The organism is Variovorax sp. P4_B10 (assembly GCF_056402375.1).
This window is the reverse complement of record NZ_JBFUHN010000031.1, coordinates 1-57671: the sequence shown is the minus strand read 5'-3', so window position 1 is coordinate 57671 and position 57671 is coordinate 1. Positions and strand designations below refer to the sequence as shown.

Genomic DNA, 57671 nt, shown 5'->3' with positions numbered 1-57671 from the left:
CGCTTGCTCTTGAGAACGCTACGCAGCAGGGCCTGGTCGCCGCTGCCCTGCACAGTGCGGAACGCGTCGATATCGAGCATGCAGACGTGAAGATCCTGGGACATGAAAAACTCCGTTTCGCGCCTCAAAGGGTCCATCGTCCCCGGTTGGGCTTGTCATAGTTTCCACACTTCGTCACACCGTCGTCGGGATGGTAGACCTCCTTCTGAACCTCCCCGGTGCCGGCCATGTTTCGAATGTCGGTCGCGTGGGTCTCACCGGGCATGAACGCGCCGTCGAGCCGTTTGGTGCCGGATTGGCCCGGCGGACTATTGATCCATTTGTCGCTCAGCTGCTGAATGTTTTCGTTCTTGCCCGACCATCCCAGCACCGCGCTTCCCGATTTGCACTCCGCAATGATGTATTTGGGCGTGCCGTTTGGGTCCTTGTTCATGTAGACCCCGTCGATGCCGTTGGCATGCACGCTCTTGTCGTCTCGGCTGATGAGTTTGAAGCCGCGCTTGTCGTAGTCCTTGGTCATCTTCTCTTCGGCCTTGCACGCATCGGTGCCGCATTTCAGGCCGAAAGGATCGTCCCAGTCGACCGGACTGCGTGGGTAGGCATAGAAGTTCGCCCCGCCGTCGAGCCCGATCGGATCGGGTGACAGGTAATTCCCCAGACCGGGGTCGTAGGTGCGGTAGAAGTTGTAGTGAAAACCCGTTTCGCTGTCGAAATACTGGCCGCGAAATCGGAACGGGCACGGGGTGCTTCCGCTTTGCTGCAGCAGGTTTCCGTAGGCGTCGAAGTGCGCGGCCCACAATCGCCGGCCATCTTCGCTGAAGACGTCGGGCACCGTTCCGACGACGCCTGTGACGGGCGCCAGCCGCTCGGTGCCCCGCCACCACAGCAACGGTGCCAACGTGTGAAAGAAATAGGTGTCGGTCAGTTCACCGTCACGCCCTTCGCCAGCGAGCACGCATCCATCCCAGAGAAAACCGGTGTGCTGGTCGCCAACCTTCTTGCCGATGCGCCGCCCCAAGGCGTCGTGGATGTAGGAGATGGGTTCCCGCGCAGCGCTCACCACCTCGGTGAGCTGGCCGTTGAAGTCGTAGTGCAGTCGGATCTCGTCGGCACCCGACCGAACGCCGGCGATGCATCCGGCCTGGTCGTAGTCGTACTCACGGTCGCCGTCGGACAGCGTGCGTCCGCCTGCGGCCGTGTGCCGGTCGCCGCGATGTGTGGCCAGCACCGTTCCGTTGGCGTCGTAGAGATAGTGCTCGGTCGGCTGACCTTGTTCCATCACCCGGCTCAGGCGCCCGACGGCATCGTGCGCATAGCCCGACACGCCCCTGCGGTTGTCCTCCAGCGCCACCAGACAGTCCATCCAGTCGTAGTGGTAACGCCGGTCCACGAGCATGTTGCCGTCCGGCGACACAACACATTGCTCGGCCAGCAAGCCCTGCTGGTTGTAGGCCAGATTCTCTTGAATCCCTTGCGGAAAGCGGCGTTCGGTCAGGCGGTTCGCCGCATCCCATGCCAAGGCCTGGCACACACCCGCCCCGTCGTGGACGCGCAAGAGACGGCCGCGCAGATCGCGGTCGAAGCGCAGCGTGCCGCCTTGCACACCGACGATGCGCCGCGCGATGCGATGCTGGTCCTTGTCGTACACGTGCTCGAGCCGACGCCCGTTCTGCACTTCCGCGGTCACGCAGCCGCTCGCGTCTCGTTCGAGTTGCACCACGGAATGCTCGTTCGACGCCGCGATCAGTTCGCCATTTCTGTCGAATTCGTAGCTATCTCGAACGACGCCGTCGGAGCTCTCGCGCCTCACCAATGCGCCACACGCGTCGTACGACAGCGCGAGGCTCCTGCCATCGGCCTTCGTGATGCGCACCGGATCGGCTTCGAGGTTGTACTCGCGGGTCTCGACCCGTCCGTCGAAGCTCTTCTCGGCGACCATCCGCCCATCGGGGTCATAGCGTCGCTGCAGGCGTTCGCCGGCGCGATTCGTGACAACGATCACCTTGCCTTCCGTGTCGTACTCCAGCGTCATGGTTCCGAGCGCGTTGCGATGCGCAATCACGCGGCCGAAAACGTCATAGTCGCGTTGTTCCCAGCCAATGTCCGGCCCGGTTCGTGCCACCGGCAGGTCCAATGCGTTCCACTCGATCGTTCGCTGCCTGCCGAGCGCATCGACGGCGGCCACCGGCCGGTTCTTCGCATCGAAGCGGATCGACTGCGAGAGCCCCTGCGCGTCGTACTGCGCCACCTGATTGCCGAATGCGTCGAACTCCGTGCGGTCGAGCAGCGAGTAGGCATCCCGTGCCTCGATCCATCGCATGCGGGGGCCATAGCGTCGCTCGATCTCCAGGCCACCCGGCGTGCGCGTCTTCGTGATCAGTCCGAGCGCGTTGCGCTCCCACTCCATCCGGTTGCCGAGCGGGTTGGTGAAGCTCGATGCGCGCCCTGCAGCGTCGTACTCGTAGTGCCACACGCCGCCCATCGGATCGATGTAGTCGACCATCAGGTGCAGGTCGTTGTGCGTAAAGGTGCCGGCCGAGCCATCGGGATGGACGATACGGGCGCGGTTGCCTTGCGCGTCATACATGAAGCGAGTCACGCCACCCAGGGCACCAGTGCGCGCCACCAGCCGACCATGCTCGTCGTAGGCGCTGGTGGTGACGGCGCCAAGCGGCGATATCTCCTGAATCACCTGCCCAGCCGCGTTGAGGATGTAGTCGGTCGCGTGGCCGAGGCTGTCGAACACCCGGCGCATCGGCGGTGCCGAGAAGTACTGCACCCGCCGCTCCATGTAACCCCCGGTGCCGCTGCTGTAGACACAGCGGCCGCTGGGGTCGTATTGGAAGACGAAGACGGCACCCAGCGGTCCGGTTTCACGCACCATCCGGCCGAGCGCATCGTAGTCGTAGCGGGTCTGGGCGCCGGCACTGTCGGTCGACACGCACAGTCGGCGCGCCTCGTCGTACTCATACGAGACCTGGCGCATCTGCGTGCCGTCTTCCATGACGAAGCCGATGCTGCGAATCAGGTCGTTCGCGTCATAGTGCAACTCGACCGTGCGAGCTTCGAGCTCCTGCGTCACACGCCAGGGCCGGCACCGATCGTCGTATTGCAGGCTGACGCGGTGACCGTGCAGGTTTTCTATCCACAGCAAAGGCATCCATTGCTCGTCGCCTGCATCGAAGCAGAAGCGTTCCACATCGTCAGTGCCATGGTGCCAGTGCAGGATGGTGAAGTACCGCGAGTCGCGCGTCAGCTCCATGTTCGCCCCGATGCTGTGCACCGACTGCCCCTGCACGAGGCCGCTTTCGTCCGACTCGAAGGTCAGGAAGCCTCCGTTCTCGTCGAGCAGACGATAGCCTTCCGCCACGCGTTCGAGCTTCATGAAATAGGGCACTGTCCAGCCTTGACCGTGCCACGCATCCACGGGCGAATCGGTCGAGTAGCGACGCCGCCAGGTCAACCCCAGCGTGCCGGGCAGCTCGAAGTCTTCCTGCACCGTGAACACGGCGCCCGATGCGATGTCGATCGGGTGTCCTACAGCGACCTTGCCATCTGCCATGCGGTGTGCCTCTTCGTGCGGCCTCAGTGGCTTTTTCCGGCCTTCGCCCGATCGACGGCCTTGCCGACGCCCGCGCTCACCGCCCCCTGCGCCGCATTCACAGCCAGCGCCCGCGCCATGTCCGCAATGCTCACCCCCACCATCACATTGCTGAACCCCACGGTCGCCGCATTCGGCACGATGATCAGATCGCTGCAAGAGGTCGCCATCAACGGCGCCACGAAGGCCAACGGCCCGCCGTTGACGGTCACGTTGGGGCTACCGATCGCAGCCGACCCCTGCCCGCCCGGGTACGGAATCGGCGGCATCAACAACTTCACCCACGTCGACCATTTCGTATACGCCGCGAAGCTGCCCTTGATCGAACCCCACACGCCGCCCCAACTGGACGTGTCGACGCCGGTCACGTCCTTGACGAAGCGCCCCGTCGCGGAATTCGGCTGGACAAAGAGCGATGAGATACCAGCGATGGCAAGGTTCGCCATCAGCGTCAATGCCACCAGCATCAACGCCTTCGGGATATTGATCAGGTAACGCCGCCAGTACGCCAGGTTCAACATCGACGGTGGCGCCGGCAGCCCCATTGGTATGTGCACCGAGTACCCCATCGCGCCTGCGGTCACGGCCGGCAGCCCGTTGATGAGCACATTGACTTTCGGAAAGGTCGGCGTCATCCACAGGTAGATCAAACCGAAGTAGGGGTGCGGCACCATCGGAATCGGTGCCGGCGCAGGCGGAATGATCACGGCGTGGAAATCGAGGCCGATCACCATGTCGGTCATCTTGGAAGCAGGCCAGAGCATCGCGTGTTCCTCCTTCTTTTCTTTCAGCGCAGCACGTCCACGACTTCAAGCCGTCGCGTCAGCCGGGTGCGGTGCATCCGCACGCGAACGCTGTCGCCGGGTCGCAGTGCGTCATACGCTTCCCGACTCACGATGGCCGCGGTGGGATCCTGTCCGATCTTCAGTTCGAGCACATAGGCATCGGAGGTGGCGTCCGCCTGCGTCCATGCCCGTCCCGCCGCGATGTTGGTGCGGTAGGTCGTGCCCGGCGGGTAGTAGCGCTTGCTGGTCACGACGGCACCGGCCTCTTCCTCGGCYAACCCGGTCCGGTCGAGTGCGCCCCAGCCGAAATAGACGAGCGCCGCCAACAGGACCAGCGCGCTGAAGATGAAAACGAACGGGTTCGCCGCAAAGGGCGTCGACGGCTTGTTGCTCATGGCGGTGCCTCCTCCACCACGACCTGCATCCTCTGCATCCGCGGCAGCCAGTCGCGCCCCGGATAGGGAACGGCGGCGCGCCACACCAGGTCGACCTGCCGCTCTTCCATGCGGATCTGCACCGTCTGCAAGACCACATCGGGCGCCTCGATGCCCGAGCCGATGTCCAGCCCGATGCGCGGCACGTCCCCCGGCAGCCTGAAGTCGAGCCGCCCCTCGGGCGACAGGTTCAAGGTCCGCACCACCTCGTCGCTGTTCAGGAACGGCAGGCACAGGCCAGTCGATGCACCGTTGAAGAATCGGAAGTCCATGTCCCGCAATCCGTTCTGGACATAGGCCTCGCGCTGGTCGGCTGGCACCAGCTGCGCATAGGCCGCGCGCAATTCCTGCTCGGTGACGCGGTCCGCCGGCAGGATGCCGACCAGCAGGCAGCGCGGCTGCCAGGTCTTGGGAACCCAGCCAAGGCCCACGGGGTGCGGCTGGTCGCCCCATCTGGTGAACTCGCCGATGCACAGCCGCTGCGGCGTCAACGGATCGTTCGGGTCTTCGAGGTTCGGCAGCAGCAGGTTGTCGACGGCCTCCGCCACGTTCAGCACCGCGAAGCCGCTGCCCAGCGGATTGCGCGGATACGGATAGACCGTGGACTTGTCGCTGAACACATCGATGCCGCCGTAGGCGCGCTCGTAACGCAGGCCCATGTCGGTGAACGGCTCCGGATCGGTGAACACGGGATCGTGGTCCTTGTCGGTGAACTGCGCCCAACGGTCTCCGGTCACCTGGATCTGCTTGAAGCCTTCGCCGATCTGCACGCCCACGCTGCAGCGCTGCGTCGGCTGTCCTTCCGGCGCATGGGCGCGCGCGATGAGCACCACGTCGGTCTGCAGCTTCCAGGGCACGAAATCGCTCTCCAGCAGCACCGACGAATTCATCGGCGTGTCCCAGAAGACATCCCCGGGCGTCAACGGCTGGTCTTCATCGGCCCGCATGCACACGCGCCCGGCCTCGATGCCATAGCTGCGCTTGAGCAGGACGCTCAGGACATGGCCGCCCTGCGGGGTCTGCCCCGGCAGCACGATGCTGCTGCCGTGCAGTGCCGTCACTGGAGCCCAGGCCGGTGACGCGGCGGCGGTGGCGGCGAAGGCGGAGGCGTTCATTGCACATGGGCCTGCAAGCGCCGCAGCGTCGCAAGCTTTGCATAGGGGCCGAAGGTCAGCGCGCCGCCCCAGACGATGTCGAGTTCCAGGTCGTCGGGCCGGATGCTCACCGTGTGCATCCAGGGTTCGAGCGGCTGCTCGCCGTTGCCGGTGTCGAGCGCGATGCGGGGCGGTTCGCCGGGTAACTGGAAATCCAGCTTGCCGTCGTGCGTGAGGCCGCGCAAGCGAATGAGTTCGTCGTGCTTCAGTTCGGGCAACAGCAACCCGAGCGACGCTCCGTTGTGAAACTGCGCCTCGAACGGCGGCAGCCGCATCTGCCGCGCCAGCGCGACATGGTTGCGCGGCAGCAGCCTCATGCCCTCCTCGGTCGTCACGGTGCCGGGCTGCAGGAAAGCCGGCAGCGATCCGATCAACGCACTGCGCGGATACCAGGTGCGCTGCCGCCAGCCAAAACCCTGCGGTATCGGTTGGTCCGGCCAGCGGTACGGGTCGTCGATGATCACGCGCTCGGGTGTCAGCAGGTCGTCCAACGCCTCGATGTTGGGCAGCGCGAGTCCGTCGACCACCTCGCGCACGTTGCGCAGCACCACGCCGCGGCCCATGTCGTTGCGCGGATAGAAGAACGGCAGGTCGGGGTCGCTTTTCTCGTCGCGACCACCGTAGGCCCGGTCGTAGCGGATCTCCATTTCCAGGAACGGCTCGGGATCGGAGAAATCCGGCGCCCCTTCGGCGCGCCAATGGCATCGCCGGTCGCCTGTCACGCGCAACACCTTCTGCTGCGTGCCGACGCGCACGCCCACCGTCATCGATTCGACAGGCTCGCCGTGCGGCGCGTGCGCCTTGCCGACGATCACCACGTCGGTCGCCGTCTTCAGCGGCGCCATCTCGTTCTCGTGCTCGACCACCGACCATTCCGGGTCGCCGTTGTCGTAGTAGTGATCGATCAGGCGCAGCGGGGCATCGTGATCCTTGCGCTGCGCGGCGTGGCCGTGCGCGATACGGTAGCTGCGCTTCACCAGCACGCTGAACAGGCACTCCCCTGCCCGGGTGCGGCCAGGAACGATCTTGACCTCGCCGGGCGATGGGTTGAGCGGGGTTGCGACCATGTCTGCGCTCGCATCAGGGGTTGAGCATGACCATGCCACCCTTGACGGTGTTGGTAGCCGCACCTTCCGAAAGCACGATAGCGCCTTTGGTCTGGTGCTCGGAAACCGCTTCCGAATGAACGATGCCGCCCTTGATCGTGACGGAGGCCGAGCCCTCGATCGCCACGTTCACGCCCTGGATCTTTATCTGGCCGCCGCTGTCCATCCAGATCATGCTTGCACCGACATGCAGCTGGATGCTGGTGGCCGCGTTGATGTAGATGTGTTGCGAATCGGACGAGATGCTGATGGGTCCGCCCGTGGACGAGATTGCGATTGCGCTCTTGACCGTCGTGGTCTGCGTCGCATCGTACTTTTCGGTCAGCGCACCCATGACGTGGTAGGTGGCCGTGTTGGCGACCACGTCATGGTTGTACTTTCCTTCGGTCACCTGGATGGTGGCGTCGCTCTTGATCGTTTCGGTGAAGGTGTTGTTGACGGTGTTGGTCTGGTCATGCTCCACCGTCGTGTTCATGTCGTACTGGCCGTGGATGGTGATCTTCTCCTTCCCCGCCGTGTCGTCCATGGACATCTCGTTGTAGCCCTTGCCCTTGTGCGTGTTGGTCTTGAGCCCGCTCACTACGGCGCCGCCGGGCAGCGCGAAGGGCGCCATGTTGTCGCTGTTGTAGACCCGGCCGACGATGATCGGCTGGTCCGGATCCCCCTCGAGAAAATCGACGATCACTTCCTGCCCGATGCGCGGGATGCTGATCGAACCCCAGTTCTTGCCGGCCCACGGATGCGACACGCGCACCCAGCAGGAGCTGTTCTCGTCACGAGTGCCATACCGGTCCCAGTGGAACTGGACCTTCACGCGGCCATGCTCCTCGGTCCAGATCTCCTCGCCCTGCTTGCCGACCACGATGGCGGTCTGCGGTCCGCGCATGACCACGCGCGGCGTCAGGCGCGGCGGTCGCCAGGGCATGTCCACCGGCAKCACGGTCATCAGGAAGGCACAGGCTCCGCGTTGCACGGCATTCATGGCCGGGATGTCGGTCAGCAGCTCTTCGAGCACGGCATGCGCATCGGCATTGACCGGATCGTCGGCCAGCGCTTCCCGCAGCAGGCCGGCGACCGGCCGCTTCGCCTCGGCGATGTCCAGGCTCTCGTAGCCTGAATGACTCGCCACGAAGGTGCAGCCGGCAATGATGTAGTCGCCGTTGCGCGTCCTATCGGGGTCGCCCTGGAACTCGAAGCTGCGGCCCACCGCGACATCGGGCCAGCCGGTCAGGGCCCAATGGCGCTGGCGGCGCCCGATGAGTTCGTCCAGCCGCACCCGGGCAAGGTTCTCGGTGTCGTCCCCGTCCTTGTAGCCGCCCGGAAACTCGAAGGCTTCCAGGTCGGAGAGTTCGTGCGTGTCTGGCTCCCCCTTGTCGGCATGAAGCTCCTTGCTGATGACGGTGAAGTCGCTGTCGCGCGAGGCGAAATTTCCGGACTCGAACTGCCGCATGCTGACCCAGCGCGTGATCGTGTTGAAGCGCGCTTCGCTCGCGCTGTCGGGTGCGTAGTGCAGGGTTCGCGCTGCCGGCAACGGTTCGTGCGCCATGTCGCTGGCGTCCGAAAGATGCATGGTGCCAGGCGCGCCGTGCGCATCGAACCAATAGTAGACGCCCTCTTCCTCCATCAGTCGCGAGAGGAAGCGATAGTCGCTCTCCTGGTACTGGACGCAATACAGGTGCGGCGGATGCTTGCCGACCACGCTGCCTGTCTTGATCTTCTTCAGGCGCTTGATCGCGCTGTCCTCGAACACCGTATCGAGCACGTCGACCACAGCCTTGTCCTGCAGGATGCGTGAGTTGATGCGCTTGGTGAGCAGCCAGAACCACGAACGCAGCGTGATGCGGTATTCGAAGTAACGCCCGACCCCGGCAGCACGGGTGAAACGCATCGCATACCCTTGGCAATGCCTCTCGTGCTTTCCGTCTTCGGCGTCGGTAAACGCGATCACCACATCGAAGGAACGTCCGAGGATGTCCCGGGCGTCGATCTTTTCGTTCATCGATAGCACCGTGAGTTCGTAGGTCGACGGCCGCCCCAAGACCTCATGTCCGACGATGCGCCAGAACATCAGATCCCCGTTGGCGGGAGAGTCCCCCCGAATTAGAAATTGCGCGTCGGCCATGGCTTAAAACTCGAGCAAGTATTCGTGCCATGAGACGCCTTAGCAATCTCACCTTAAGGGGTACGCGATTCGTGCGAACCCATAGCCCGGACGGCTGATCACGAAAGTACACGCGCCATGGTCCACGAGACCGCTGGCCGATTCCGTCAGGGCGCCAGCAGCAGGATCTTGGGTTGGCTCGGCACCAGCCTGCAACCGGGCGCGTTGGTGCTGTTCTGCAGCGACACGCTGGTCATGCGCGAAGCCGGCATGCCCTTGAGCAGCACCGTGAAGGCGCCCGTCAGGTGCCGGCTCGGCCCCATCACCATGCCAGACGCCACGCCGGTGGCCAGCCCGGCGTTGTCGCCGTTGGTCTGGGGAATGGTGGTGCCCAGGTTGTGCGCCGGCGCGCCCACGAAAAGAATGGTCGGGCAGTTGGGCACGGCCATCGGTCCCATCGCGATGTTGGGATAGGGAATAGGCACCGGTCCGGCCGGGCTGGGTGTCAGGCAGACATCGGGGAACGCGGTGTCGGTCCCCATCAGTTGGCAATTGGCGAACATGGCGTGCTCCGTGTCGGCTATTGTGTTCAGCCCATGTGGATCTGCTCGCCGTCGAGCTTGACCAGGTTCGCCGCATTGGCCACCAGGTTGTCGGCGTGCAACTGCATCATCTGTTCGGCCCGGTAGTCGACCTGCGTAGCGCGCACCTGGTCCATGCCCGCCACCGTGCGCTGGCTCCATCGCGAGAACTGGCTGACGCGGTCGGCAAACGACTCCAGCAGGTCGGCGATGAGCTTGACGCGGCCGAACGACCATGTCACTTCGCGCCCGATGCCGGTGACCTTGTCGATGGCGATGGCCGCAGTCCGGCCCTGCACCGCCAGTTGCTCGCCGGCGAGCGTGAGGTGGTCGGCCTTCAGGGTCATCGTGCCGTCGGCGCTTTCCAATACCGCGCCGGCCGGCAGCACGACCCGGCCAGTCGGGCCGGCGCTGCCGCGCTCGAGCACCGCAGTGACGTACATGCCCTGCGCGAAGTCGCCGCACAGCCAGACGACGTCGCCGGCCTCGGGCGCCAGCAGGCAGCTTGCCGCCGGCGACGCGCTCAGTTCGCCCTGCGCGGTGACCACGCGGCAACGGCGCTCGGCATCCACGGCAAGCACCGTTCCCACACCGTGCATCGGCGCGGCGCATAACTGCATCAGTTTCTTTTCAGGGCTGCCCATGTCGGCTCCTAGTCGTTCGTTGTGTCAATTCAGTCAGGAAGAAGAAGCAGCGACCGGCTGCGCCCGCCAACCCTCGGCGGCCACGAGTTCCGGCTCGCTTTCGAGCGCGCGCGCACGGTCGGAAAACTGCGCATCCGCATCGGTGACCGCATGCAGGTTGGCGCGGAACATCGTGGCGCCCCGCAGGTCGGCCCCGCTCAGGTCGGCGTGCGAGAAGTCGGCATAGGTCAGTTCGCAGTCGGTCAGCCGCGCCCCGGCCAGCAGCGCGCCGGCCCAGTTGGTCTGGTACAGGTCGGCCGCGACGAACTGCGCGCCCTGCGCCTTCGCCCCGACGAAGAGGGCCTGCGTCAGCACGGCCTGGTGGAACCGCGCGGCCGAGATGTCGGCCTCCATGAAGATGGCGTTCGGCGCCTGCGCCCCGTCGAAGTTGGCGCCGGCCAGTTGCGCGCCCTGGAAGTTCGCCTGCGCGATGCGGGCCTGCGAAAAATCGCAGCCCGTCAGGTCGGCGTTCATGAACTGCACATTCACCAGGCGTTGCCCGGCGAAGGACTTTCCCGCCAGGTTCGCCTTGATGAATACCACGGTGTCGAACGCGGCACCGCCGAAGCGGGCCTTGCGCAGGTCGCATTCGAGCAGCACCGTGCGTTCAAGCTGCGCGCCCGAGAAATCGACGTCGCCCATCTGGCAGTCGGTGAAGATCACCTTGACCAGCAGTGCGTCCTTCATGAGCAGCCGGTTCAACGCACAGCCGGTGAACACCGTGAAATCCATTTGGGCTGCACCCAGGGCCAGGCCGTCGATCTTGCATTGCGCGAAGGTCACATTCCGCGCGGCAGCCCCCGTCATCACCACGTGCTCGAAGCCCGACTCGACGAAGGCGGTTTCGGCAAGGATGCAGTCTTGCGCTCGCACCTTCGAAAAGCTGCATTGCCGGAACTGGCTCTGCGTGAGGTCGGCGCGGTGCATCGTCGTCCCGTCGAAGCGGCAGCCGTCGAACAGCGTGCCCGACAGGTCGGCATCGTCCAGGTCCAGGCCCGAAAGGTCCTGCCCGATCACGGGCTCGGCCCGTTGGGCGCAACGCAGGAGTTCGGTCTTGTCCATGGCCGGTCGCTCGTTCTCTTCAGGTCGCGGCCGCCACCGGGCGATGGCGCGGGTAGGTGCGCATGCGCGTGGTCAGCGCCTCGTCGAAGCGGACATTGAAGCCGACCTTCACGCGAGCCAGGTCGGCACGAAACAGGTTGGCGCGGCGAAAATCGGTTTCTTCCAGCGTCGCGTGCTGCAGCACGGCACCCCACAGGTTGGCCGATCCCAGGTTGGCGTGCCGCATGTCGGCTCGCACGAAACGCGCCTCGCGCAGCTGTGCGCCGCGAAAGTCGGTGCGTTGCAGCGTGCACTCGCTGAAGTCGCTGCCGGTCAGCAGCGCGTTGCCGAAGTGCGCGCCGGAGAGTTCGGCCCCGCGGAAGTTCATGTTGGGCAGATGGGCCGCGCCAAAGTCCGCGCCCGTCAGCACGCAGCCCTGCGCGAAGCAGCCCGAGGCGATCTGCAGTCCCCTGAAGCTGGCGCCGGGCGCCACGATGCCGACGAAGCCGCACTTCTCGAACACCGCCTCGCTGAAATCGACACCCGAAAGATCGCATTCGACAAAGGCGCATTGCCGGAAGCGCGCGCCCGTGAACCTGCAGCCGCGCAGGTCGCGCTTGACGAACACCAGCAGCGCATCACACATCGCGCCCGAGCAGTCGACGCTGCCCAGCTGCGCCTGGCCGAGCCGGATGCCGTCGAGCCGTGCGCCGCGCATGTCGACGTCGCTCAGGCGCGCGTCGTCGAAGGTGGCGCCCGTGAGGTCGGCGCCCGCGAAGTTCACCTTCGAGAGGCGCGCACCGCCCAGGTTGGCGCGCTGCAGGTTGGCCCCGTCCAGTTGCGTCGATTGCAGCGTGGCATGCGCCAGCACGGCGTCGTGCAGGTCGGCGCCGCCAAGCTCGGTGCCGGTGAGGTTGACGTTCTCCAGCAGCGCCTCGCCCAGTTGCGCGCCTTTAAGGTCGAGCCCGGCCAGGTTGGCACCGCTCAGGTCCCAGCCCGCGAACGACAGGCCCTTGGCGTGGTGGGCCCGCACGCGCACCCGCAAAGCCTCGGCGGCGTCGTTCGGCAACGGGTCGACCGCCGGCTGCAGATGCGCTGCCATGCGATAGCCCGCCAGTTGTTGCGCGTCGCCGTCGGCCCATTGCGCCATGCGCTTGCTGTCGCCGAGCATGTCCTCGAACTCCGAGACATCGCAGCCATGGGCCTTGCCATGCGCGATCTGCCGGGTGAACTCGCGTTTGAGGTCCTGGGCGAAAGGCTTGGGCGGGCCGCGCGTTTCGAGGCCGGCCATCTCGCGTTCGATCGGCGCGAAATCGATCTTCTCGCGCGCGAAGATGCCTCGCACGTCCTCGACCGTGGCGGCCTTCTCCGCCGCCATACGGGCGGGCGCCTTCTCGCCTTCGGCCGCCATCTCGGCCTGCAGACGGATCAGGTCGTCGATGGTGCGCACCTCCGGCGCGGGCGGTCCCTTGACCGGCGGTCCGTGTTCGTCGGCATCGAGTCCGAGCGCGACCACGTCGGCGCGGGCCTGCGCGCGATCGGCCTCGGCGCGCTGCATCGACCGGTCCAGCGCACGGTTGGAAAAGGCCGTCGGATCGAAAAGCGGCACCACCAGGTCCGCCGGCATCAGGTCTTCCTCGCGCAGCGATTCCAGCGTGCCGTTCTTGCGGTCCAGGCGCTTGTCGCGCACGGCCAGGTAGTGAAGCGCCGGGCGCGGCTGGTCCAGGCGTTCCACCGCCGCCATCAGATGGACAATGTCGGCACCGTCGTCCTCGACCACCTCGTGCATGCCTTGCGAGATCAGGATGGCGCGCTCGGCGTCCGGAAAAAACCAGGCGGTCCGCAACTGCAGCCGCAACTCCTTGAACTTGTCCTCGCCGTCGACCCGGTGCGTGACGAAGGCGCGGGCCTTCAGCGCCGGCAGGCGGCCTTCGAGCCTGGCCGTGGCTGGATGCATGTTGCGAAACAGGTAGGGCTCGTCGCCGACGAAGGGCGCCACCTGCTGCTGGTCGGCCGACGCGATGTTGAAGAAGCCCCAGTCGGTGTCGCTGGCAATGCCCGGAAAGTCCTGCTTGAGCCAGGCGTCGTCGTAGGTGCCGCGCTGCGCCGCGCGTTGCGGCCAGGTCTGGTCAATCGGCCCGAAGCCCACGGGCTTTGCGCGGTCGGTGGGTGCCGCCAGCGGCGCCCGCGGGTCTTCGATGTTCGGCAGCCGGTGCACGCGCCCGGCCGGCGTGTCGACGGGCGAGGCGCCCAGGCCCAGGGGGTTCTCGGCAAACTCCGCGCCGCCGTATGCGTGGGCCCAGTCCAGCGGCATGGCGGCGAAGGCCTGCGGCGGCGAGGCGTGCGGCCCCTCCCAGTAGCGGTGCCCCCGCACCAGCAGCGCCTTGCGCAAGCCGCCCACCTGGGCCTCGACCGCGCAACCGGTGTCGTCCCTGGCATCGAGCGGGTAGGCCGACCCCGACACCAGGTACTCCGAGCGTCCGCGCACGCAGCCCTCTTCCAGGATGCCCTTGGCTTCCGGGCGCGTGGCCCAGAACTTCCACAGGTCCATCTCCTGGCGCAGCGGCCGCTCGCCGCCAAGCTCGATGAACATCAACACCGACACGCCAAACCACTTCTTCCCGCGGAACTCGAAGTTGCGCGCGATCAGCGAGGCGGTGGTGGGCTTGAAGACCTTCATGGCAGGCAATGCGCGGCGGCTACAGAATGAGCTTGAGCGTGTCCATCTCGATGTTGGTCGCGCACGAAAGCGCGGCCAGTGCGTCCATTTGCGCAACGCTCATTCCCTTGGAAAGAACGTCGGCCCCCACGCGCTCGAACTTGAAACCGATCAACGCATTCGACGAGCCCGTGGCTTCGATCTTCGCGGCGTTGGCTTCCATGGCGAGCACGTTGAAATCGAGCTTGCTGGCATAGCCCTCCTTGATCGTTCCGCCCACCTGGCACAGCTGGAAGTCGACGATGTTGGTTCCGCCCGGCGCCACCAGCGTGAAGCCCGCCGGCGCGGTGATGGTGACGGGGCCGCCGGCATTGAGGGACCATGCCGCGCCGATGTTCTGCGTGAGCCCGGCGCCAATGCTCTGCGTCACCGCGGCACCCACGTTCTGCGTCACGCCGCCGCCCACGGTGTCGCTCCGGTTGCCGCCGATGGTGGTGGTTTCGTTGCCACCGACGGTCAGCTCGCGGTTGGCGCCTATGGTCACGCTCTCGTTGGCGCCCACGGTCTCGGTGCGGTTCACGCCGATGGTGATCTGCTCGTTGGAGCCGACATCCTCCGTCCGGTTGCTGCCGATGGTGATCTTCTCGTCGACATCGACCTTCTCCGTCCGGTTGTTCTTGATGTGGCTGTTCTCGTCGTGATCGATCGTCTTCTTGCGGTCATGACCGACCCAATGCGTTTCGTCGCTCTCGACCTCGATGTCCTGGTTTTTTTCCGCATGCAGGTAGACCTGCTCGGAGCCCTTCTTGTCGTCAAAACGGAACTCATTGAAATTGGCCACCCCGCCTTTGGGCGTGGAGCGGGTGCGAAAGCCGCTCTGCGTGTGCGAGTCGAAGGGAATGGGCTGATCGTCGTTGTAGACGCGGCCCACGATCAGCGGACGGTCGGGGTCGCCGTTGAGAAAGTCGACGATCACTTCCTGGCCGATGCGCGGAATGAAATAACCACCCCACCCCTTGCCGGCCCAGGGCTGCGAAACGCGCACCCAACAGGTCGAGTTCTCGTCTCCTTCGTTGTAACGGTCCCATTGAAAATGCACCTTCACACGCCCGAACTTGTCGGCGTGGATCTCCTCGCCCTCGGGGCCCACCACGATCGCAATTTGCGGGCCGGGCATGGTCACGCGCGGCGTGAGGCGCGGCGCGCGGTAAGGGCGGTCCAAGGGAATCGCCGTGAGCAAGAAGGCGCTGGTGCCCGGCTGTGCACTGTGCAGCGTGGGCGTGCCGGCGATCAGTTCTTCGAGCACTTGCAGCGTGTCGGCATTCACCGCATCGTCGCGCAACACCTCGGACAGCACGTTGTATATCGGCTGTTCGGCGGCGCCGGCCGCCACGCTCTCATAGCCGGGATGGCTGGCCATGAAGGTACAGGCGGCGATGATGTATTCGCCATCGCGCACGCCATCCGGGTCGCCCTCGAACTTGAAGCTGCGGCCCGCCGTCACATCGGGCCAACTGGTCAGGGCCCAGTGGCGGTCACGGCGCGCGTTGAGCTCGTCGCCGCGCAGCTTGGCACGGTTCTCGGCCTCGTCTCCGGTGAAGTAGCCACCGGGAAACTCGAACACCTCCAGGCCGGCCAGCTCGTGGCCCCCGGGAACGTCGATCACCGCGCCCAGCTTCTTCTTGATGGCCTTGAAATCGCTGTCGCGGGAGTCGTGCTTGCCGGTGTCGAATCGGCGCGAACTCACCCAGCGCGAGATCTCGTTGTAGCGCGCTTCGCTCGCATCGCTGCCTGCATAGCGCAGCGTGTCGACCACCGGCAGCTTGTCGTGGGCGATGTCGCTGGCGTCCGACAGGTGCATGGTGCCGGGCGCATCGTGCGCGTCGAACCAGTAGTAAATGCCCTCGTCCTCGAGCAAGCGCGAGAGAAATTGGTAGTCGCTTTCCTGGTGCTGCACGCAGTAGCGCCGCGGCGTGTGGGTGCCGATCACGTTGCTGGTCTTGGTTTTCTTGAAACGCTTGATCGGGCTGTCCTCGAAGACCGCATCGAGCACCTCCAGGATCTTCTTGTCCTGCAGGATGCGCGAGTTGGTGCGCTTGGTGAGCAGCCAGAACCACGAGCGCAGCGTGATGCGGTATTCGAAGTGCCGGCCCACATGCCCCGCGCGCACGAAGCGCACCGCATGACCCTGGCAGTGCCGCTCGTGCTTGCCGCCGTCCTTGTCCTGGAACTCGATGACCACGTCGAACGCGCGGCCCAGGATGTCCTTGGCGTCGAGCGCCTTGTTCTTCGAAAGCACCGTGAGCTCGTAGGCCGACGGCCGCGCCAGCGCCTCGTGACCCACGATGCGCCAGAACATCAAATCGTCCTTGGCGGGTGAATCGGTCTTTATGCGGAATTCGTGGTCGGCCATTTTTTTCTCTTGAAGGATGAAGGCGGCTCAGTCGAACGCGTAGGTGAAGTCGGCGTCCTTGACGTCCAGCGCGACACGGCGGATTTCTCCACCCGACGCCAGCCGCTGCAAGTACTCGACCGAAATGGTCGGCAACACGGTATTGGTCAGGATCGCGTCGATCACGCGCCCGCCCGACTCCGGGTCCTGGCAACGCGCGACCACCTGCTCGACCACCGCCTCGCTGTACTCGAAGGGCACGCCGTGGTTGGTCTCGACGCGCTTCTTGATGCGGCCCAGCTGCAGCCGCACGATCTTCTTCATCATCTCGGGCGACAGCGGGTAATAGGGAATGGTGACGATCCGGCCCAGCAGCGCGGGCGGGAACACCTTCATCAACGGCGCCTTCAGCGCATCGGCCAGCGCGTTGGAGTCGGGCAGCAGCTCGGAGTCGCGGCACATGCTCATCACGAGCTCGCTGCCGGCGTTGGTGGTGAGCAGGATGATCGTGTTCTTGAAATCGATCATGCGGCCCTCGCCGTCTTCCATCCAGCCCTTGTCGAAGACCTGGAAGAAGATCTCGTGCACGTCGGGGTGGGCCTTCTCCACTTCGTCGAGCAGCACCACGCTGTAGGGCCGGCGGCGCACCGCCTCGGTCAGGATGCCGCCCTCGCCGTAGCCCACGTAGCCGGGCGGCGCGCCCTTGAGCGTGGAGACGGTGTGCGCCTCCTGGAACTCGCTCATGTTGATGGTGATGATGTTCTGCTCGCCGCCGTAGAGCGCCTCGGCCAGCGCGAGCGCGGTCTCCGTCTTGCCGACGCCCGAGGTGCCGCAGAGCATGAACACGCCGATGGGCTTCTGCGGGTTGTCGAGCCGCGCACGCGAGGTCTGGATGCGGCGCGCGATCATCTCGAGGCCGTGCTTCTGGCCGATGACGCGCTGGTTCAGCGTGTCGGCAAGCTTGAGCACCGCCTCGACTTCGTTCTTGACCATGCGGCCGACAGGAATGCCGGTCCAGTCCGCGACCACCGAGGCCACGGCCTGTTCGTCGACCGAAGGCAGGATGAGCGGCGACTCGCCCTGCACCGTGTGGATCCTGGCCTGCAGCTCGTGCAGCTCCGCGAGCAGCGCGACGCGATCGTGTGCGGGCGCAGCAGCGGCATCGCCATCGGCCGGCGCATCCACCGGCTTGTTGCCCGCGCGCAGCTTGCTGCGCAGTTCGAGCAACCGGTCGACCAGCCCTTTCTCCTCCTGCCAGCGGGCATTCAGCGCATCGAGCTGTACTTTCGATTCGGCCAGCAGCGTGGCGACCTGCGCGGCGCGCTTGGTCACGTCGATGCCGATGGCTTCCTCGCGGCCGATGATTTCCTGCTCGACCGTGAGCCCTTCGATGCGGCGCATGCAGTCCTCCACCTCGGGCGGCGTCGCATGCTGCGACACGGCCACGCGCGCGCAGGCCGTGTCGAGCAGGCTCACCGCCTTGTCGGGCAGCTGGCGCGCGGGAATGTAGCGGTGCGAGAGCTTCACGGCCGCCTCGATGGCCTCGTCGAGCAGTTGCACGCGGTGGTGCTTCTCGAGCACGCTGGCCACGCCGCGCAGCATCAGGATGGCTTTTACCTCGTCGGGCTCGGGCACCTGCACGACCTGGAAGCGCCGCGTGAGCGCCGGGTCTTTCTCGATGTACTTCTTGTACTCGGCCCAGGTGGTAGCGCCGATGGTGCGCAGGTTGCCGCGCGCCAATGCAGGCTTCAGCAGGTTGGCCGCATCGCCGGTGCCGGCCGCGCCGCCCGCACCCACCAGCGTGTGGATCTCGTCGATGAAAAGAATGATGGGCGTCGGCGAGCTCTGCACCTCGTCGATCACCTGGCGCAGGCGCTGCTCGAACTCGCCCTTCATGCTCGCGCCGGCCTGCAGGAGGCCGATGTCGAGCGTGAGCAGCTTCACGTCTTTCAATTGCGGCGGCACGTCGCCGCGCGCGAGGCGCTGCGCGAAGCCTTCGACCACGGCCGTCTTGCCGACTCCGGCCTCGCCGGTCAGCAGCGGGTTGTTCTGGCGGCGGCGCATCAGGATGTCGACGATCTGGCGGATCTCTTCGTCGCGGCCCGTGATCGGGTCCATCTCGCCCTTCTTGGCCTTCTCGGTGAGGTCGACCGCGAACTTCTTCAGCGCATCGCCCTTGCCCATGGCGGCCGGCGCCATCGCGCCCGAGTCTTCGCCGGGTGCGCCGCTGCCCATGCCGGTACCGTCCTGCGCGCGCATCTGCGATTCGGGCGAGGCGTCGCAGACCTTGGGAAAGTTGTCGGCCAGGTCTTCGACCTTGATCTTCTCGAATTGCTTCGACAGACCGAACAGCGGGTTGCGCAGGCTCTGCGTCTTCAGCATGCCGACCAGGATGTAGCCGGTGCGCACCTGTGCCTCGCCGAACTGCAAGGTGGCATAGGTCCAGGCGCGTTCGATGGCGTTCTCGATGTGGGGCGAGAAGTCGCTGATGGCGGTGGCGCCGCGCGGCAGGCGGTCGAGCGCGGCCGTCATGTCCTTTGCGATCACCGACACGTCGAGCCCGTAGTGCTGGATCACGCGGTGCAGGTCGGAGTCCTGCGCCTGCAGCAGCTGGGCGAACCAGTGCTCCAGCTCCACGTAGGGGTTGCCGCGCATCTTGCAGAACACCGTGGCGCCTTCGATGGCCTTGTAGGCCAGCGAGTTGAGCTTGCCGAAAAGGGCGGTGCGACTGATTTCACTCATGGAGGACTCCGTATCTGTTGAAGACGATTCATGCCGGGAAATTTGAAGTTCGGCGATCTGTGGACGGACTCAGGGAGGGGCCGCGAGCCTTGCGCTGGCCAGCCAGCCCTGCACGTTTTGCCCCGCCTCGCGGCGCGGAACGATCGGCTCGATGCGAACGGCGCCGAAACCCGCGGCCGCAAGGCAGGCCTCGACGTGAGCTGCCGCATGGCGGTAGCGGCCGCTGCCCTCGATCTTGAAGTCGTCCTGCCCCCCGACCATGGCCTCGACCGTGAACACCACGCCGCCTTCCGGACGCAGCGCACGCGCGGCTGCCGCCAGCACCTCGTGCAGGTCGCCGAAGTAGCACAGCGTGTCGGCCGATGCCACCAGGTCGAAGCGGGCGGGCTGGGTGTGCAGGTAGTGGGTGAGCTCGGCCTTGTGCAGCACGTCGTAGCCGCCGCGCTGCTCCGCGCGCTGCAGCATGCCGACCGACAGGTCGCAGCCCGCCAGGTGCGCGGCCCAGGGCCGCAGCAGCGGGGCGCAGAGCCCGGTGCCGCAGCCGGCATCGACCACGGCCAGATGCGCGGCGGGCGGGCCATACATGTCCTGCACCGCGCGCGCCACCAGTTCGGGTGCGCGGTAGTGCAGCTTCTCCAGGCTCGCGTCGAAGCTTCCGGCGTAGCTGTCGAACAACGTCTCCACATAGCCGTCGCTGGCGCGCGCGGGCGCATGCCCCTCGCAGGCGGCCAGCAGATGCGCGACCACGGGATTGCCTGGATCTTCGGCCAGCCACTCCCGGTACATGCAGATGGCCTGCTCGTTCTCGCGGAGCAGCTCCAGCGCGCGAATCACCTTCGAGCGCGCGCTCAGGTTGCGCGGCTGCAGCAGCACCGCACGGCTGTTGGCGATGACGCTCTCTTGGATGCGCCCCTGCTCCATCAGCGCGATCGACAGGTTGTACCAGGCCTCGCTGAATTCCGGCCGCAGTTCGATCGCGCGGCGGCTGACACGCTCGGCGGCCTGCCAGTGGCCTTTCTTGCATTCGAGCGATGCAATGTTGCTCAACGCATCGGCACCTTCATCGCCTCCTTTCGCGAAGGAGACGCTGTTGTCATAGGCAAGCATCGCGTCGTCGATGCGGCCGGTCTCGACCAGCAGGTTGCCCAGATTGTTCCAGGCGCCGCTCTGCGCGGGTTGCAGCGTGAGCGACCGCCCGATCAACGCGATGCTCTCGGGGCCGCGCCCCTGCGCATGGCGCAGCAAGCCCTGGTAGTGCAGGGCATCGGGGTCGCCGGGCGCGGCTTCCAAAATGCGGGCGAGCAGTTCGTCGGCCGCGTCGAGATTCCCCGCCTTCATCAGGTCCGCCGCTTGCACCAGCGCGGCCGCGTGCGCCGTCGTGTCTGCACACCCGAGCGTCGTCGTCATGCAGCGGCTCCTGCAGCGGTCCGGGCGGTCATCGAGCTGTTGCCGATGCGCACGTCCATCGCATCCCTGGAGCGCGTGCGCTGGCCGAGCCACGAGACCCACCCCAGCCGCGGCGCATTGCCCTGCTGCTGGCCGAGGCGCGTGGCAGGCACCTGCGCCTTCTCGAGCATCAGCTCGGCATCCCATTCGAGTTCGTCACCCAGCAGCTGCTGCATCCAGCGCTGCAGCACCGGCCGTGCGTTGCCGGTGGGCAAGAACATCTGGTACTGCTCGAGCGTGAGCGGGCCCAGGTGCAGGCGCACCCGGTGCTGCCGGTCCCAGGCGCGGGTGCCGAGCATGGCGCCCATGCCCATCGAGCGCGAACTCTCGCCCTGCCCCAGCCGCGTGAGCTCGGCGGCGGGCAGGCTCATCCAGTGGCCGACCCAGCGCTCCAGCGTCACCGGCACGCCGAAGTAGCTGCACAGCACCGACTCCACGCTCTCGGCGTTGTGCACGCGGCGCGCAAGCCAGCCCGAGAAATGGAGGCGCGCATCGTCGTGCACCTCGTCGCGGTCGATGCGGCCCGGCGTGCCGATGCCCACCAGCGCACCGACCTGCAGCCTGAAACGGTCTTCGCCCGGACGGTCGAGCGCCACCGCGGGACGCGACTGCGCCCAGGCGCGGTAGAAGTGCAGCGAGAAGCGATGCAGGAAGCTGTCGAGAAACGCCAGCCAGGTCGGGTCGCCATGGTTGAGGCTGCGCTCGCGGATGAAGTCGCTCAGGTGCACCGGCAGCGGGCCGTTGGGGCCGACGTAGCTGAAGAACTGCTGGCGCAAGCGCGGCGGCGAGTACGCGGTCGCAGGCTCGAAGCGGCTGAAGCTGGCCGGCGCGAACGACAGCGAGGGCTCCTGCCCCACGCGCACCGGCTCGGCGCTCGGCAGCAGCGCACGCCCCCAGCGCGGCGTGGTCGCGGCCACCGACTCGAGCCGGCGCATCACGGCGAAATAATCGAAGGACCACGGCTGCGCGGACCACCCGCGCAGCGCGGTATCGACACGCGCGGCTACAGAATCTGCCGGGTCCCGCACAGCGGCCTCCAGCGCATGGTCTCGCCCTTGCCCGCCACGCGCAGCACGGTCTCGACGAAATGGTTGACCTCCACATGGCGCGCCAGGAATCGCGCCATCACGGCACCGAAGAGAAAGGCGCTGTGGCCGTGGAACGCGTCCTTGTCGACCTCGAGCGTCACTTCGAGTCCGCGCCCGAATGCGATCGGACCCTTGAGCGGCAGGCGCCGTGCCACGGGCTTGCTCTTGACCGACAGCAGCCCGCGCACCTGGCCCTGGCGCATCTCGTCGGCATGCGTCGCATAGAGCATCAGCGTCTCGCGCAAGGCGGCGGCGCCCTGCTCCGGCGTGCTGTCGGAGATCGACAGGTAGTTGAGCGCCAGGTGATCGACCACGCGCCAGCCCAGCCCCTGGCTCACCACCGGCGACACCGGGCGTGAGGGTCCGCGCACCATGCGCACGCGCTGCACGGGGAAGGAGTCGACGCAGTCGAAATCGTTGTCGCGGCCGAGCGGCATCAAGAGCGGAAGGTCGCGGTTGGTGCACAGCGCGGTCACGGCGAGCTGCCGCAGCGTGGCCGCATACGGCGCTTGCTGCGGATCGACGATCTGCATGTAGACCTCGGAGCCGATGTGGCTGCTGCGATGGCCCTCGGTGCGTTGGCGAACCGACAGCATGCGCGGCTCGCGCGTGGTCGTGAAGTAGGCGGGGTGGCTGTGCCGCGTGCCGTGGAAGGCCGAGTAGAACGGCCGGAACGGTTGCTCGGCCGCCGCCGCATCGGCGCCCGGCGCACCGTGGCCGACGACCTCGGTGACCGTATGCACCTCGAAGTCCTGCGGCCGCGTGCGGTCGGGCACCAGGTGGAACTGGCTCACGCCCTCGGTCAGCGGCACGCGGTCGAGCCGCTTGTTGAACAGGTTGACCACCGGCACGCAGTGAAGCTGCACGTTCTCGGCGCTCACCAGCTTTTCGAGCGCGGCATCGCCGCGCGAGAACAGCAGCACGAGCTCGATGTCGGTGACCGGCATCGTCGCGAGCAGCGGCTGCAGCTCGGCAATGCGAAGGAACTGGAAGCGCTGCGGAAACGCGAAGTACTCCTGCAGCAGCCGGAAGCCCGAGAAGCCGGTGGCAGTGACCGGCAACAGGGCCTCGTCGTCTTCGAAGCCAACCGGCCGGATCGCGCTGGCCGGCAGGCTCTGCGCCGCCCCCTGCAGCGCACCGGCGGGCGACAGCGGCCGCACCATCACGCCGATGGGCTGGCCCAGCGCGCACTCCTGCAGTTGCCATGCGACGTCTTCGGCGCCGCCGAGATGCAGCACCAGGTCGTCGAGCGCGATCTGGCTGAAGTTGAGTCCGGCCGTCGCATGCAGCGCGATGCGCAGGCCACCGCGGATGGCGCGCGACTGCGGATGCGTGCTCAGCGGCAGGTCGGGCGCATAGGTGAAGTACTGGGCGCGCTGGATCTCGATCGGCCAGATGCGCAGCGCGCTCGCGGTGCGGAATTCGCAATGCGTGTTCTGCCCCACGGCCTGCCGCGCGCGCAGCCCGGCGCCGCGCGGCAGCGTGGGGCCGGTCGCGAGGTTGGCATCGTCGGGGTCCGGCGCGAAGGAAACGACCGCCATCGCCGGCGTGGGCGCGAGGAAATTCGGATAGACGATGTCGAGCAGGTGGCCCGTGAAGCGCGGGTACTCGGCATCGAGCTTGAGATTGACGCGCGCCGACAGGAATGCCGTGGCCTCGATCAGCCGCTCCACATACGGATCGGCAACCTCCTGGCCTTCGATGCCGAGGCGGTGCGCGATCTTCGGAAAGGCGCGCGCGAACTCCGAAGAGCTCTCGCGGAAGTAGCGCAGTTCCTGTTCATACAGGTTCAGCAGCCGAGGGTCCATGTCGGACTTACCTTGGGTTTTGCGCCATGTCCACGATCTCTATGCGGCCTTCTTCCAGATCAACACGGCTTCGCATCAGGAACTCCAGCGGCACGGGTTGCGCCCACAGCATGCCGCGGATCTGCAGGCCGATGCTGTTGTGGGAGTCCAGTGCCGAGCCTTCCATGACGAGTTCCACTTCGAGAGTGCGGGACAAAATGCGCGGCTCGAACTGCAGGATTGCGTTCTTCAAAGCCTGTTCCATGCTGACACGCTGCACCGACGAGGTGAACTGGCCAGACAGCATAGGCAATCCGTAATTGATGACCGAGCGCGCGGCATTCGGGTATTGCTTGTCGTCCATCGCGAGCCCGAAGCCGGTGGCGTTGAAGAGCCAGCTCAGGTCGCGCAGCACGGCCGCGCGCAGCGCCTGCTTGGTCAGCGTGCGCTTCTCGTCGCTCTCGCGCTTCTCGGTGGGCGCGTTGTCGACCAGGCGGTCGAGCAGCGAAGGCTGCAGGCGCTCCTGGGCGGTGAGTTCAGCCACCGTCGCTGCTTTCTTCCGGAGCTTCGGCAGAGGCCGCCGGCGTGAACAGGATCTCGCGCACATCCATGAGCGCGTACTCGCCGGCATCGCTGCCCAGCACACGCTGGCCGTAGCCGGCCCAGACCTCGGGGCGCAGCTCGCGCCACTCGGTCTTGCGCGCGAGCCGCAGCTCGCCGTCTTCGCATTGCTCGGTGCCTTCGTAGCGGGTGGGAATGAGCGCGAGCGTTTCGCCGCCGTTCTCGAACTGCAGGTGCGCGGGCATCCAGACGCAGTCGCGCAGGTCCTCGGGCGGGTCGATCTTGATGTGCGCAAGCCGGGCGTAGGGAATCCAGTAGTACTTCCCATTGACGAAGGCTTCGAGCACCGGGCCCAGGCGCATGTCGGCATCGGCCAGCCATTCGAAGGGCACGCCATCGATGGTGCCGCCGATGGCGGGCGCGCTGTCGAAGGCGCGCTGGCGAAGGTCTTCAGCCAGTTCGGACTCGCCGCGCCCCTGCCGCAGCAGCGACTCGATGAGAAGCGCCAGCCATTCGTCGGGCTGGCCGAAGATCATGGGCGTGCGCGTGCCGGCGAACACTTCGGCGCGCAGACCTTCGCAGCGCACGGCATCGCCGTACACCTGCTTCATGGGCACGGCGAGCGCATCGAGCTCGGCCGCGACAGTCAACTGGTTGAGCGCGCGCTCCCACTGGCCCAGCACGCACAGCAGTTGCGCCATGAAGACGCGGTGCTTGCTGTCGGAGGGCTTGGCGCGCACCTCGTCGCTGAGCGCCTTGAGGGCGGCCACCGGGTCGGCGGACTTGAGGAGTTCGGCGGATGTGGTCATGTGTTGCTCCGTTCGGTGTCAGTGCTTGTGTTCGGGGTGCTTGTTCGGGGCGCTTGTGTTCGGGGTGCGTGCACAGGACACCGGGTACTCCCCTCCGCGAATGTCCCCCGCTTCGCTCCTCCTTTATTTCGCTGCGGGGAGCACCCGGTGCCCTGCGCACGAGGGCACGCTGTCGGTTTGCGGCCGATCAACCAGTGCTCTGAGCGATCACGCCGACGGTGTGCTCTGCGCAGCGAAATAAAGGAGGAGGCCTGCGGCCCTAGGCCGCGCCGGGGGACATTCGCTTCGCTGCGCACACCGTCGGCGTGGTCGCGCCCTGAACAGCAGCGCCCCGAACAACGCACGTCAAACACGACGCAAACCGCCATCTCAGTTCCCCGTAAAAGTGCAAGTGCGCACAGCACCCCGTGCACCCGTCTGCTGCTGCGGCGCTGAGCGGATTTCGAGCTTCGTGTAGTCGAAGAAGATGATGTCGCAGGGCCGCTTGGGCGTGCCGCCGGTGATGATGGCGTGGCAGTTCACGCGCGCGCCCTCGAGCACGAACTCCAGGTGCGATTGCAGGTCCTTGGAGCTGTCGCCGCCGGCCTTGAAGACCGATACGGTCACCTTCAGGTCGCTGTCCTGGTTCTTCAGCAGGCTCGCGATCGACGCCGTGGCCGCGTCGCAGTCGCGGATCACGATGAAGGCGTGGTTGCGCAGCTTGCCCTTGCTGGAGCCGGGCGGAACGACCACGTCGGACTTGTACGAATAGCCGCCGATGTCCATGCGCTGCTTGCCGTCTTCGTAGGTGCGCTTGGACTCGCCTTCGATCGGCGAGCCCTTGCTCTCGATCATCATCGAGATGTCGTTGCCCGATTCGCCCGACAGGTAGTCGAGCAGGCGCAGGGCCTCGTCGGGGTCCAGTTTTCCATCGTAGGTCCAGCTCATGTCGATCTCCTGAGAAAAATTCGGTGGTGGCGGTGGTCGGTTGTCGTTACTTCGCGGACAGGCCTTCGCCCGTCCAATGAACCATGGCGGCGAAGGTCTGCCGCTCGCTGTCGGGCTGCAGGGCCCCGCGGACCCGGACCTCGGGCGACGCATCGCCGACACCGGTGCCGAAGAGGCGCGGCGCGCTATAGGGCGCGGCGGGCGTGGCCAGCACCAGCAGCCGGCTGCCTTCGGCGTTGAACCAGGGCAGCTCGAAGCGCTTGACCGCGGGCGCCTCGCGCGTGCCGCGCTTGAAGCGGTTGGTTTCGCCCGGGTCCTCGGGATAGACCTGGCGCGCGCCGCCCTGCGGATCGATGCCGACCACGACGAGGTCCACCGAACGCCCGCTGGTGTTGCGCACGTTGAGCACGGCGCGCTCGCCGGTGCGCAGCGGCAGGAGGCGGGCATCGACCTGCTGCGCGGGTCCGCTGCGCAGCAGGCGCTCGCCGCTCCAGACCTCGAACACCGCATCGAACCCGTCGAACTGCGAATCCCTGGCAATGGTGCCGAGCTGGTTGAGCCACTTGAGGCGGGCCAGTGTTTCGAGACGGCGGCGCGCCAGTGCCGAGTCGATCGGCACGCTCTTCGCACCCGATGCGCCTGTGCCGCCGCCGTTGCCACCGAGCTGCGGCGAGAGCACGTCCAGCCTGGCGCCGGTCCAGCGCACATCGGCCGTGGCGTCCGACTCGCCCACGGCAACGACGGAGGCCGGATATTCGAGGCTCAGCCCGGGCGGCAGGCCCTGGTCCGCGCGCACGCGCAGCGCCAGCGACGCCGGCTCGCCGAGCGGCGTGATGTTCCAGAGCGCTGCGCCGGAGAGTTCGCGCAGCGCGGGCGGCACCGCCATGCGGGCCTTGTCGATATACGCCTGCGCCAGCGTGCCCTGCGYGCTGCGCAGCGTGCCGTCGTCCATGGTGGCCAGTACGCGCAGCGGCTGCTGGGCCACCAGGCCGTCGAGCAGGCCGGCCTGCAGCGTCAGGGTGTCGCCGGAGCGCTGCGCGCGCCAGACCGGCCGCGTCGAGGCGGCCTGCGCGCGGTTGGCAAAAAGCGGCGCGTCGAGGTTGCCCTCGGCCACCGGCGAGGGCAGCTCCCGGGTGGGAAAACGTTGCGCCAGTTCGTCGATCACCGGCGGGTAGACCGACAGCACGCCGTCGAACAGCTCGCGCCAGGTGGCGGGCCTGCGCCCCAGCGCTTCGACCACGGCCCAGGTCAGGAGCCCCTGCGGCCGCGCATTGCGGCTCTTGCGCGGCAGGCGCAGCTCGGGCGTGATCTGGTGGCTCTCGGAGGCGAAGAGCGCGACATAGCGTGCGCGCGGCACGGGGTCGGTCACGGCAGGCCTCGCTACGGCGGTGCGCGCCGCAGGTCCGGGCGCGCCGAGCAGCTGCGAAGTGCGCAGGCCGCGCCAGCGCACTTCGTCGTCGCCTGCGCCTTCGGCGGTGGCCGGCGTATCGGCCGCGCTGCGGGTCATGGAGTTCGCGGAGCAGGTGTCGAAGATGGAGGCGACGAACACGTTGCGGGCCAGGAAGGCCTGGATCCAGGCATCGAAATCGGCGTCGCGCAGATCGCCCGTCAGGACGTTGTCGCTGCCGAGCGTGCCGCGCACATCGCGCGCGAGAAAGTTTTCGGACAGGCCGTCGGGCTCCTGGTAGCGCTTGGCGACATCGCGCAACCGCGTGCCGTGGCCCGAGAAGTAGAGCAGCACGAAATCCCCGCTCTTCGATTGCGCGAGCAGGCGGCCGAGCGCGTCGTGGATGGCCTGCGATTCGGGCAGTGCCGCGCCGCTCACGCCGTCGGCGAGCACGGTGATGTCGGCCGCCGCGAAGCCCTGCTTCTGCAGCGCATCGCGCATCAGCATCACGTCGTTGCGCGGCGCCTGCAGCCACAGCGCCTGCGGCTGGTTCACGAGTTCGGAGACGCCTACGAGCAGGGCGCGCTGGGTGGCGAAGGCGGCACCGCCGAACACCAGCAACACCAGCGCCAGCGCGACTCGCAAACAGCGCGATCGCATGGCATGCGTCATGGCCGCTCCGACGCCGGCCTGGCCGATTCGACCAGCGGCGACGCCGCCAGCACCGACAGTCCCGCTACAGGATCGGGCACGCGCAGACGCCAGGCGCCGTCGGTGCCCGGGCCGCCGACCACTTCGGCCGACATCGTGCGCAGCAGGCGGTCGGCTTCGTCCACGCGCACGCCGTCCTTCCAGCGCACGACCAGGTTGGCCGGCGCCGCGGCCGGCACGGTGGGTACGGTGCGAAAGCGCACATCGTCTTCTTCCGCGCTGCGTCCGCCGAGCAGGCCGACGTTCTGCACCACCACGAACAGCGCCAGCACCGCGAACGCAGGGCGCATCCACCCGTCGGCGCCGAGCCAGCGCCGGATGCTGTCCCACCAGCCGCTCTCGGATCGCTCGGGGGGCCGGGCGCGCGAAGAAGCCGGCGCGGCCGGCGGCGCATCCGCGGACTGCACCAGCGCCGAGCCCAGCTGCAGGCCTGCGTTGCGGTACAGCGCCTGGTAGTCGGCACGCGGGTCCTGCGCGCCGAGCGGCGTGCCCGACAGCACCGAGAACACCCCGCCCACCGTGCGCAGCGCGATGCGCCCCGGCGCGGGTGCGATGGGCAGCACCTTCTGCGCGGCCCACTCGTCGTGCACCGCGCGGATCGCGGCGAGCCGGGTGGCCGAAATCTCGCCGAGCACGCGCGCGCACAGTTGCGGGCTGGGCTCGAGCGTGAGCACGTTCCAGGCCTGGATCAGGCCGAACGCCGGCTCGAAGGGTTCATCGTCGGGTTCGAGCAGCACGTCGAAGGCCGAGGCCCAGTCGGCCTCGCCCGCGGCCATCCAGCCCTGCCAGAGATCGCCGTGGATGCAGCGGTCGAGCAACACGCCGAGCAGTCGCCCTTCGTGCACCACGCTGACGAGGCGGCCCGGCGCCCAGCGTGCGGTGAAAGCGCGCTGGGCGACAGCCTCGCGGCGCCGGGCCAATTCGGTCAAGGGAAGCAGCAGGTCGAGCACGGCGGACGGCGGTGCTGCCGCGGCGGCGCCCGGCTCGGCCTGCAGCGCGGTACCCGGCATGGCCACCGTGGTGGCCGCGGCGGCGGGCGCGGCCGCGCCGGTTTCGAACGCATTGCGGATCGCGCTGAGCGGGGGCCAGAGTTCGGTGTTCATGGCGGTCTGTTCCTGAATGGCTATGTCTTCAGGCATAAGACGCTTCAGCACCGAGGATTTTGAAAACCTGCAGGATCGCCGCCATGTTTTCCGTCTCGATGGCGATGCCCAGGGTCTGCTGGATCCAGCCGCCCAGCCGGGTCTTGGCGTAGTCGGCGGTCAGCCCCTCGCGCTTGTGCACGAGGCCCAGCCGGCCCGCGCGGTAGTGGTAGGAAGCGATGGCATGGCGCGAGGCGATGCCCGACAGGCCGCCCTCGGCCTCCTTGCCGAAGCCCTCGCACAGCAGGATGCGCTCGGGCTCGGGCAGCTCGGCGATGAAGGCGCGCGCGGCCAACTGCACCGCCTGGGCGCTCAGGCCGTGTTCGGCGAGGCAGCCGTCGAGGTCTTCGCCGGCGCCGATCTCGTCCTCGAGCTGGGCCTCGGTGATCTGGTCGCCGATGGACAGCTTGCGGCGGAAAGAGCTGGCCCGCGTGCAATCGATGAGGTAGCGCCGGAAGTACGCGCACAGCGCGAAGGCGCTCGACGGTGCGCTGTGGCTCGCGCGCTCCTCGGCCTCGTCGGGGTCGGCATCGAGCCGCAGCACCTTCACGTAGATGAACTGCGCCACCAGTTCCTGCCGCCCCTCGCCCAGCACCTGGAGCTCGGGCGGATTGCAGGCCACGAGCGCATCGCCCACGATGCGGTACATGGTGCCCATGTCGTTCGAGGACAGCGTCTGCCGCCGCCGCCAGAGGCGGACGAGCTCAGTGCTTTCCGCAGACGAAAGCGTTTCCTGCATCTGGTGGCCGTTGGTCGAGGAAGAACATCAGTCCGTCAGTCAGTCAGTCATCGACGCAGACGCCTTCGGTCGGCACGAGGCACTGCGGCAGGTCGGCGCCGACCGGGCCGCCGCGCGTGCGGATCGCCGACGACGCCGCGGCCTGCGCCACGGCCAGCCCTCGGGGCAGGAGAATCCACAGCTGGCCGCGCTCCTTCATGCGGCGCGCGTTGGTCGCGGCCTGCAGGCCGTTGCCGAAGAAATAGTCGGCCCGCACCGCGCCGCGGATGGCGCCGCCGGTGTCCTGCGCAATCGTCAGGCGCTGCATCGGCGCGCCGCTGCCGGGCGTGCGCGTCGAGACGAACACCGGGTAGCCGAGCGGTGTGCTGCGCGGATCGACCGCGATCGAGCGCCCCGCCGACAGCGGCACGCCGAAGGCGCCCACCGGTCCGCCGACGGGCGAGGTGGATTCCTTGAAGAACACATAGCTTGGGTCCTTGATGCCCGAGCCGATGACCGGCCCCGCCGCGCGCCGCCCCGGCACCACGACCGCGCCGCTGGCGGTGGGCCGGGCCAGCGTGAAGCCGCGCGTGCGGATGGTGTTGCTCGAGACATTGCCGGCGTCGTCGTCATCGCCGTCGTCGAGTTGCAGCTCGATCGACGAGCCGCGCACCTTGACCGGGCTGCTCGGCTTGCCGTTGGCGGCCTGCGCCAGCGTGGGGCGGAAGGGCTGGCCGTTCTGCTCGGCGTAGGCGACGCGGATGATCTCGCCGTTGGCCAGCTTGATGCGGCCCGAGCCCTGGATCTGCATTTCGTACAGCGCGGTGGCGCTGCTCACGAAGGCCAGCACCTTGGCGTTGGGCGCGCCCTTGGTCTCGATTTCTTCTCGCGTGTAGTAGGGCAGCAATTGCTTGCCCTCGGCCCGCAGGCGCACCTTGCGGTCGAGCGTGTCGCGCGAGATGCCCGAGAGGTCGAGCGCGTAGAGGCCCGGCGCGCCCATGTCGCGCGTGCTGAGGCCGGTCTGCACCACCACGTTGCGGCCCTCGATCCGCGCCGCCACCGTGCCGCTGCCGGCCGGCAGCTTGCGCGCATCGGCAAACAGCATGTCGTCGGGCTGGCCGTAGACCGGATAGATGAACGGCGCTGCGTACTGCCGGCTGCCGGCGATCTCGGGCTCGAAGTAGCCGGTGACCACGCCGTCGGGCTTGCGGTCGTCGTCGCGGATCTGGTAGGCCGAGAACTCGCTCTCGAAGAAGCCGCGGATGGCATTGTTGTTCTTGCCGTCGACCCTGGCGGAGCGGTTGCACACCTCCTTCCACTCGGCGCCGCGGCCGGTGAGCACCTTGCAGCTGCCGAGGAAGGCTGGCCAGGTCTCGGAGAAATCGTCGCGCGCCCAGCCGGGCACCGCGTCGAAGCTGACCGAGGTGTAGGTGGCGAGCTGGGTCGAGAAAGTGCGCGCCTGCCCGGCCACGCTCGCGCCGGTGGATGCGGGGCGCGAGCCGGCGGTCGTTGCCGGCGCGGTGGCGTCGGCGGCCGTGCCCGTGGTGGCGGCCGGCGGTGTGCCGGCGCAGCCCGCCAGCGAGGCGACGGCCGCGACGGTGGCCCAGCGCAGGGCGGAAGCGAAGAGCGGCGACTGCGAGGTGTTCATGAAAGTCTCCTTGTCCGGAAAAAAGCGGCCCATCGGGCCAACGCTCTACAGACGATTACTTCTCGACGATTTTGAAATTCGCAACGCCGTAGACGTCGTTGCACGGGGCGTTGGGCGCGCAGACCGGCTTGCCCAGCAGCGGAGACGGCCCGGTGCCGCGCGTGGCTTCGAGCGCCGCGAGCACCGGCAACGGGAACTGCGGAAACACGCCGTCGTTCCGCACGCCGGACGCACTGAAGTCGCGCTCGTGTTCGCTGACGAGCACGGCGAACTGGTTGGTGCCGGCAGGCCCGCCGGCGTCCATCGGCCATGAAGCGCGCGGCAACGAGAGCGCGCTGTTGGCGTTGATCTTGTTGTACTTGTCGAGCAGGTTCGGGAACAGCAGGAACATCTCGCCGCCGCTCGACAGCAGGAACACGTAGACGAAGCCTTCGCGCTTGCTGCGGACCTCGAAGGCGAGCTTGTCCTTGCCGATGGCGACCTCGGGCTTCTTCGCGGTGGCCGTGACGTCGAAACCGGGCGCGGCGCCGGCCGCGAGCGACTGCAGCGATTCGACCGGCGTGCGCGGCGCGGGTGGGGGCGGCGGTGGTGGTGGTGGTGGCGGGGTCTGGGTGACCTTGATGTCCTGCGGCGGTGGCGGCGCGGTGGTGACATCGGTCTTGCCTTGGCCGCCGGCCACATCGCCGCCTGCACCGCCGGCGCGGCCCTGGTACCACCACCAGCCGCCGCCGGCGATGGCGGCGACGACGGCCACCGAAGCCAGTGCGGCAACCGCCTTGCCCTTGCCGCCGCTGCTGCTGCCGGTGCCGGGCGCGGGCGCCTGTGGCGGCGCTTTCCTGCCGCCCGTGTTGCCGATGACCGTCGCAGCATTCGCGTTGGAATTGCCGCTGCGCGCCCCCGCAGGCGGCACGGTGCGCGGCGGCGGCGCCATGCTGTGGCCGACTTCCAGGTCGAGCGCCGCGCGCAGTTCGGCCATCGACTGCGGCCGCTGCTCGGGCCGCACGCCCAGACCCGCATCGATCGCCTGCAGCAGCCGCAGGCTGTAGCGCTGGCGCAGGATCTCGTTGCCCGCGAGCGGCACGTAGCTGTCGGACAGGAGCCGCGCCACCGAAGGCGGCGGCGCGCGCCCGCACACAGCCACGTGCATCACGGCCGCGAGCGCATAGACATCGGTCCACGCGCCCTGCGACATGTCGGGCATCTCGGCGTACTGCTCGATGGGCGCGTAGCCGGGCTTGAGGATGACGGTGATCGCCTGCGTCTTGTCGGTGATCACGCGGCGCGCGGCGCCGAAGTCGAGCACCACCGGGCGGCCGGAGCCTTCGAGCAGGATGATGTTGTCGGGGGCGATGTCGCGGTGGTAGCAGTTGGCGTTGTGCATCACGGCCAGCGCCTGCGTGACGCCGTCCATGATGYGGATGAGCCAGGCTTCGTCCACGCCTGCGGGGATGGAGACCAGTGCTTCCCTCAGGGTGTCGCCGCGGTAGAAGGGCATCACCATGTAGGTGGTGCCTCGCTCCTGCCAGAACCTGTAGACCTTGAGGAGGGACGGGTGGTCGAACTGGGCGAGGAGGCGGGCTTCGTTGATGAAGCTGCGCATGCCGAGGTCGAAGGTTTCCCTGTGCCGTTCCGACAGGGGGGCGACGGTGCCGTCCTGCTGTCTTGTGGAGAGCGACGTCGGGAGGTACTCCTTGATGGCGACGACGCGTTCCAGCGCGTGGTCCCAGGCTTCGTAGACGACGCCGAAGCCGCCCTGGCCGATGACTCTCGTGATTTCGAATTCCGCGAGGCGGCTGCCTACTGGCAAGAGGCCTGCTTCGTGCGTGCCCGTGGCGGGGCTTGTCACCGGGACAGGGACGCCGGGCAGGCTTGTCGTGCCGGCGGTGATGACGGTTGCACCGGTGTCGCCGCCGCCTGTCGGCTGCGCGGGGCGCGACACGACGCGGGTGCGGTCGTCTTCCGGCGGCGGGGCGTTGTCGGTCATCGACCTGCTCCTGCCGTCTGAACGCCTTCAGGTGAAAGACAACGAGTGGCTCCCCTCATTCCCCGCTCCCCAAGAACAATGCGTCGAACTGCGCATCCCGGGGCAACCCGGTCGCCAGCATCCGAACCCCGCCCTCGACAGCGGGATCCCCCAACCACAACGAAGCCCCCGCCCCCGGCAGCGCCAGCGACTCGACGCCTACGGCAGCCTCGCCAGCGGGGGAGACGAACAACCGCCCCAGCACCGCATCGAACCGCAGCGCATCCAGATCCCCATCCAGCCCCTCCAGCGCAGCCTGCGTCCCCAGCGCCCACCAGTGCAGCGCAGCAACCAGCGCCTCCCCCTGGAGCGCATCGGAAACCTCGTCTCCCAGCTCGACGGCCAGCGTGAACGGAAAGTACCGCCCCACCCCATCGACGGAAGGCATCAACACCCCGATCCACGCCCGCGCCCCCACCACCTGCGGCCCGAGCGCAAAGCACCAGATCGGCGCCTCGAGGTAATGCGACGTCCAGTCCGCATGCCGGTCCCGCAGCCGCGCCATGCCGCGCTGCAGCCACGGATCCCACACGGAGCGAAACGACTCGGGCAGGCGCCGGTGCGCAAAGTCCCCCATGCCCGGCAGCTTGCCGAACCACCCGGGCAATTCGGCAGAGGCAAACAGGGACGGCGGAGAAGAGGCCAGGCTCACAGCCCCTCCGGACAGGAAAACTCCCGCAGCTCGCGCAACCGGATCGGATGCTGCACGCTGTTCGTCGTCACCTCGAAGCGCGTCTTGCGGGCGCCGATCTGGAAGGTGATGAAAAACTTCTCGGGCGCATCGCCGGCTTCGAGCTGGCCGTCGTCGAGCGCACGGAACAAGGCCCACGGCCCATCGACCGCCGACCCCGAGCTGCCGGTGGCCGAAGGCGGGCTCACCTGGATGCGCACTTGGTTGCTGCCCTTCGGCCCGGGCCACTGCACGGCCATCGGCACCACGGGACCGTGCGCGTACTTCACGAGCTGGCCGTCGACATCGAGGATGAACTGGGTGATGCCCGCGTCCATCTCCACCGGCTTGAAGTCCAGCCGCATCGACGGGCCACGGCCACCGGCGCGGAAGAAGATGTCCTTGATGCGCGCGGCACGCTCGAACTGCGCCAGCGCCTGCGTGGTGATCGCACCGCGTTCGGCCACGGGCTTGTAGCGCCACGGCCGCGTGCTGGTGTCGACCAGCGCAGCGAGGCGCTTCTGGAAGAAGTCGTCCATCAGGCCGCCGGCGCCGAACATCTGGCCGAAGTCCTCGGGCAGCACGTCGCGCTTGCTCGTCGGAGAGAACGGGTAGCGGCCCGCGATGGCCCGCGTGCAGAACTCGGTCACCGGCCGCAGGTCCTGGCTCAGGTTGCCGCGTTCGGCCACCTGCGCCTGGGCGGCGCCCGACTGGCTGAGGTTCTCGACCATCGAGCGCACCGGCTCGGGCAGGCGGCCGGCGTCGGCCTTGAGCTTGCCCGCCACGTCGCCGGGCGGCGGCGAGGTACGGCCCTTCACGGCCGTGTCGACCGCGTTGAGGTACACGTACACCTCGTTGAAGAGCTTCAGCGCATCGTCGAGGGGCGCAGGCTGGCCCGGCGCCGCGGCGGTGACGAGGCGGCGCAGCGGCTCGAAGCGGTCGTCGACGATGCTCTCGATGCGCTTGCCGCTGGCCACCGGCTTGTTCGGGTCGCCGCCGAACAGGTCTTCGAGGCCCTTGCGCGTGCTGGCGACGGTGGCGGTGGCCTTGCTCACCACGTCCTTCGGTTGGTCGGACGGAATCAGCGTGGTCTCCTTGACCACGGCGCGCAGGAAGTTGGCGAGCGGCGAGCTCACGCCCGAGAGAATGCGCGCGGCCTCGATGTTCTTCTCCAGGCCGCTGGCGCGGATCAGCCGCACATCGGCGAGCAGCGCTTCCCACTGCTTCACGTACTCCGCGAGGTAGAGGCGGCGCACGCGGTCGGTCAGCGCGCCGAGCGCGGCCACGTCGCGCAGCCGGTCGGCGGCGCCCTTGTCCTGGCCGAGCACCCACGGGTCTTCCGCCGCGAGCAGGCCGGTGAGCACCGTGACCTCGTTCTGGAAGCGCTTGTGATAGCCGTCGTAGGTGAACATGCCCGGCACGCCTTCGGTCAGCGGCTTGCCGCTGATGCGTTCGAACACCAGCGGCGCGGAGGGGCCGGCGGCGGTGGCCACGCTGAAGGCCGGGATGTCCTTGGTTGCGCGCTGGCGCTTCAGGCGGCTGAACACGCGCTGCTCCAGCGGATAGCTCGCGAGCACGGCGCGCACGCTGCGCACCAGGTTCTCGTCCATCTTGAGCGGCGAGCGCGGCGGGCCTTGCGCAATGAGCACGTCGAGCTGGTCTTCGAGCGCCTTGCGCTGGTCTTCGGGAATGCCGCGGTCCAGGCTGCGCGCCCAGTCGAGCGTGATCCAGGCCTTGAGCGCCTCGGGGTCGAAGTGCTCGGGCTGGTAGAGCATCAGGTAGCTCTTGAGCGCTTCGTAGGTGTACTCGAGGTTGTCCTTCTGCGCAGTGCGAAGCTGGTCTTCGATGCGCTTGGCGATCTGCGGCAGGAAGACGTCGTTGAGCGCGCGCTGGTGCGTGAGCATGGCAGCGGCGTCGAGCTTGTCGCCCTGGTAGAGGCCCAGCGTCATCGAGAGCGGCTCGTCGCCCTGGCGGTTCTCGGGTGTCTTCCAGATGTCGCGCAGGCCCTGCATCACGGGCGCGACCTCGACCAGGTTCTGCAGCTGCACAGGCAGGTTCGCCAGCATCTTCTGTGCAGGCACGGCACGGGCCTCGACCGACTTCAGGTAGTCCATGTTCCGGTACGTGCTGTAGCCCCAGCCGGCCAGGAGACCGATGGTGACCAGCGTCATCGCGGCCACGCCCGTCATGCGCAGCAGGTGGCGGCGGCGCTCCAGCTTCACGTCGGCGCCCGCGAGGCGCTGCTCGGGAAACACCACGTCGCGCAGCAGCGAGGTGAGGAAGTAGCTGCGGCCGCTGCTCTTCTGCGGCGCGAGCATCGCGCGCTCGATGCCGAAGCTGCGCGCCAGGCTGCCCATCACGCGGTCGATCGGGCTGCCCTCCTGCGTGCCGCTGGTGAAGTACACGCCGCGCACCCAGGGCGGCTGCGCGAAGCGCGAGCCGGTGAACACCTGGTCGAGCAGGTCGGACAACAGCGAGCCGATGGAGCCGAACTGCGCCGGAAAACCGAAGATCGCCGCGCGGCGCGTGCCGTCGGTCTCGCGCTGCATGCGCGCGATGAGACCGTCGTTGACGCGGTTGTGCAGCAGCGCGAACTCGCGATGGAAGGCGGTGGAGAGGCCCTTTTCGTCGAGCTGCACGTTCTCTTCGGCGGGCAGCGTGAAGCCGAAGACCTGCGCGCGCTGTTCCTTGCCGAGGTCGTCGAAGTAGTCGGTGAAGCCGTAGAGCAGGTCGCTCTTGGTGACGAGCACGTACACCGGCAGCCGCGTGGTGAGCTTCGAATCGAGTTCGAGCAGGCGCGCGCGGATCGACGCGGCGAGCTGCGTGCGCTGCTCGGGGCCCTGGCTCAGCAGGTAGTCCACGCTCACGGTCAGGAACACGCCGTTGAGCGGCCGGCGCGGACGCGCCTTCTTGAGCAGGCCCAGGAAGCCCTCCCATGCGCTCTTGTCTTCGGTCTGGTGGCTGTCCTGCGTGGTGTAGCGGCCGGCGGTGTCGATCAGCACCGCCTCGTCGGTGAACCACCAGTCGCAGTTGCGTGTGCCGCCGACGCCGCGGATCGCACCCGGACCGAACTTCTCGGCGAGCGGGAACGACAGGCCCGAGTTGACCAGTGCGGTGGTCTTGCCCGCGCCCGGTGCGCCGATGAAGACGTACCACGGCAGGTCGTAGAGATAGCTGCCGCCCGAGATCGAGAGCCAGTCGCGCCAGCCGGGCTTCTTGCYGGCCGCATGCAGGCGCATCTGCTTCAAGGTGGCGACGGCTTCGCTGAAACGGGTGTCGAGGATCTTCTGCTCGCCACTGCCAGGTGCGCCGGGCGCATCCGTCTTGGCGGCCGGCGCCTTCATGAGCCCATCTGTCAGGTGCTGGCTCGCACGGCGTGCGCGCCAGCGCCGCCACAGCATGCGCAGCACCACCATCAGCACGATGGCGCCGATCAGCAGCCAGCGCACCATCTCGCTTTCGAGCGGCGCGAGCGAGCCGATCTTCACCAGCGGGCCGATCCACCAGATCAGCAGCGCGACGACGATCAGCGCCAGGATGGTCAGCAGCACCGGGCTGAACAGGAAGCCGAAGATTTTCTTGATCATTTCGTCGCTCCTGTGTCGGCAGCGACCCGTTCGGGTTCGGTCAGCAGGACGATGTCGACGCGGCGGTTGCGCGCCCGGTTGGCCGGCGTGTCGTTGGCGGCCACCGGCTCGGCGTCGGCCTTACCGTCGGAGCGCATGCGCGCCGGATCGACCAGCGTGGTGAGCGCGCCCTTCACCGCATCGGCCCGCGCGGCCGAGAGATGCCAGTTGGACGGATAGCGCAGCGAACGGATCGGCTGGTTGTCGGAGTGGCCGGTGATCAGCACCTCGCCCTTCACCTCGGCCAGCGCCTGGCCGATGCGGCGCAGCACCGGCAGCGAAGCGGCCATCGGCTCGGCGCTGCCGGAGCCGAAGAAGGAATCGCCGCGCAGCCGCACCACGCTGCGGTCGGCCTCGTCGGTCACGGTGACCAGCCCTTGCTTGACCTCGGGTTCGAGGAAGCGCGCGAGGCGCGGCGTCTTCGCGGGCGGCGCCGGCGGCGCGATCTGGATGTTGGGCACGCGCAGGCCCGAGACGGCCGCGTAGGTGGTGTCGGAGCGGTTGTTCAGCATGAGCCGCATGCCGACCCAGGCCAGCGCGAGCAGGAACGCGAAGCCCGCTGCGAACACCCACAGCGGCAGCGATTCGCGCAGCCGCACCGTGCCCGCGCCCTGCCCGCGCCAGTGCGGCGAGAGTTCGGGTTCGAGCTGGGGACGGTCCTTGGCGATCAGGTCGGCCAGGCGCTGGCGCACCGAGTCGAGCTGCGCGCGGCCGTTGTCGACCACGCGGTAGCGGCCTTCGAAGCCGAGCGCGAGCACGCTGTAGATCAGCTCCAGCAGCTGGCGGTGCGTGGGCACGTCCTGCGCGAGCTTGGCGAGCAGCTGGAACACTTTTTCGCCGCCCCAGGTCTCGTTGTGAAACTGCACCAGCAGGCTCTGCTTGTTCCAGCCGGCCTGCACGCCCCAGGGCGTGTTGGCCACGGCCTCGTCGAGCGCAGTGCACAGCACGTAGCGCGCGGCGAGCACCGACTCGTTGCTGACGCCCGAGCGCCGCGCGCTGGCGTCGAACTGGTTCACCGCGTCGGCGGTGGAGGCACGCAGCGCCGGCACATTGGGCGGCTGCGCGAGGTTGCGCAGCTTGCCGATCAGCACCAGCAGCTTGCCGGCGGCCGACACCAGCGGGTTGAGCAGGCCGATCTCGCCGACCTCGGCGGCGGGCGTCGGCTCGGCGCCGCCGAAGAAAGGCGCGGGCGCCGCGGCCGGCGGCGTTCCGCCCGGCGTGCGCGGCTTGGGCTTGATGACCGTGCGTTCCGACTCGAAGGCGGCGAAGGGGTCGGGAGGTGTGCTCATGATGGTGTTCCGTTTCCGTCGGCCGGATGTGGCTAGGAACGAATGGCCCAGAACGCGAGGTCCAAGCCCGGGAAGTCGCCGGCGATGTGCATCGCGATGCCGCCGGATTGCTCGAGCTGGCGCCACAGGTCGCTGTTGCGCGTTTCGAGTTCGAAGTAGTTGGCGCCCGTGTGGAAAGGAATCTGGCGCGGTGCGACCGGCATCGGCGTCAAGGTGACGCCCGGCAAGGCCAGGTTGACGAGGTCGCGGATGCGCTCGACCGGGCCGATCTTGACCTGCGTCGGAAAGCGCGCGCGCAGCGCTTCGCTCGGCATGCTCGCACTCACCGCGAGCACGAAGGTCGCCTTGCGCTGCAGTTCGACGTCGGTCACCATCGCCACGCGCACGCCGTGCTTGCGGTCGTGCAGCTCGATGCGGATGGCCGATTGTTCGAACACCATCGAGAGGCTGCGGCGCAGGTCGTCCATCACCGGGCGGAAGCTCAGCGCGAGGTCGTCGTGGATGTACGGACCGAAGCGCGCCACGCGGCGCGAGTCGCGGAAGCTGGACAGGTCGCCGGCCAGCCCGAGCGCATGCTCGAAGAAATGCTGCGGGTGCAGCATCGCGCTCTTGGCGAGGTGCGCGAAGACGGCCTCGTTGCGGTTCACCGCCTGCAGCAGCATGAAGTCGGCGATCTCGGCCACGCCCCCGGTGCCGCCCTGCGTCATGCGGCCGGCCAGCGCCTCGCCGCGCTGGCGCAGCAGGCCCAGCAGCTCGTCGAGCCAGGCGCGGATCACCGCATGGCCCGCCACGTCGAGCAGCGGCGGCAGCATCGCGCGGTCGAGCTGCACCTGGTTGTCGACGCGGCGCTCGACCACGCGGGCCACGCCCATCGTGGTCCAGGCGTCGGTGGCCTCGCTGGCGCGCATCAGGCGCGTGTGGAGCTGGCCCAGCTGCAACATGGCGGTGCGCTCGCCGGCGGTATTGGAATCCGGCACTTCGGATTCGAGCACGCGGTGGCGCACCAGCTCTTCATAGTCTTCGGCGTCGGCCTCGCGCGCACCGGCACGGCGCAGGGGCAGCGCGAGCACGACGGCCTCGTCGCGCATGGACGAAGGAATGTCGATGGGTTCGGGCAGCGGGTCGACCGCCGGCATGTCGAACACCGTGCCGTCGCCGAAGATGCCGACCGCGCGCACCAGCGCGAGCTTGCCCAGCGTGAGCGCGGCCTGGTCGATTTCGAGTTCGGCGAATCCCCAGGCATAGGGGGTGGTCGAACGCAAGAGCACATGCCGCGCATGATCGGCATGACGCTCGCTTTGCTGCAGGTGCTGAGGCTGCAACAGCATCCCCTCGCTCCAGACCACTTTTGTTCGCCAACTCATCCGCACTCCGTCAACGGCAAGGGTGCCTGAAAGAAACACGAAGTTTCCGGCGCGGCGGGCGGCGGGCAAATCCGCCTAATGGCCTAGATGGAGGGGTTTGGAGCTACGGCGAAGGGACTAGGTGCGCGGTCCCGAACAGTCAGCGCGCAGCCGCACGCAAGGTCTCGACCTGCTCCGCGTACGCCTTCTCGATGCGCTGCAGCCGCTGCGTGCGCGCCGCCTCGTTCACCCACGAGGCGGCCATCGCGCGCTGTTTGCCGAGCTGGTATTCGAGCCTCGCCTGGGGCAGCAGCGCGCTGTCGTCGGCCACGGCGTAGCCGTAGGCTGCGCGCAGGCTCTTCAGCACCTCGCGCTCGGCCTCGGCGCGCGGGCCCTTGCCCTGTCCGTAGCCGACCAGGAAAGCCTGCAGCTTCGCCTGGAACTCGGGCGAGTAGTTGCGCCGCACCACCATCGGGGCGCCGGGCGGCGGCTCGGACTCCCAGATGATCTGCAGCCGCTCGGCCTCGACCGGGAACTGCTCCCGGAAGCGCTCGAAGTCGGTGGTGTTGTTGGTGGCCACGTCCGCATCGCCGTTCGCCACGGCCAGCGCGGTGGCCTGGTGGGTCCCGACGAATTCGCTGCGGAAGCGCGTCTCCATCTCGATCTTGTGGGGCAGGAAGAACTGGCTCTGCGGCACGATGAACCCTGTCACCGACCGGCTGTCGCCGCGCGCGAGCCGCCAGCGCTCGGGATCGGCGAGCATGCCTTCCAGGGTGTTGAGCGGTCCGGTCTTGCGCGCCAGCAGCACGGCGCGGTGCTCGGGCATGCCGGGCCGCCGCGCGATCTGCGCCACCACCTTCATGCGCCGCTGCATCACCGCATCGAGCGCCATCTTGGCCGAGAGAAAGGCCATGTCGATTTCGTCGCGGCCGATGGCGCGGTCGAGTTCCTCGTACGAGGGCACCGAGTGCGCATTGACCGGAATGCCGAGGGCGCGGCTCATGTCGGCCATCAGCGGCGTCCACAGGGCGCGCGATTCGACGGTGCCGCCCAGCGGCAGCACGCCGAAGCGGATCGACTGGAGAGACGGGGCGGCCTTCTCGGGCGCGGCGGCGTTGACGCCTTGCGCCAGGGCCGGCGATGGCAGGACCGGCACAGTGGCAGCGGCGACGAAGCCGCCGAAGGCCAGCGTTACCGCCAGCAGTCGCTTGAACCGGGGGAACATGTCAGTCGCTTCGCTGCGTATTGTGTTGCGGAGGGCGTTTTTCGGGGTGCGCGGGTTCGGGGTGCGTGCACAGGACACCGGGTGCTCCCCTCCGCGAATGTCCCCCGCTTCGCTCCTCCTTTATTTCGCTGCGGGGAGCACCCGGTGCCCTGTGCACGAGGGCACAGCGCTTGTGCGAGCCGATCAACCAGTGCGCTGAGCGATCACGCTGGCGGTGTGCTCTGCGCAGCGAAATAAAGGAGGAGGCCCGCGGCCCTAGGCCGCGCCGGGGGACATTCGCTTCGCTGCGCACACCGTCGGCGTGAGCGCGCCCTGAACAACGAATCTCAAGCACAACGCGACGAACAGAAAAGCAAGGTGTCATCTCAGGGAGTCGCATCTTTGAGCACGCTGACCTGTTCAGCATAGCCGCTCTCGATGCGCTGCAGCCGGGCCTGCCGCGCGGCGTCGTTCACCCACTGGGCCGTCATGGCATTCTGCTTGGCCAGCTGGTAGGCCAGCTTGGCCGCCGGCTGCAGCGAGCTGTTGTCGGCCGCCACGAAGCCGGCGAGGTCGTGCAGCGACTTGAGCACCAGGCGCTCGGTGTCGCCGCGCGGCCCCTTGGCGCGGCCGTAGCCGGTCAGGAAAGCCTGCACACGGTTGCGCAGCTCGGGCGGGTATTCGCGCCGCACCACGATCTGCGCATGCGGGATGAGGTCCGACTCCCACAGCACCTGCAGGCGCTGCGCCTCGGCCGGGAAGCGCTGCTTGAAGCGCTCGAAGTCGGCCGAGTTGTTGGTGGCGACGTCGGCCTCGCTGTTGGCCACGGCCAGCGCAGTGGCCTGGTGGGTGCCGACGATCTCGCTCAGGAAGCGCGTCTCCATCGCGATGTGGTTCGGCAGAAAGAGCTGCAGCTGCGGCACGATGAAGCCCGACACCGACTGCTTCTCGCCGCGCGCGAGGCGCCAGCGCTCCGGCTGGTCCAGCAGGTTCTTCAGCGAATTCAGGGGCGGTGTCTTGCGGGTCAGCAGCAGCGCGCGGTAGCCGGGCAGCCCGTCGTGCCGCACGACCTGCGCCACCACCTTCATGCGGCGCTGCGTGACGGCGTCGAGCGCCATCTTTCCCGAGAGGAAGGCCATGTCGACCTCGTCGCGCTGGATGGCCTGCTCCAGCGCCTCGTACGAGTTCACCGACAGCACGCTCACCGGCCGACCGATGGCGCGGCTCAACTCGGCCAGCAGCGGATCCCAGTCGCTGCGCGATTCGAAGGCGCCGCCGAGCGGCAGGATTCCGAAACGCACCGCATCCGACGGGGCCGTCTGCGCCGCAGCCATCCATGGCAAACCCACGAGCAGCGCCAAGGACGCAGCGCGAAGAAAGACGGCAACAACATGGGCGAAGCGACGCAAGGGGGCCTGCATTTTTGGACCGAAAGACATGGGCCGCGGCGAACCGACGGGTCTAACATGAACGACGCGGACGCCATTACATATCAAATAAAGGCATTTTTCGTGATGTTTTTCATGTCTTCCATGTTCCGGGGAAGCCTCATAAGCTCGGCCCTCATGCGTCCGATGCATCAATGAACTGGAACCTCCGCTTCCTCCGTGGGCTTGCCCGCCTCACTTTCGCCCAGCAGCTGATCCTGCTGGCGCTGGTGCCGGCGACCGCGGCGACGCTGGCGGCGATTGCCGTGCTGACCCGCCAGCACCTGGGCAGCCTCACCGAGCTGATGCGCGCCAACGCGCAGACCGTGGCACTGCAGGTGGCCACGGTGGCGCAGGCCCCGCTGGCGCGCATGGACCGACGCGCGCTGGCGCGCACGGCCCAGTCGGGCACCTACCAGCCGCATGTGCAGCAGGTGCAGATCTGGACGGAAGACGGCGAGATCGTGGCCAACTCCGAAACCGCCGACCGCGCGCGCGGCGAGGGCCTGCAGGTGGTGGTGCCGGTCGTCGCCGACGATGGCCGGCACAACGGCAAGGTGATGGTCGAGATCAGCCTCGACGCGGTGCAGAGCGCCCGGCGCTCGGTCTGGTTCAACGTGGTGCTCGTGCTGGCCATCAGCCTGGTGGGCGTCGGCCTGGCGGGCTGGTGGGCGGCGCGGCGCATCAGCGAGCCGATCCGAGCGCTCGGCGACGCGGTCGACCGCCTGGGCGCGGGCGAGGACGCGAGCGTGGCCATCGAGGGCACCTCCGAGGTGCGGCACCTGCAGCACGGCTTCAACCAGGCAGCCCGCGCGCTCGCCGAGAGCCGCCGGCTGCTGCAAAGCCGCATCAACGAAGCCACGGCCGAACTGGCCCGCAAGAACCAGCAGCTGGAGGTCGCGAGCCAGGCCAAGACCCGCCTGCTGGCCGCCGCCAGCCACGACCTGCGCCAGCCGCTGCATGCGCTGACCCTGTTCTCCGATGGCCTGGCCAACGGCGAGACCGACCCGGTGCGGCTGCAGCGCATCGGCCACATCCGCGAATGCGTCGAGTCGCTCGACCGCCTGTTCTCGGAACTGCTCAACCTGTCGCAGCTCGACGCGGGCGTGCTGCAGCCGCAGTGGGYCGACTTTCCGCTCGACAGCCTCTTCGACGAGATCAGCCGCAACTTCCGACCGGTGGCCGAGCAGCAGGGCCTGCGGCTGGTGGCGCGCAAGACCGAGCTCTGGGTGCGCTGCGACTACGTGATGCTCTCGCGCATCCTGAACAACTTGGTGTCGAACTCGCTGCGCCACACCATCGAGGGTGGCGTGCTGATCGGCGCGCGGCGCCGCGGCAAGGGCGTGCGCATCGACGTGGTCGACACCGGCGTTGGCATCGCGATGCAGCACCAGGCCCGGGTGTTCGAGGAGTTCTACCAGGTGGAGCCCACCGGCCGCCAGGCGGCGCGCGGCGCGCGCGGCATGGGACTGGGTCTGGCCACCGTGCAGCGCCTGGCCGAGTTGCTCAACACGCGCGTCGAACTCAGCTCCAGGCTGCACAAGGGCACCTGCGTGCGCGTGCTGGTGCGCTCGGCCCCGGCCGCCTTGCCGGCGCCGGCCGCACCGCCCGCTGCCGCCGGCATCGACGAGCAAGCCAGCCTGGCCAACCTGCGCATCCTCGTGATCGACGACGAGCGCACCATCCTCGAAGGACTGTCCGTGGTGCTCACCAACTGGGGCGCCGAAGTGCTGGCCGCGCAGACCCGCGCCGAAGCGCTCGCCCTGGCCGACATCTGGGACCAGCCGCCCGACGTGGTGGTGAGCGACCTGCTGCTGCAGGGCGGCGACAACGGGCTGGACGTGATCGCCGCGCTGGAGCGCCATCCGCGCGGCATCGGTGCCGGCACGGCGCGGCTGCTGGTGACCGGAGAGACCAAGCCCGACCGCCTGCGCGAGGTGGCGAGCGCCGGCATCGCCGTGCTCTACAAGCCGGTTGCGCCGCGCGTGCTGCGCCAGGCGATCCAGGCCCAATGCGCGGCCGCGCTGCTGAACGCCGACGCCTAGTCCATCGGACATAGACCGAGCGGCCGCCGCGTTGTGCGGTTGGTCACACTCGCAAGGGGCCGCAAGCGCTGACATAAGCCCTCCGCCTTATCGCGCGAAGCAGGGCACGTCCTTACATTGGGTCATGGCCCCTTGCTGCAAAAGCAGTCCCATGTCCGTTGCTGCAAAACACACCCTCCCGCTCTTCCCTGGAAGACTGCGCAGCGCTGCCCGCGCGGTGCTGGCCTTCGGCATGACCGTGGGCATCGCGATCGGCCTTGCCGGCCTTTCCGTGGGCAGCCGCGCCGCGGCGGCCGCCAGCCTCACCGTGCTGATGGGCGACGACAGCGCGGCGCATTCGGAGTTCGTGCAGCAGCTGCGCGCCAGCCAGGAGCCCGGCGGCAGGTTCGAGCTGGTGCGTCTCTCGCCCGGCGGCGACACGCCGCAGACCGTGGAAACGACGGCCGGCGCCGAGCCCGAGCGTGCCAATGCGGGCGTTCGCACGCGCAGCGTGCGCCCCTCGTCCGATGCGGGGCTCACCATGGCGGTGGGCATTGCCGCCGCGCGGGCCGCCGTCGAGCGGCCGGGCCAGGAGCCGCTGGTGCTCGCGATGCTGAGCCGGCTCGACTACGAAACCCTGAAGGCCGGCAGCCCCGCCCTCAAGCGCGGCGACCGGCGCGTGGGCGTGCTGCTGCGCGATCCGGCCATGGCCGACCAGCTCGCGCTGATCGGCGCGGTGCTGCCGCAGAAGCACCGCATCGGCGTGGTCGCCACACCCGAATCGGAGCCGCTGGTGCGCGAGCTGCTGCGCGCCGCACAAGGCGCGAATCCGGCCTGGGACGTGCGGGTCGAATACGCGCCCGATGCCAGATCGCTCGCCGCCGCCTTGCGCACCGTCGTGCCGCAGAGCGATGCATTGATGGTGCTGCCCGACCTGATCGGCGACAACCAGGCGGCCACGCTCTCGGTGCTGCGCGCCGGTGCCGGCGCCGGCCTGCCGGTGTTCGGCGCCAGCGAGGGGCTGGTGCGCTCGGGTGGCCTGGCCGCAGCGGTCTCGACGCCGTCGCAGCTCGCCCAGCAGGCGCGCCTGCTGAGCCAGAAGGTGGCCGCCGCAGGCAGCAACAGCGGCCCGCTGGTGGAGGCGGCGACGCCTGCCACCGTGCGCGTCAACGCGACCGTGGCACGCGGACTCGGCCTGCGTCTGCCGGAGGAACGGGAACTGACCGATCGGCTCGCGGCCACCCGATGAGCACCGCACGCCCCTCTGAAGGCTCGGCACCCGCCGCAGCGGAGGGTGCGAACACGCCGCCATCCGACAGCACGGCGCAGCCACGTGACGGGCACGCGCTGATCGTGCGCGGCAACCTGCAGCGCGACCTGTTCCGACTGGGCGTGGTGCCCTGCGCGGCGGTGGCGCTCGCGCTCACCGGCTGGTTCACGCACAACCGGCTGCAGACCCTCGAAGCCGCCTTCGACGCCGAAGGCCAGGCCGTGGCGCGCCAGGTGGCGGCCATGTCCGACCTGAGCCTCTACGCCGGCGACGTGCCGGCGCTGCAGAACGTAGCCAACGCCGCGCTGCGCGGCGGGCAGGTGATACGGGTGGAGATCAGCAACAGCGCGGGCGTCTACGTCACGGCCGGCCCCAAGACCGAGTCGCTCGCGCAGCTGCGCACGTTCACCTCGCCGGTCACGCTGCGCGAGGCGTCGCGCGCCAGCGCCTTCGCGCCCGCGGGTTCCACCGCGGCGGGCGAGACGCCCATCGGCCTGGTGCAGACCTTCCGCGACACCACCGCCTATGCGCACGAGCGCAGCCGCTCGCTCATCGCCGGCGTCGGCATCGCGCTGGTGGCGCTGCTGGCCGCCTGGGCCTCGGTGCGCCACATGGCGCGCACGGTGGCACGGCCGCTGCGGCGCGTCTCGCGCACGGTGGCCGCGCTCGAGGCGGGCCACTTCGACATGCGCTGCGAGGTGGTCGAGGGCGGCACGCGCGGCACCCACGAACTCGCGGTGCTCGCGCACGACATCGACCGCCTGGCCGAGCGCCTGCAGCACAACCGCCAGGTCAGCGAGGAGCGGGTGCGCGAGGCCACCGCCGTCGCGCTGCAGCGCATGGCCGAGGCCGAGCAGGCCGCGCTCTCGCGCGCGCGCTTTCTCGCGGCCGCGAGCCACGACCTGCGCCAGCCGCTGCATGCCATGGGCCTCTTCATCGACGGCCTGCTGCCGACCGCCACCGCGGCGCAACGCCCGGCGGTGCTGCGGCTGCAGGAGAGCACCGAGTTCATGGGCGTGCTGCTCGACGACCTGCTCGAAATCTCGCGGCTCGATGCGCAGGTGCTCACACCGGCCATCACGCGGATCTCCCTGGCCGCCCTGTTCGACCAGCTCGATGCACAGCACGCCGCCAGCGCCATCGAGGCGCGCGTTCGGCTGCGCTGGAGCGACCGCGGCCTGGCGGTGCGCACCGATGCCGCGATGCTGCAGCGCATCGTCGGCAACCTCGTGACCAATGCGCTGCGGCATGCGCCCGAAGGCGGCACGGTGCTGATCGCCGCGCGGCGCAGCGCGGCCGGCGTGCGCATCGAGGTGCGCGACAACGGCGTGGGCATTGCGCCGATCCACCAGGGCCGCATCTTCGAGGAGTTCTACCAGGTGGCCAACACCGAGCGCGACCGGCGCCGGGGTTTCGGGCTGGGGCTGGCGATCTGCGCGCGCCTCGCCACGCTGCTCGGCACCCGCATCACCGTGCGCTCGGCCTTGCAGGCGGGCAGCACCTTCGCCTTCACGCTGCCCGCGGCGCGCGCCGCCGACGTGGTGCCGCCCGAGCCCGTCCTCGTGGCACCCGCGCCGCTGGCCGGCCTGCGCTGCCTGGTGGTCGACGACGACCCCGCCATCCTCGACGGCAGCCGTGCGCTGCTGACGCAATGGGGCTGCGAGGTGGAGTGCGTGACCACCGGCGCCGAAGCCATCGCGCGGCTGGGCACCGGCGACATCCGCTTCGATGCGGTGCTGTGCGACCTGCAGCTGGCCGGCGATGGCGACGGCGTGGACGTGATCGACGCCGCCAAGCGCCTGCAACCCGAGGCGCTCGCGGTGCTGGTGTCGGGCGCCACCGGGCCCGAGGTGCTGCAGCGACTGCGCCATGGCGGCGTGATGCTGCTGACCAAGCCGGTGCCGCCGGCCAAGCTGCGCGCGCTGCTCACCACGCGCCGGCACGCGCACGTGGCCTGAAGTTCACTGCGGCTCAGGCCGCTTCTTCGGCCCGCGAGAACTGCCTGCGGTACGCCGTCGGCGACACCTTGAACGCCGACGTGAAATGCTTTCGCAGCGACACGGCGGAGCCGAAGCCCGCGCCGGTCGCCACCCGCTCGACCGGGTGGTCCGTCGTCTCGAGCAGCCGCTGGGCCAGCGCGAGGCGCTGGTTCTGGATCCACTGGCCCACCGTCGTGCCGGTGGATTCGCGAAAGCGCCGCGTGAAGGTGCGACGGCTCATTAGCGCGCGCCGTGCGAGGTTGTCCAGCGCATGCGGAACATCGAGGTGCCGGCCCAGCCACTCCAGCAACGGCGCGAGGCGATCGCGCTCGGCGGTGGCCGGCATGGGCTGCTGGATGTACTGCGCCTGCCCGCCCTGCCGGTGCGGCGCGACCACCATGCGCCGTGCGGCGCGGTTCGCCGTCTCGGCGCCGTAGCGCACGCGCAGCAGGTGCAGGCAGCAGTCGATGCCCGCGGCCGTGCCGGCCGAGGTGAGCACGTCGCCGTCGTCGACGTACAGCACCTCGGGCTGCAGCTTCACCTGCGGATACTGCTTCGCGAAGGCCGCGGCCAGGTGCCAGTGCGTCGTCGCCGGGCGGCCGTCGAGCAGGCCGGCCTCGGCCAGCACGAAGGCGCCGAGGCAGAGCCCGACCACCGTGGCGCCCCGCCGGTGCGCCGCCTGCAGTGCCCGGATCAGCGCCGGCGGCGCCGGCCGGCCGTCGTCGCGCCACGAGGGCACCACCACGATCTGCGCACGGCGGATCGCCTCCAGGCCATGCGGCACCACCAGCGTGAAACCCGCGTTGGTCTGCAGCGGACCCGGCTGCGGCGCGCACACGCGCATGCGGAAACGCGGCTCGCCGGCCTCCGTGCGGTCTTCCCCGAAGACCATGCAGGGCACGGACAGGTGAAAAGGGCTGATGCCGTCGAAGGCAACGACGGCGATGGTTTCTGCGGTCGGATGAGCCATGGCCTGATCTTATCGATGATTGGCTGTCGGGCCACTTTCGGCAAGGCCGTCGAAAGCGAAGAATCGGGCCACTCCAACCACACAACCGAAGGAACCCGAACCATGAGCAACCCCGCACTGCGCCGCGCCCTCGTCGTGATCGACGTGCAGAACGAATACTTCGAAGGCGGCGGCCTGCCGATCGAATACCCGCCCATCGAGGACACGCTGCCCAACGTGACCCGCGCCATGGACGCCGCGCACGCAGCTGGAACGCCCGTCGTGGTGGTGCGCCACCACGCGCCCAAGGGCGCGCCGGTGTTCCAGGCCGACACCCACAACGGCCAGCTGCATCCGGAGATCGCGAAGCGGCCGCGCGACCACCTCGTGACCAAGACTTTCCCGAGCGTCTTCACCGGCACCGACTTCGCCGACTGGCTCGCCCGCCACGAGATCGACACGCTGAGCGTGGCCGGCTACATGACGCAGAACTGCGATGCGTCGACCGTCTACGAGGCGATGCACCGCGGCCTGAACGTGGAGTTCCTGGCGGACGCGAGCGGCGCCCTGCCCTACGAGAACGCGGCGGGCAAGGTCAGCGCCGAGGAAATCCACCGAGTCTTCAGCGTCGTGTTCCACAGCAACTTCGCGGCCGTGACAACGACCGCTGCGTGGATCGCGGCGATGCAGGAAGGCCAGGTCATCGCGAAGGACAACGTGGTGATGTCCAACCGCCGCGCACGCGGCGTCTGAGAGGCTGAGCAAGAGCGGCGTGATCGCTCAGAGCACTGGTTGATCGGCCGCAAACCAGCAGCGTGCCCTCGTGCACAGGGCACCGGGTGCTCCCCGCAGCGAAATAAAGGAGGAGCGAAGCGGGGGACATTCGCGGAGGGGAGTACCCGGTGGCCTGTGCGCGCACCCCCGAATTGCCCGCAGACGACCTCAGAAGTCCGCGCACCCGTTGCGCTTCTCGGTGTCCACGCAACTCGAGAGATTGGGCCGCGAACGCACGCGCGACCATTCGCGCGCCAGGATGTCGCCACCCTGCGAGGCACGGTCGCCTTCGAGCGGCCCGGTCGCGAAGCAGATCGGTGGCGGGCCGATGTTGCGGTCGTAGACCCAGGTGGCCGGCAGGTCGCGCAGCACGTCGACCTTCGGAAAGTCGGGCAGCCCGGTCACCACGAGGTTCCCCGGTACCACGTTGACTGCATAGCCCTCGGCCGACGTGAAGCTGCCGGTGATCGGGTACGCGCCCGGAGGGCTCGGGCGCGTGGCGAGCGTTCCGACGGTGCCGCTGAAGCCCGCCCCCGTGTCGCCGAGGATCAACCCGCCGATACCGTAGCTGAACAGCGGATTCGGGAAGCCGAACGGACGGCTCGCATTGCCGATGACCACCGTGGCCACCGGCTGCTGCGCGTAGATGAAGTGGTTGTCGCCCGGCGACACCGTCACCGTGCACAGTCCCAGGTACGCGCAGTGGTAGAGGTTGGGCAGCAGCCCCGAGCCGAACAGTCCGCCGCGGTTCTCCCCCACCCAGGTGTCGGCCCACACCCGCCACGGCGCGCCGGTGATCGTGTAGGCGCCGAGGTTCTGGAAGCGCGAGGCTGCCACGAGGTTGGTGCCGCTCGTGCTGCTCACGTTGGTGCCCAGCAACAGGTCGCCGGTCAGCGTGCGCACGAACACGGTGTCGGCTGCCATCGACGTGGCCGACTCGACCTGCGGTGCATTGCCGGCGGCGTCGAAGCCGGTGACGGCCACCGAGCCCAGTTGCACGGTGTCGACATCGACATAGCGGAAGGCCCCGGCCGCGCCGCCGCCGACGGTGGCCGCGCTGACGTTGTTGGGCGCCGTGTCGAGCAGCACGCTGCCGCCGGTGGAGCGCGCCAGCAGCGTGCCCGCAGTGATCGGCGCACCGGCGGACTGCGTGATGTTGCCGCGCGAGATCAGTCCGACCCTCGGCGCCGTGAGCGCACCGCCCAGGTTGATGTTGCCGCCGCCCCCGTTCTGCAGCGTCAGCGCCGAAGGCAGGTTCAGCGGACCGACGACATCGATGTTGCCCGCATGCGCGTTGCTGCCGGCCACGATGGTGGGCGCATCGAGGCGGGTGAACTCGTCCGCCGACACCGCGAAACCGGTGGCGGCCGTGCCACCGAGCGTGATGGGGTTGGCCGTGCGGTCGACCGCATTGCCCGCCGTGTCCACGCCGCCGGGCCGCAGGTCGAGCACATTGCCCGCGCGCACCGTGCCGCCGATCACCAGCGCATCGACCGACCCGTCGTTGCTGGCGCGCAGCACCACGTTGCGGTTGCCGTCGACCCGCGCGCCGGCGCCGATGGTGACGCCCGTGCCGTTGGCCTGCGATTCGCCCGCGATGTCGATGCTGCCGACGCCGAGCGTGGTGACCAGCGCGTTGTTGGCCAGCAGCACACCGCCCGACTTGTCGCTGAGCGCACCGGGCGTCACGAGGCCGCGGATGGCGATGCTGCCGTCGACGCTGCGCACCAGCGTGTTGTCGATCCCGACGCTCTGGACGGCCGTGGATCCGAAGCTGCTCGTCAGTGTGGTGCCGACGCCGACGATCTGGATGTCGCCGCTGGTGGTGAGAATCTGGCTCGGTATCGTGCCCGAGACGATGCGAACGCCGGCGCCCACCGCGCCGATGCCGGAGATCGACACATCGCCGGTGCTGGTCTGGATATCGACGCCGTTGAGATCGACCGTCGCACCGAAGGCCGAGAAAGGAGGCACGCCGCGCTTGCCCGCGATCTGAACGAAGCCGCCGGGGCCCGCATCGCCCAGCGCCGTGGTCCGCGTGTCGATCTTCGTGTTGGTCAACTGGATGGCCGAGCTCCCCGAGGTGGTGCTGTCGGCATTCATCGTGACGTTGCCGCCGTTGGTGTTGATCGTGCCGTTGAAGAAGATCGACCCGCCCWGCCCGCCCACGCCCGCGTTGAAAACCACGTCGAGCGCACCCGCGTTGGACTGGATCAGGTTGTTGTTGAAGGCGCTGATGCCGTGCGCCGCATCGAGCTGGAAGGTCAGCGCTGCACCGCCCACGGAGCGCACGATGGCGGCGTCCTTGGCGAAGGTGATGTTGCCGTCGAACGCATTGCCGCCGGTGCCGGTGGTGATCGTCACGCTGGTGCCCTTGTCGAGCGCCGTGTTGATGTCGCCATCCTGGATGGTGGAATTGGCCAGCGGGTCGAAGGGATTGCCGGTGAGGCTGCCCGTGGCAACGCCGTGTGCGATGTTGACGTTGTAGGGGTCGATCAGCCAGGCGCCCGCGGTGCCCACGGGCGCCGAAGCGTCGGCCCGCACCCCCGTCAGGTCGAAGTGCGGCGCCGAGGTCTCGATCGTTCCGCCGTTGCCGCCGTTCGTGCCGCCGCGTGCCGAAAGACGGCCGTAGGCGCGCAGCGTATCGCCCGAGATCACGCGCACGGTGCCGCCGTTGCCGGTGGCTGAACGGGCATCGGCAACGAGGCTGGCCCCGGCCCCGAGGGCCACGGCATTGCTGCCCTGGACGTCGATGGTGCCGGCCTGGCCGGCGCCGCTCGCGTCGATGGTGGGGATGTCGTAGACGTCGTCGATCAGCACGTTGCGCCCGGTGACCGACACGGTGCCGCCCGCGCCGGTGCTGCTCGAGGTATCGAGCACCGCGGAGGTGGCCTGCGGCGGCGTCTCGAATTCGCCGCGGCTCAGCACGCGCGCCACGATCACGTCGCCACCCCGGCCATCGATCGCGATCCGGCCGCCTTCGGTGCGCACGGTGTCGCCCGCCTCCATCAGGACCGTCACGGCCGTGGGATCCCGGCCCTGCGTCACGCCGGCGTTGGTGACCGTGAAGGCCTTGCCGCCGGCGGTGCCCGCGATCGACACCTGCTGGCCGTTGCCGGCCGAGATGCTGCCGTTGAAGAGCACGCCGTCGCCTGCAGCGAAGCTGGTGCCGGTGCCGTTGTTGGCAGCTGCCGCCGAGGTCACGAAGGCGGTGCTCGCGGTGAGGCCCTGCAGATCGCCGCCGGTGCCGTCGATGCCGACGCGCCCGCCCGCATTGATGGTCGCGCCGTTCAGCAATACGCCGGTGGGGGCCTGCACCGTCACGTTGACCGTCGAGGTGCTGGTGAAGCTCACTTCGCTCCCATACACCGCGGCGGGGTCGTCTGTTGTCCAGCTGCGCGAGCTGCCCGCGATGGCCACGTCGCCCGTGCCGGTCTGGAGCTTGGTGGCCTGCGCCTCGGTGCTGCGGAGTTCCACGCCCCTGGCGCCGATGGCGCCCTTGCCGTCGATGGCGATGTTGCCGCCGCCGGTGGTGAGGCTGCTGCCTTCGACCAGCACGCCGCCTGCGCTCACGTAGTAGTTGGGGTCGCCGCCAGCGCTCGTGCTGGTGCCCATGCCGCGCAGGCTGATGGCGCCGGTGCCGCCGCACGCGCCCGACGCCATGGCGCAGGTCGAGAGCGCGCTGTCCGTGAGCGTGATGCCCGCGTTGGCGAAGTACGGCCCGCCGTCGGTGCTTGCAATGCCGCCGACGGCATAGCCGTTGAGCGGATCGCCCTGCCCGTAGAGGCGGATGTTGCCGCCGTTGGTTTCGATGGCCGCGCCGCTCAGCCGGATCGCGCCGCCCGCTTCGTTGTTGCCGGCGTTGGCATCGAGGTCCACATGGAGCGCGCCTGCGGTCGATGCGATCGACGTGCCGCTGTCCATGCGGACATCGCGCAGCGAATCCACCGTCAGCCGCGCATCGCGGCCTTCCGACTTCACGACCTTGGCGTCGTTCTGGAACACCACGTCGTAGGTCTCGCCTTCGTTCGTTCCGGTGCGCAGCCTCACGTCGGTCGAGCGGCCGAGCGTGTTGCCGATCGCCGTGGCGCTGACGCGTGTGCTGTCGGCGTTGTCGCCGTAGGTGGCAGGGTCGTAGGCGGCCACCGTGTTGTCCACGTTGAGGGTGCTGCGGGAGCCCACGGTCCAGAGGCCGTTGGCACCGGTGGCGCCGCCCGCCGCATCGATGCGTGCGAGCTCGGTGACTTCGAGCAGGCCGCCCGTGGTGGTGATCTTGCCGCCATCGCCACTGCCCGCGCCGCGCGCCGAAATCTCCCCGGAGACGTGCGTGTAGCGGGCGTCGATGTCGACCTTGCCGCCGGCGCCGTTCGCACCCGTGGCGTCCGCGCGGATCGTGGCGTCGGGGGCCATGTTCACCGCGTTGATGGCCGACATCGAGACGGTCCCGCCCTGGCTGCCGCTGGCGTCCACGGTGAGCCCCGCGAGACGGATGTAGTCGGCACGTGCGGTGATCGAGCCGCCGGCCACGCCGGGCTCGCCGCCGCTCACGTCCAGCGTGCCGCCCAGTTGCATCTCGCTGGTGTTCAGCGCGGTGCGGCCGGTGTCGAGCACGATCTCGCCGTTGCGCGTGGAGAGCGAACGGGCCCGGATCACCCCGGTCTGGCTCACCACCAGCTGCCTGGCGTCCACATCCGCCGCGGCCGCCATCAGCACCACACGGCCGCCATCGGCCGTGATCTTGCTGGTGTTCATGAGCTGCGCGGTCGTCGTCTTGTCGATGGCTTGCGCCTCCGCGAGCTTGAAGGTGGTCTGGCCATCGAGCGGCACCTTGAAGGTCGTGAGCCCGTCGCCGTCGAAATCCAGGTTCATCGTGACCTTGCTGGCCGACACCAGCCCCACGGAGCCGCGCGCGACGTTGATCTCGCCCTCGTTGCGCACCACGCCGCCGAGCAATGCCACGGTGCCGCCCGGCGATGTGGTGGTGATCGACGCGCCGTTCTCTATCTTCACCTGGGCCATGCTGCCCGCCGGCCCCACGAAGAGCAGCTGCTCGCTCTTGCCGAACGGCATGTTCTCCATGCCGGCCGGCATGAAGTTGCTGTTGGCGATGTCGAGCGTCGACGCCACCAGTCCGCCGACGCTGACCTTCGAAGTGCCGGTGAACAGCACGCCACCGGGATTGATCAGAAAGACATGGCCGTTGGCCGTGAGCTTGCCCGAGATGTTCGACAGGTCGCCGCCCACCACGCGATTCAGCAACACGCTGGTGCTCAATGGCTGCCTGACATCCACATGCGCATCCCTGCCGATGGAGAAAGACTGCCACTGCGCGATCGCGCGCTGCGTGCCTTGCGTGATGACCATCGAGTTGGCCGCATCGCCGGGACGCACGCCCACGACACCGCCCAGGGGCAGAAAACCCGTCGGCAGGGTGTTGGGCGGGACCACCGCCTGTGCCCAGGCCGATGCCATCCCCATGCAGGCGATCGAAAGCGCAATGGGCCGCAGGTGGAGGCGATGCGGGCGTGGACGGGAGAGGTTGCGTTGCTTCATGGTCAGAACGCCTTGGTGAGCTGCACGTACAGGCGCGGATTGCGCCCACCGCCATCGGTCTGCGCCGGCCGCGTGCCGTCGCGCCAGGCGAGCGTGGCATTGATCGAGAAATTGCCCGGCCGCGACCAGCTCAGGCCGACGCCGTAGCCGCGCAGGCTGTGGGTGTTGGTGCCGTCGAAGGGCGTGGGGTTGCGCACGATCTTTCCGCGTGCGGCGTCGTAGAACAGGAAGGGCGTGAGCTCCTCGTCGTACGACCAGCGCCACTCGACCGTGCCGATCGCGCCCTGGTCGACCAGCAGTTCGCCCGAGGGGTAGGCGCGCACCGCGCGCGCGCCGCCGAGCGCGAGTTTTTCGGAGGCGTCGAGGTTCTTGCTGGCCCATTGGCCGCCGACCGACAGGTACAGCGAATGGCGCGGCATGATGGACTGCAGCCGCGAGAGCTGGAAACTCAGCTTGGTGAAGCTGCCTTCGGTGCGGTGGCCCGAACTGCCCTGGTCGAACTCCCGGCTCAGCGCATCGCGGATCGAGAGGTCGCCGTGGTACAGCGTGCCGGAGCTGGCCCAGTAGCCGCCGCCGAGCACCTCGTCGCGGCGCTCCCAGGTCCAGCCGACGCTGAGGCCGTGCACCCGCTTCTTCGAGGTGAACTCCGCCGCACGCATTTCATCGGTCAGGTCCTTGACGTCGGCGCCCAGGCGCAGGAACAGGTTCTGCTGCCGCTGGCGGATCAGGGGATAGCTGAGCGAGAAGTCGAGCACGTTGGCCCGACCCTGCGCTTCGAGCTCCGCGAACTGGCCGCCGAGCTCGTAGCTCACGCGCGACAGGCCCACGCCCGCGCGCCATCCGCCGGTGCCGATGGGGGCCTCGTACGCAATGCGGCCGAACTGCAGCGCATTGCTGTCGGACACCATCACGCGCATGTCGAGGTTGTCGCCGATGCCGAAGGGGCTGAGCCAGCGCGCGGTTCCGCCGACGCGAAAACGCCCCGACTCCTTGGTGCCGTGGTTGTCGGCTTCGGCGGTGAAGGCCCAGCGCGGCGCGGCCGCCACTTCGACCGAGAGATCGGTGGTGCCGGACTGCGTGCCTTCCTGCAGGCCCGACGACACCTTGACGCCGGGCTGGTCCGACAGCAGCAGCATCGAGCGTTCATAGGCCGGTGCGCTGACCGCTTCGCCGGGCTGCAGCGGCGCGAGAAAGCCGCGCACGCGCGCCTCGCTGATCGGCGCATCGGGCGCAACCACCACATCGACCTTGCCGAGGCGGCCTTCGATCACGCTGATCTCGACGATGCCGTCGCGCACGGTCTGCACCGGCACCACGGCCTGCGCGAGGAAATAGCCGCGCTCCTTGTAGCGCGCGGTGATCGCCTGCGCGAGCCCTTCGAGATCGGCCAGCGTGACATCGCGGCCGATGTAGGGCGCAGTGATCGACTGCAGCTCTTCGTTGCTCAGCGCCTTGACGCCGTTGAGCCGCAGGTCGTTGAGCTTGAACGAACCGGCCGCCGAGGCAGGCCGCGGTGGCGCGGGCAGGCTCTGCGGCGCGACGGTGCCGGTGGCTTGCGCGAGCGGGCGGTCGCAGGTGCCGCAAGGGTCCTGGGTGGGCAACAGCGTATTGGTGTCGGCCTCGGTCGCGTGCGTGCGCTGGGCGGCCACCAGCAACGTTGCGCCAACCAGGACAGTGACAGCAAGGGCAATCGGCGTCGGCCGTTGACAAGAGCGCATCTCAGTGCTCCACCGCGTGGTGTGCCGCGGGTTGGTTTTGTTCGGGGGGCTTTTGTTCGGGGCGCTGTTGTTCAGGGCGCGTGCACAGGCCACCGGGTACTCCCCTCCGCGAATGTCCCCCGGGGGCTGCGCCCCCTCCTCCTTTATTTCGCTGCGGGGAGCACCCGGTGCCCTGTGCACGAGGGCACGCTGCCGGTTTGCGGCCGATCAACAAGTGCTCTGAGCGATCACGCCGATGGTGTGCTCTGCGCAGCGAAATAAAGGAGGAGGCATGCGGCCCTAGGCCGCGCCGGGGGACATTCGCGGAGCAGAGCACACC

37 protein-coding genes (1 of these 37 running past the window's edge) are annotated in these 57671 nt (G+C 68.4%); 4 read left to right on the top strand and 33 right to left on the bottom strand.

Going from position 1 to position 57671, the window contains the following annotated elements:
* From AC1DXX_RS16325 to phnD, 30 genes are all read right to left on the bottom strand, one after another.
* Positions 1 to 104, bottom strand: the start of a protein-coding gene (locus tag AC1DXX_RS16325) for a DUF7691 family protein (protein ID WP_478135257.1). Its footprint begins 538 nt before the window's first position; the window shows 104 of its 642 coding nt (coding positions 1-104); its start codon is at positions 102 to 104; its stop codon lies beyond the left edge, outside the window.
* A gap of 20 nt (positions 105 to 124) precedes the next feature.
* Positions 125 to 3562 (bottom strand): RHS repeat-associated core domain-containing protein, encoded by a 3438-nt coding sequence (locus tag AC1DXX_RS16320; protein ID WP_478135246.1) that lies wholly within the window; start codon positions 3560 to 3562, stop codon positions 125 to 127.
* 23 nt (positions 3563 to 3585) lie between these two features.
* Positions 3586 to 4365, bottom strand: a complete 780-nt coding sequence (locus AC1DXX_RS16315; RefSeq protein WP_478135245.1) for a hypothetical protein — start codon at positions 4363 to 4365, stop codon at positions 3586 to 3588.
* A 23-nt stretch (positions 4366 to 4388) separates the two neighbouring features.
* A complete protein-coding gene (locus AC1DXX_RS16310; RefSeq protein WP_478135244.1) occupies positions 4389 to 4781 on the bottom strand; it encodes a hypothetical protein in 393 nt (130 codons plus the stop codon).
* Positions 4778 to 5935 carry a DUF2169 family type VI secretion system accessory protein gene (locus tag AC1DXX_RS16305; RefSeq protein WP_478135243.1) on the bottom strand — a complete coding sequence of 386 codons (1158 nt, stop codon included), beginning with the start codon at positions 5933 to 5935 and terminating at the stop codon, positions 4778 to 4780. The genes AC1DXX_RS16310 and AC1DXX_RS16305 overlap by 4 nt, the downstream gene beginning before the upstream one ends.
* Positions 5932 to 7041, bottom strand: a complete 1110-nt coding sequence (locus AC1DXX_RS16300) for a DUF2169 family type VI secretion system accessory protein (protein WP_478135242.1) — start codon at positions 7039 to 7041, stop codon at positions 5932 to 5934. Before AC1DXX_RS16300 ends, AC1DXX_RS16305 begins: the two co-directional genes overlap by 4 nt.
* 13 nt (positions 7042 to 7054) lie before the next feature.
* Entirely contained in the window at positions 7055 to 9202 is a 2148-nt protein-coding gene (locus tag AC1DXX_RS16295) for a type VI secretion system Vgr family protein (RefSeq protein WP_478135241.1), read from the bottom strand.
* 146 nt (positions 9203 to 9348) lie between these two features.
* Positions 9349 to 9744: a DUF4150 domain-containing protein gene (locus tag AC1DXX_RS16290; RefSeq protein WP_478135240.1), complete on the bottom strand. Its 396-nt coding sequence runs from the start codon at positions 9742 to 9744 to the stop codon at positions 9349 to 9351.
* 26 nt (positions 9745 to 9770) lie between these two features.
* Entirely contained in the window at positions 9771 to 10406 is a 636-nt protein-coding gene (locus AC1DXX_RS16285; protein WP_478135239.1) for a DUF3540 domain-containing protein, read from the bottom strand.
* Between the two features lie 33 nt (positions 10407 to 10439).
* Entirely contained in the window at positions 10440 to 11507 is a 1068-nt protein-coding gene (locus AC1DXX_RS16280; protein ID WP_478135238.1) for a pentapeptide repeat-containing protein, read from the bottom strand.
* 19 nt (positions 11508 to 11526) lie between these two features.
* Positions 11527 to 14166: a DUF2169 family type VI secretion system accessory protein gene (locus AC1DXX_RS16275; protein WP_478135237.1), complete on the bottom strand. Its 2640-nt coding sequence runs from the start codon at positions 14164 to 14166 to the stop codon at positions 11527 to 11529.
* Positions 14167 to 14185: 19 nt separating this feature from the next.
* A complete protein-coding gene (locus tag AC1DXX_RS16270; protein ID WP_478135236.1) occupies positions 14186 to 16558 on the bottom strand; it encodes a type VI secretion system Vgr family protein in 2373 nt (790 codons plus the stop codon).
* A gap of 27 nt (positions 16559 to 16585) precedes the next feature.
* Complete coding sequence (gene tssH / locus AC1DXX_RS16265; RefSeq protein ID WP_478135235.1) at positions 16586 to 19279, bottom strand: type VI secretion system ATPase TssH; 2694 nt, start codon at positions 19277 to 19279, stop codon at positions 16586 to 16588.
* Positions 19280 to 19348: 69 nt separating this feature from the next.
* Positions 19349 to 20686, bottom strand: coding sequence for a tetratricopeptide repeat protein (locus AC1DXX_RS16260; protein WP_478135234.1), 1338 nt, complete (start codon positions 20684 to 20686; stop codon positions 19349 to 19351).
* A complete protein-coding gene (gene tssG / locus AC1DXX_RS16255) occupies positions 20683 to 21753 on the bottom strand; it encodes a type VI secretion system baseplate subunit TssG (RefSeq protein WP_478135233.1) in 1071 nt (356 codons plus the stop codon). Before tssG ends, AC1DXX_RS16260 begins: the two co-directional genes overlap by 4 nt.
* Complete coding sequence (gene tssF, locus AC1DXX_RS16250; RefSeq protein WP_478135232.1) at positions 21729 to 23621, bottom strand: type VI secretion system baseplate subunit TssF; 1893 nt, start codon at positions 23619 to 23621, stop codon at positions 21729 to 21731. The genes tssG and tssF overlap by 25 nt, the downstream gene beginning before the upstream one ends.
* 7 nt (positions 23622 to 23628) lie before the next feature.
* A complete protein-coding gene (gene tssE / locus AC1DXX_RS16245; RefSeq protein WP_042582249.1) occupies positions 23629 to 24144 on the bottom strand; it encodes a type VI secretion system baseplate subunit TssE in 516 nt (171 codons plus the stop codon).
* Positions 24137 to 24970 (bottom strand): type VI secretion system accessory protein TagJ, encoded by an 834-nt coding sequence (locus AC1DXX_RS16240; RefSeq protein ID WP_478135231.1) that lies wholly within the window; start codon positions 24968 to 24970, stop codon positions 24137 to 24139. The genes tssE and AC1DXX_RS16240 overlap by 8 nt, the downstream gene beginning before the upstream one ends.
* Before the next feature lie 369 nt (positions 24971 to 25339).
* Complete coding sequence (locus AC1DXX_RS16235; protein WP_478135230.1) at positions 25340 to 25897, bottom strand: hypothetical protein; 558 nt, start codon at positions 25895 to 25897, stop codon at positions 25340 to 25342.
* 46 nt (positions 25898 to 25943) lie between these two features.
* Entirely contained in the window at positions 25944 to 27944 is a 2001-nt protein-coding gene (locus AC1DXX_RS16230; protein WP_478135229.1) for a caspase family protein, read from the bottom strand.
* Positions 27945 to 27952: 8 nt separating this feature from the next.
* Positions 27953 to 29098, bottom strand: coding sequence for a hypothetical protein (locus tag AC1DXX_RS16225; protein WP_478135228.1), 1146 nt, complete (start codon positions 29096 to 29098; stop codon positions 27953 to 27955).
* A 28-nt stretch (positions 29099 to 29126) separates the two neighbouring features.
* Positions 29127 to 29795, bottom strand: a complete 669-nt coding sequence (locus AC1DXX_RS16220; protein WP_478135227.1) for a hypothetical protein — start codon at positions 29793 to 29795, stop codon at positions 29127 to 29129.
* A 124-nt stretch (positions 29796 to 29919) separates the two neighbouring features.
* Positions 29920 to 31503, bottom strand: a complete 1584-nt coding sequence (mltA, locus tag AC1DXX_RS16215; RefSeq protein ID WP_478135226.1) for a murein transglycosylase A — start codon at positions 31501 to 31503, stop codon at positions 29920 to 29922.
* Positions 31504 to 31558: 55 nt separating this feature from the next.
* Positions 31559 to 33487, bottom strand: coding sequence for a protein kinase domain-containing protein (locus tag AC1DXX_RS16210; protein WP_478135225.1), 1929 nt, complete (start codon positions 33485 to 33487; stop codon positions 31559 to 31561).
* Between the two features lie 55 nt (positions 33488 to 33542).
* Entirely contained in the window at positions 33543 to 34178 is a 636-nt protein-coding gene (gene tagF / locus AC1DXX_RS16205) for a type VI secretion system-associated protein TagF (protein WP_478135224.1), read from the bottom strand.
* Positions 34175 to 37783, bottom strand: a complete 3609-nt coding sequence (gene tssM, locus AC1DXX_RS16200) for a type VI secretion system membrane subunit TssM (protein ID WP_478135223.1) — start codon at positions 37781 to 37783, stop codon at positions 34175 to 34177. Before tssM ends, tagF begins: the two co-directional genes overlap by 4 nt.
* The gene (locus tag AC1DXX_RS16195) at positions 37780 to 39111 is read right to left on the bottom strand and encodes a DotU family type VI secretion system protein (protein ID WP_478135222.1); all 1332 of its coding nucleotides are present in this window, start codon (positions 39109 to 39111) and stop codon (positions 37780 to 37782) included. The genes tssM and AC1DXX_RS16195 overlap by 4 nt, the downstream gene beginning before the upstream one ends.
* Before the next feature lie 32 nt (positions 39112 to 39143).
* Positions 39144 to 40475 carry a type VI secretion system baseplate subunit TssK gene (tssK, locus tag AC1DXX_RS16190; protein WP_478135221.1) on the bottom strand — a complete coding sequence of 444 codons (1332 nt, stop codon included), beginning with the start codon at positions 40473 to 40475 and terminating at the stop codon, positions 39144 to 39146.
* Positions 40476 to 40614: 139 nt separating this feature from the next.
* A complete protein-coding gene (locus AC1DXX_RS16185; RefSeq protein ID WP_478135220.1) occupies positions 40615 to 41679 on the bottom strand; it encodes a phosphate/phosphite/phosphonate ABC transporter substrate-binding protein in 1065 nt (354 codons plus the stop codon).
* Between the two features lie 365 nt (positions 41680 to 42044).
* Positions 42045 to 43079 carry a phosphate/phosphite/phosphonate ABC transporter substrate-binding protein gene (gene phnD / locus AC1DXX_RS16180; RefSeq protein WP_478135219.1) on the bottom strand — a complete coding sequence of 345 codons (1035 nt, stop codon included), beginning with the start codon at positions 43077 to 43079 and terminating at the stop codon, positions 42045 to 42047.
* Between the two features lie 161 nt (positions 43080 to 43240).
* Here phnD and AC1DXX_RS16175 point away from each other — a divergent pair, with 161 nt between their 5' ends.
* The 3 genes from AC1DXX_RS16175 (at position 43241) to AC1DXX_RS16165 (ending at position 48337) form a co-directional block, all read left to right on the top strand.
* Positions 43241 to 45130, top strand: a complete 1890-nt coding sequence (locus AC1DXX_RS16175; protein ID WP_478135218.1) for an ATP-binding response regulator — start codon at positions 43241 to 43243, stop codon at positions 45128 to 45130.
* 151 nt (positions 45131 to 45281) lie between these two features.
* Positions 45282 to 46358 carry an ABC transporter substrate binding protein gene (locus tag AC1DXX_RS16170; protein ID WP_478135217.1) on the top strand — a complete coding sequence of 359 codons (1077 nt, stop codon included), beginning with the start codon at positions 45282 to 45284 and terminating at the stop codon, positions 46356 to 46358.
* Entirely contained in the window at positions 46355 to 48337 is a 1983-nt protein-coding gene (locus AC1DXX_RS16165; protein ID WP_478135216.1) for a hybrid sensor histidine kinase/response regulator, read from the top strand. Before AC1DXX_RS16170 ends, AC1DXX_RS16165 begins: the two co-directional genes overlap by 4 nt.
* A gap of 13 nt (positions 48338 to 48350) precedes the next feature.
* On the opposite strand, the gene AC1DXX_RS16160 is transcribed toward AC1DXX_RS16165, so the two are convergent.
* Positions 48351 to 49328: a GlxA family transcriptional regulator gene (locus tag AC1DXX_RS16160; RefSeq protein ID WP_478135215.1), complete on the bottom strand. Its 978-nt coding sequence runs from the start codon at positions 49326 to 49328 to the stop codon at positions 48351 to 48353.
* 102 nt (positions 49329 to 49430) lie between these two features.
* Between AC1DXX_RS16160 and AC1DXX_RS16155 the strand changes: the two genes are divergently transcribed.
* Positions 49431 to 50060, top strand: a complete 630-nt coding sequence (locus AC1DXX_RS16155) for a cysteine hydrolase family protein (RefSeq protein ID WP_478135214.1) — start codon at positions 49431 to 49433, stop codon at positions 50058 to 50060.
* Between the two features lie 189 nt (positions 50061 to 50249).
* On the opposite strand, the gene AC1DXX_RS16150 is transcribed toward AC1DXX_RS16155, so the two are convergent.
* Positions 50250 to 55634, bottom strand: coding sequence for a two-partner secretion domain-containing protein (locus AC1DXX_RS16150; protein WP_478135213.1), 5385 nt, complete (start codon positions 55632 to 55634; stop codon positions 50250 to 50252).
* A 2-nt stretch (positions 55635 to 55636) separates the two neighbouring features.
* Positions 55637 to 57352 carry a ShlB/FhaC/HecB family hemolysin secretion/activation protein gene (locus AC1DXX_RS16145; protein WP_478135212.1) on the bottom strand — a complete coding sequence of 572 codons (1716 nt, stop codon included), beginning with the start codon at positions 57350 to 57352 and terminating at the stop codon, positions 55637 to 55639.
* Positions 57353 to 57671 lie beyond the last annotated feature (319 nt).

Coding starts and splice junctions, on each gene's coding strand:
- AC1DXX_RS16300 (WP_478135242.1), bottom strand. CDS start 7,041: ATGGTCGCAACCCCGCTCAACCCATCGCCCGGCGAGGTCAAGATCGTT.
- AC1DXX_RS16165 (WP_478135216.1), top strand. CDS start 46,355: ATGAGCACCGCACGCCCCTCTGAAGGCTCGGCACCCGCCGCAGCGGAG.
- AC1DXX_RS16285 (WP_478135239.1), bottom strand. CDS start 10,406: ATGGGCAGCCCTGAAAAGAAACTGATGCAGTTATGCGCCGCGCCGATG.
- AC1DXX_RS16280 (WP_478135238.1), bottom strand. CDS start 11,507: ATGGACAAGACCGAACTCCTGCGTTGCGCCCAACGGGCCGAGCCCGTG.
- AC1DXX_RS16275 (WP_478135237.1), bottom strand. CDS start 14,166: ATGAAGGTCTTCAAGCCCACCACCGCCTCGCTGATCGCGCGCAACTTC.
- AC1DXX_RS16315 (WP_478135245.1), bottom strand. CDS start 4,365: ATGCTCTGGCCTGCTTCCAAGATGACCGACATGGTGATCGGCCTCGAT.
- AC1DXX_RS16220 (WP_478135227.1), bottom strand. CDS start 29,795: ATGGGCACCATGTACCGCATCGTGGGCGATGCGCTCGTGGCCTGCAAT.
- AC1DXX_RS16320 (WP_478135246.1), bottom strand. CDS start 3,562: ATGGCAGATGGCAAGGTCGCTGTAGGACACCCGATCGACATCGCATCG.
- AC1DXX_RS16225 (WP_478135228.1), bottom strand. CDS start 29,098: ATGAACACCGAACTCTGGCCCCCGCTCAGCGCGATCCGCAATGCGTTC.
- AC1DXX_RS16195 (WP_478135222.1), bottom strand. CDS start 39,111: ATGAGCACACCTCCCGACCCCTTCGCCGCCTTCGAGTCGGAACGCACG.
- AC1DXX_RS16145 (WP_478135212.1), bottom strand. CDS start 57,352: ATGCGCTCTTGTCAACGGCCGACGCCGATTGCCCTTGCTGTCACTGTC.
- AC1DXX_RS16305 (WP_478135243.1), bottom strand. CDS start 5,935: ATGAACGCCTCCGCCTTCGCCGCCACCGCCGCCGCGTCACCGGCCTGG.
- tssK (WP_478135221.1), bottom strand. CDS start 40,475: ATGAGTTGGCGAACAAAAGTGGTCTGGAGCGAGGGGATGCTGTTGCAG.
- AC1DXX_RS16270 (WP_478135236.1), bottom strand. CDS start 16,558: ATGGCCGACCACGAATTCCGCATAAAGACCGATTCACCCGCCAAGGAC.
- mltA (WP_478135226.1), bottom strand. CDS start 31,503: ATGAACACCTCGCAGTCGCCGCTCTTCGCTTCCGCCCTGCGCTGGGCC.
- tssH (WP_478135235.1), bottom strand. CDS start 19,279: ATGAGTGAAATCAGTCGCACCGCCCTTTTCGGCAAGCTCAACTCGCTG.
- tssF (WP_478135232.1), bottom strand. CDS start 23,621: ATGGACCCTCGGCTGCTGAACCTGTATGAACAGGAACTGCGCTACTTC.
- phnD (WP_478135219.1), bottom strand. CDS start 43,079: ATGCAGGCCCCCTTGCGTCGCTTCGCCCATGTTGTTGCCGTCTTTCTT.
- AC1DXX_RS16160 (WP_478135215.1), bottom strand. CDS start 49,328: ATGGCTCATCCGACCGCAGAAACCATCGCCGTCGTTGCCTTCGACGGC.
- AC1DXX_RS16235 (WP_478135230.1), bottom strand. CDS start 25,897: ATGAGCTGGACCTACGATGGAAAACTGGACCCCGACGAGGCCCTGCGC.
- AC1DXX_RS16290 (WP_478135240.1), bottom strand. CDS start 9,744: ATGTTCGCCAATTGCCAACTGATGGGGACCGACACCGCGTTCCCCGAT.
- AC1DXX_RS16185 (WP_478135220.1), bottom strand. CDS start 41,679: ATGTTCCCCCGGTTCAAGCGACTGCTGGCGGTAACGCTGGCCTTCGGC.
- AC1DXX_RS16155 (WP_478135214.1), top strand. CDS start 49,431: ATGAGCAACCCCGCACTGCGCCGCGCCCTCGTCGTGATCGACGTGCAG.
- AC1DXX_RS16170 (WP_478135217.1), top strand. CDS start 45,282: ATGTCCGTTGCTGCAAAACACACCCTCCCGCTCTTCCCTGGAAGACTG.
- AC1DXX_RS16260 (WP_478135234.1), bottom strand. CDS start 20,686: ATGACGACGACGCTCGGGTGTGCAGACACGACGGCGCACGCGGCCGCG.
- AC1DXX_RS16240 (WP_478135231.1), bottom strand. CDS start 24,970: ATGACCACATCCGCCGAACTCCTCAAGTCCGCCGACCCGGTGGCCGCC.